Source organism: Morganella morganii H1r (genome assembly GCF_000633515.1).
Lineage (GTDB): Bacteria > Pseudomonadota > Gammaproteobacteria > Enterobacterales > Enterobacteriaceae > Morganella > Morganella morganii_B.
The window spans coordinates 1-57,671 of record NZ_AYMP01000026.1 but is presented as its reverse complement, the minus strand read 5'-3'; the positions used below and the strand labels follow the sequence as shown (position 1 = coordinate 57,671).

Sequence of the window (57,671 nt, the reverse complement as noted above, 5' to 3'; positions counted from 1 at the left end):
TTTTCATCATCCAGTCCACCTGTGCGCCGACCAACGATAACCTGATGGAACTGGTTGTTATGGTTGATGCGCTGCGCCGTGCTTCTGCGGGTCGTATCACTGCTGTTATCCCGTATTTCGGCTATGCCCGTCAGGATCGCCGCGTCCGCTCCACACGTGTGCCAATCACCGCGAAAGTGGTCGCTGACTTCCTGTCAAGCGTGGGTGTTGACCGTGTGCTGACAGTGGATCTTCACGCTGAGCAGATTCAGGGCTTCTTCGATGTTCCGGTTGATAACGTCTTCGGCAGCCCAATCCTGCTGGAAGATATGCTGCAGAAAGATCTGGACAACCCGATTGTGGTTTCTCCGGATATCGGCGGTGTGGTCCGCGCCCGTGCGATCGCCAAACTGCTGAACGACACTGATATGGCTATCATCGACAAACGCCGCCCGCGCGCGAACGTTTCTCAGGTGATGCATATCATCGGTGATGTTGCCGGTCGTGACTGTGTACTGGTTGACGATATGATCGATACCGGGGGCACGCTGTGCAAAGCGGCGGAAGCACTGAAAGAACGTGGTGCGAAACGTGTGTTTGCATACGCCACTCACCCTATCTTCTCCGGCAACGCAGTCAACAATATCCGTGATTCTGTGATTGATGAAGTGATTGTCTGTGACACCATTCCGTTATCAGCGGAAATCAAAGCACTGAATAAAGTCCGCTCTCTGACTTTATCCGGAATGCTGGCAGAAGCCATCCGCCGTATCAGTAATGAAGAGTCTATCTCCGCAATGTTCGAACACTGATTTTATAATCAGTATACACATTGCGTGCTTAAACCCGTTGTGAAGACAACGGGTTTTTTGTTGGCAGGCATTTAACCGTTAACGATAATATTTCGTTTACGGCATCCGGCGGCGGTAGCGGCTGTGGAAATGGCGCAGCCAGTAATATCTGTCCGCAATGGATTCACGACGCCCGCTCAGACCGGCTCCGCCCAGCCACACCAGGGCACCGATAAAGATCCCCATCAGGGAGGCTTCGGAATAGATATCCGGTAAAGGGAGTGCGAAAATAAGGACACTGACAGTAAAGGCCATACTGCCGACCATCAACAGCATACCGACAACCATCAGCAGGTTACCGAGCAATAAGGATAATTTACGTTTCATAGGGACCTCCGCCACTCTTTTGTCTGCAAACAACTCAAAGCACGAAAGCAGGAATTCCTTCTTGACACAGAGTATAGCCCGAATTGATAGGTATATGTTGCGTATGAGATCACATAGACCAAAAATAAAACGTTTTATTTGGCTTATTGTGCCAAAAAGCGAAACTTAATAATTCATCACTAAATTATTGCACAAATAGTCACATTCGTCCGGGAAGGACGTTTCTTTTGTACTCCGCGCGGGTGACGGGTAGAATAGCCCTCTTTGCAGTCAAACCTGCCTGAACAACAAGTGATACAAGTGTGAGTCAGATAAAATTAATTGTGGGGCTGGCCAACCCCGGTGCGGAATACGCCCAAACCCGCCACAATGCCGGTGCCTGGTATGTGGATGAACTGGCCCGCCGTTATAATCAGTCATTAAAATCCGAAAGTAAGTTTTACGGTTATACCGCACGCCTGAATATTCAGGGGAATGATGTCCGCCTGCTGGTACCGACCACCTTTATGAACCTGAGCGGCAAAGCGGTCGGTGCCCTCGCCGGTTTTTACCAGATTGCCCCGGAAGAAATTCTGGTGGCGCATGATGAGCTGGATCTCCCGCCCGGCGTGGCAAAAATGAAGCTCGGCGGCGGCAACGGCGGTCACAACGGCCTGAAAGATATCCAGAGCAAATTGGGTAACAACCCGGACTTTCATCGTCTGCGTATCGGCATCGGCCATCCGGGTGATAAAAGTAAAGTGGTCGGTTTTGTGCTGGGCAAGCCCCCTGCCTCCGAACAGCAACTGATTGATGAGACTATCGATGAAGCCGTGCGCTGCACCGATGTGCTGATGAAAGACGGCATGGCAAAAGCCATTTCGCGTCTTCATACATTTAAAGCCGGTCAGTGAGCCGCAGGTATCGTCTGTTTATCCGTAACCGTGTATAATCGGCGGCAATTATTTAACGTGCTTGCAGGCCGTTTTGGTCTGCTGTCATTTTTAAGGTGAAGAATTTATGGGTTTCAAATGTGGTATCGTCGGTCTGCCGAACGTCGGGAAATCAACGCTGTTTAACGCGCTGACCAAAGCAGGTATTGAAGCGGCGAACTTTCCGTTCTGTACAATTGAGCCGAACACCGGCGTGGTACCGATGCCGGATGCCCGCCTGGATGCACTGGCGGAAATCGTAAAACCACAGCGTATTCTGCCGACCACCATGGAATTCGTCGATATCGCCGGCCTGGTGAAAGGCGCCTCCAAAGGTGAAGGTCTGGGTAACCAGTTCCTGACCAACATCCGCGAAACAGAAGCTATCGGCCACGTTGTCCGCTGCTTTGACGATGATAACATTGTTCACGTTTCCGGCCGTGTTAACCCGGCAGAAGATATTGATACCATCAATACCGAACTGGCGCTGGCTGACCTCGACACCTGTGAACGCGCTATTCACCGTGTGCAGAAACGCGCCAAAGGCGGTGATAAAGACGCGAAACTGGAGCTGGAAGTGCTGGAGAAATGCCTGCCGCTGCTGGAAAACGCACAGATGCTGCGCACGCTGAACCTGAACAAAGAAGAAATGGGTGCGATCCGCTACCTGAGCTTCCTGACCCTGAAACCAACCATGTACATTGCCAACGTCAATGAAGATGGCTTTGAGAATAACCCGTATCTGGATCAGGTGCGTGAAATCGCAGAGAAAGAAGGTTCTGTGGTGGTACCGGTATGTGCGGCCATTGAATCCGATATCGCTGAGCTGGAAGATGGTGACCGCGAAGAGTTTATGGCTGACCTCGGTATCGAAGAACCGGGCCTGAACCGTGTGATCCGCGCCGGTTACGCCCTGCTCAACCTGCAGACCTATTTCACCGCCGGTGTGAAAGAAGTCCGTGCATGGACCATCCCTGTCGGCGCAACCGCCCCGCAGGCAGCCGGTAAAATCCATACCGACTTTGAAAAAGGCTTTATCCGCGCCCAGACCATCGCATTTGAGGATTTCATCCAGTACAAAGGCGAACAAGGTGCAAAAGAAGCCGGTAAAATGCGTGCAGAAGGTAAAGATTACATTGTGAAAGACGGCGACGTGCTGAATTTCCTGTTTAATGTGTGATTAAAATTTGTAGTCTTATGATGTTTTGCTGAATACTAGAAGCATCGTAAAAAACCATAAAATCCACGCTATTGCGTGGATTTTTATTGGGATATCCACAACACTTAATGTCGGTAAAACATGATTTTTTATATGAATCCCACAACTCATGTTACTAATTTATTAAACCTATATTCAACTCATTGTTTTTTTTACCAAAAACCTAGAAACTGACATACTTTGTTCTTTTTTCCTAATGTAGAATTATATGGCTAATGAACGTACTACTCAACCTAATTGGTCTTCGTAAGGGCTAAAACAATGGAACCAAAAAAGCCGAACATTTGTTACGCCCACCTTAAGCTTATTATTATGTATTGTTTTCCTTAGACTCATAGCGCATCCCCTCAACAATCCATTTCCGAAACCAATCTGGTTTAATATTATAGTGTTCGACAAATCTCAAATAGTCTTTGATGTTTGACATAAAAAAAGATTTATTGTCATAAATTGATTGAATATTTCTCTTACTATATTCCGAAACTTCTTTTATCCCAGAGTCTGCCAATATTATTAATATATACAATCGCTCATCTATTCCAGTAGTATTTTCACAAGTCAAATTGATATAATTGATATGTTCGATAAAACAACTTTCAAAATCTGCAAATTTTATTTTTTCTTTAACATAGGCATATACAATTGAAGCAGGGGTAACATGATCTATATCTCCGCTATAAAATCTTTCGGTGGATAAACCTTGATAGCGTTTGTTTTTGATAAATGATTTAATGACATCCAATGGAGGTGGCAGTTTTTGAAGGATGCTTTCCCATTCACCTTTCCACAAGTCTAGCTTATAGTGGCAAGCAATAGATCTTGCAGTTAAAATGCAAATAAAATAGCCAAGATTGAAATCATTGATATGAAGCATAAAAAATGGAGGTAAAGGCCAGATTAAACTCTCCCTAAAAACCTGTCGACCATGTGCAATAGAGTTTCTAGCAGCAATAAGCTCCTGCAAAAAGTATTGAACACGTTCATCAAGAAGCCCCTGCTTTTCGAACATATAATTTATTTTTGAACCAATAGATATCAAATCGCCGCTAAGTAAAATCTCTTTAAGTACTTTATTTTTCTCGTTAACCTTTCCATTTAACGACGGCCCTCTATATTTGAAAGTCGTACTCATTAATTCATTTATAAATATATCTATTTTTTCTATTGCTTCCGCTTTCTGCTCATCTTGGTACTCGCTAACTAACAACTCTAAAATATGAAAAAATGACAATAGAGATTCATCTTCAAAAAGTCCTTCTCCTTCACTTTCTATTAGTTGATATTGCGCTTTTCTCCATCTATCTAATAATGAAAAGAATAAGGTGTTCTTTAAATCCGTTTCACTATTTATACTATTGCAAATAGCCTCAAGTTGATTTGAATAATTAACCCCTTCAATAATACATTTAACTTCCTTTATTTTGTTTTCTTTTACATTCGAAACGTAAGAGATTGAGCCTATTACTTCATAAACGGAGAAATTCCGCCCAGTTATAAAACTAAGAACACCTAATACAACAAGGAGCTTAGGTCTGCTATATCTTGCGCTTTCATGTGCAGAGTCAAAAATCTCTACTTTTTCTTGGATGCTTATCCGTATTTCTTTTTTGAGTAATTCAGAACTTGACTCAACGGTTTCAACTGAGATATTGGCAAACGAGAACTGAATCAAAATCTCTTCATCAAGTGAAAAATTGAATATGGAATGTGTTGCTCTCATAATTTTTTACTCATCAGATATTAAAAGCTCTCAAAGTTAAATAAATTCCTAACAGTTATTCTAAAAACAATTTTTGACAGAACTTATCCATTTAAAATACATTACGTAACCCTTGTGACTTTTCGTTTGTTTCGACCAAGTTAGACACAGACTATCATTATTAAGGCTCCAATGATACTTGGATAATCACCTGATCCTAACCACAAAATGCAGACACTGCCCTAATTACATCTGCATATCTGCAATAGCCCATATTAATATATGGGCTATTTTTTTAAGAATCCTTCTCTATACCTTCATTCTGGTTTATTTTCGATATTCCATTTCGGATCCAGCTGAAATGGCTGAATCTGTACCTGATTGCCGTTTTTCAGACAATCATCCGTTATCTGCTTAATTCCCTCTTCCGGCCAGAGGGCTGTGCGGAAACCAATTTCACTGTACGGAACCACATCATCTTTCAGATTTATAGCGGGTTTTGATAATATCAATGAGCGGATATAGTCAGCGTTATCAGTCGGCCGGTACGGCATTTCCCAGTTGATTAAATAATGGTTTTTCCAGATAACATTGACATTGTTTTCACGATTTTTATCACGCCATTTATAACCAATCAAACAAAAATCATTAACCTCATTATTCATATTATAGATGGCAATAAAATATTTAGCGGCATCCTCAAAATGTGCCTTATAGCGTTTATCATCAAGTGGCTTAAATACGGATTCAGGCTTACTGTCATATATCCCCCAGTCGCCGGACAGTTCCCGGTTGCCGGATGATGCAGTGCCGGAAAAAGAAATAAAAATCAGGGATATCACTGTAATAATACCAGCTTTCATCATAGTCTCTCTTTATTGTCTGAGAAATTCGGCAGTCAGTTTTGTAAAGGTTTGACCTTGTAAGTCTTTATATTTCTCTATACCGCCTCCCCCTAGGCTGCTACCCGTTGTCCTCCAGCCAATCACCGTATGGTCAGAAATAACACTATCTTTTTTTGCTATTTCAATAGCATCCTGTATCAGCATTCTGTACTTTTTCATATCAGGATTACCATCGTTAGCTTTTTCGATAAGTACATTTATCCTGCTGAGGATCTTAGGATCTATAGTGTTATTTTTAAACCCTTCAATCACTCTGCCTTTAAATATAACACCCAACAACTTATCACTGCCATCCTGAGGAACATCGAGATAGCGTGCCTTTGGTGATGCAATCCGGTTATACAGTGCATCATGCATTAATGTCATCGCTTCTTTTGCTTCTTTGGAATTAAATAATTTTCTTTGCGGGGTTGATGTCTCAGAAAGAAGCACCTGAACCAGTGCTTTTTGTCTGAGTGTCAAATCAGACGGAATGGCGATTTTTGGTAAAACCAAAAAAGTTAACCGGGGGAAACAATCTGACATTTTACCGGTCATTTCCTTAACCGCACATTGACCAATACCTTTCGTCACTGATGTGATCTCACTGCTTCCTTCGCTGACTGCAGTGATCTTTAATGTTTGTTCACTTTTTTTATTATCTGCATTCTGTGCTAAGCTAATCCGGTTATTACTCGCTTTAAACATTAAATGTTCTTTATTGTGTAAACCAGATATTTTTAATGTCACCGAATAGCCCGGGGTTAATTCAAATTCCTGCCGAGTCAGATATGACCGGTTATTCAGTCTGATTTCAAAATTTGACATCGCCTTTACCTTCCATGTTGTTTAACCGCTATAGTCATTATATAACTAAAGCTCAGGTTAGTGTAAATAACAGGACATTTCTCATGACATACTCAGACGAAACACAAGTAAACGATAAATACTCTTTTATCTGCTGCTTTCCAATTGTCTGATTTACTTAATAGCGATGATGATGGGGATTATACTGATGGGATTTATCAGTACTTTATCTATTATCTGAATGAGTATATTCAGGATATTGGTGAGGACGATTTTTATGAATCCGCAGGTGATAGTTATCCTGGTTATGAATTACAAACGTTAATCGGGCGCGTAGTTACGCACTGTTCAATCTGCAAACCTATTTCACCGCCGGTGTTGCGTCCTGCCAGCGCAACCGCCCCGCAGGCAGCCGGTAAAATGCGCGCAGAAGGTAAAGATTACATTGTGAAAGACGGCTGCGTGCTAAATTTCCTGCTTTATATGTAGCTGTATTCTCAATAAAGTAAAAGATAACGCTCTGGAGAGAGCGTCATCTTTTGCTATATACATATTAATTTTCATTACCCCTACCTAATTATTTCCTTTAATTTTGAGTTACCTCACAGACAATATCAGTCATACTAATTAATCTGATATGCTAATTTTCATCACTTGGTGAACTGAGAAATATATGCTAAATCTGATTATGGTGTCTAATGATGCCAACTGGGATATCCCTATAGGCCAGATTGGATACAGTACATTCCCTTTATCCCGTTACCTGGAACATACAAATAATGAAATTGCTTATAAATTCAGTAAGCTAGATAATACTACTTTAGAAAATCTAAAATCATTACCTTGTGTCTTTATGACAGAATTAGAAAACAATCAATCTCACATCCGGATAGGTGAAATTACCAAAATATCAGTAGACAATATAAATATATCTTATAGTTTCAAATTTACAAAGGATTTTGGACTAACAAACCTAGGTGAAGATAATTTATTTCGAAAACTATTTTTATCCGGTCGTTGGGAAATACACCGGACTCACTGGGCGATAAAAGATTTAACTATTAATGAACTTTTCAAATCTCTTGATTTATCGCCTGATAACTTAGCAAGTAGAAAAAAGCAATCTTTAATAAAATCCAATAATGATAGCCCCACAATAAGCTCTGTTGAAGGATTCCTTCGTCAACTAAAAAAAACAACAATGGATAATGGAACGGAAATATTCTATCGTGGTCATGGTGATATTAAATACAAATTAGAACCATCTATTCTTCGAAAGAATGAAAATGGTGATTACCTTTATCTTCCGAATGAAACACAAGCTATAAATGAATTATTAACCGCACATCCGAATGAGTTCCATACTGACTACTTTATGTTGGATAAGTTGGTTAGAATGCAACATTTTGGTTTACCTACAAGACTTTTAGATGTTACTGCCAATCCTTTAGTTGCATTATATTTTTGTTGTTCAGATCCTGAAAAAAAAAGAAGTTGATGGTGATATAAAAATATTTAAGGTAAAATCTAAAGATATTAAATTTTATAATTCAGATACCGTGAGTTGTATAACTAACCTTTCAATGCTTGGATTGGAGATGAAAAACTCACTGACTATTAATAATGAAAATGAACAAATAACAAATGAAAATAAGAAAAAATTACTACATTTTATCCAGGCAGAAAAACCTTATTTTTCAGATCAGGTAGATTTTTCCGTTTTGAAAAAAATAATCCTTGTCAAAGGGCGTAATACAAATCCAAGAATATCATCGCAATCTGGTGCTTTTTTGTTATTTGGACATGATGCAGTTCTTCCTGATACTGGTCACAGTAATTTAAATGTAGAAAATATAGTTGTAAAAAACAAAAGTAAAATTTTAGATGAACTTGAACAATTAAATATAAAATCCAGTACAATCTTCCCCGGAATAGAACAAACCGCCCGTGAGATAGCTAAAAAATATAAAATTGAGTAGATAAATATCACTTCATAAAAAAGTGGAATGATATTTTTATTTAACAAACAAGATTGAATATCAATATCACAGTATGATAACGCACAAAATAGCATAAAATACAGAGAAGTCATCTGATTCTATGCTATTTTACTCATCGGACACTACTCAATATTATATTAAAAATTAATAAACATACTCATAATCAATGTCCGCATGATGCTTATAGAGACTGTCCTTTTCACCATTATTGCTGAATCATTGTACTGCCTGATTCTTTGCCATCATCAGTATAGGTATATTCTTCCGTTGTGGAGTCTGACTGAGTCCGTATTAAGCGGTCTTTGTCATCATAAAAATAGCGTGTATTTGAGTTGTCATTTGGTTGTGTGCTGACTCGGTCCGATTTTGACAGCCGTCCTTTATTATCACTTAAAAAGCGGGTCTCCGCTTTGAATTTCATACGCTCATCACCGAACGTGGCATAAGACGTATCTTCCGATTTTGTTATTTTTCCGTCATTACCGGTCAGAAACTTTCCGTGCATTCTCTGCATCATCAGTATGTTATCAACATCATGCTGGTCAATATCAGACAGTTTAAATGTCATATTATAACGCCAGCCTTCATCCTTTTTATTTATCCTGATGTTAACCACATTGACAATAACATTCTCTTTTATACGAGATTTAACGACCTTATTATTTTCCAGTATCAGCAACCTGCCACAATCATCAAATTTTACATACGAGCTATTATCGATATAGTCATCGCTGCTTTTTATACGTATTTTCATTTCTTTCACTGAGTCGTTAAAAGACCGCTCCTGAGTAAAAATAAAATTATTAAATGCGTTAACGGCAGCCGTTTCTGCTGAACAGTTATTTTCACCGGCATACACATTATAAGAAAAGGCATACATCAGACTTAACAGCAATAATTTTCTCAACGTACGGACTCCCGGCAGCGGAAATAAATAATTAGTGTGTACGGATTATAGATTGATGGCAGCTGACTGCAATATTTATTCCTGCTCATCTCCCGCTATATCCTTCCCGGTATATTCTCCTGTATTCTCAATATTTCCTTCCGGATACTCAGGAGAGTCATATGACTTTTTCTGAAGAAATCCAATCTATTAAACGGTTCTGATTACCGTCGGTTTATTTACAAGCTCACTTTTTTAACTTCTGTTTCATCCGGATCCAGAATCCGGCCTTCCTGAGAAACCGGCACCATTGCAGCCAGTGGTTTGCCGGTTTCTTTTTCCACTAGCAATGAATGCGGTTCATCGTGCCCGAAAAGATGCATTTCCCCCCACTGTCTCAGCGCCACAATCACGGGGAAAAGGTGTTTTCCTTCCTCAGTCAGTACATATTCCTGATAAGCCGTTCCGTCCGAAGCATCTTTCATTTCCAGAATACCTGCGCTGAGTAATTTGCGCAGTCGGTCAGAGAGAATATTCCGCGCAATGCCTGAGTTTCGCTGAAAATCACCAAAACGGCGGATCCCGTCAAAAGCATCACGGACAATCAGTAATGACCAGCGGTCACCAATCAAATCTGCACTGCGGGCGACAGGGCATGGTGTTTTATTACCGGGTTTATCTGCGGGCATGATATCTCCTTTAGCTGTGCGAATATTCTGGTTGCATTTTAAAACTACATTTTCTATGATTCAACTGGTTTCAAAATGCAACCAGTTTAAGAGGGAATATGAAGAACATCGGTACGGTCCCCGTTCCGGCTGTAAATGCCGGTATTACACGGACGCCATTACCCGGCAGCCTTGTCTGGTTGTTTGCTGCGGCAAGCGGGCTGAGTGTGGCGAATGTCTATTATGCACAGCCTCTGCTGGATGCACTTGCCCGTGATTTTGCCATCAGCCATGCAGCTGTCGGCGGTGTCATTACCGCCACACAAATCGGCAGTGCTCTGGCACTGTTACTGCTGGTTCCGCTCGGGGACAAAACCGATCGCCGTAATCTGATGACCTTTCAGCTGGCAGCGTTAATCCTGGCGCTTTTCATTGTCGGGCTGGCGGCAACCCCTGCCGTACTCCTCGGCGGTATGCTGGCTGTCGGCATGCTGGGCACCGCAATGACGCAGGGGCTTATCGCTTATGCTGCCGGTGTTGCGGGACCGGGTGAGCAGGGGCGTGTGGTCGGTGCCGCACAGGGCGGCGTCTTTACCGGGTTGTTACTGGCGAGAGTGTTTTCCGGTGCAGTCAGTGATTTGGCCGGTTGGCGCGGTGTGTATATCAGCTCTGCAATCATGATGCTGCTTATTTTACTGCCTCTGCGAAAACACCTGCCCCGCATGGCAGTTACGCAGACCACCGGGAGTTACCGGCAACTGATGGTCTCAATGGTCTCATTACTGAAAGAGCAAAAAGTACTGCAAATCAGAGGGATCCTCTCATTCCTGATGTTTGCGGCATTCAATATATTCTGGAGTGCCCTTGTCATTCCGCTGAGCGCTGCGCCCTATTCTTTTTCTCACACCGCTATCGGGGCTTTTGGTCCCGCCGGTGCAATCGGTGCCATTGCCGCCTCAAACGCCGGAAAGCAGGCAGATCGGGGATACGGGCAGCGCACCAGTTTTATCGCGCTGATACTGCTGATTGCCGCCTGGCTGCCCATTTCATTTATGGACTGGTCATTGTGGGCGCTGATCGCCGGAATTGTGTTGCTGGATGCAGGCGGTCAGTCTTTGCATGTCACCAGTCAGAGTATGATTTTCCGGACAGGATCTGAAGCTCACAGTCGTCTGACCGGCCTTTATATGATGTTTTATGCCGCCGGAAGTGGCCTCGGCGCAATCAGTGCCACTATGATGTATGCATATGCGGGCTGGAACGGTGTCTGCCTGCTGGGCGCATCCGTCAGTTTGCTGGCATTACTCTTCTGGCGGGCTACACTTACTATCGCCGAGTAAGACAACCTGCTGATTATCAGCTGAAAACAATTTACAACCGGCCGCGATCAGTTCACTATCAGGAACCAAGTATTATCTGCTATTTATTTTGGAAAAACCGGTGGTCGCTCTGTGATATCAACCCGTTCCCGAGTCATTATCCATCTGAGCAGTTTTTTGATAGTGATTTACAGCCTGACGCTGTTATTGCCGATGCTGGTTGCGCTGATTGCGCAGGAGCAGAGTTTTTTCGCGTTTGCCGGCAGTTTTCTGATTTTCTTTCCGGCCGGGTTAGTGTGCTGGTACCGCAGTAAAACCACCGGGCTGCAATTACAGACACGGGACGGCTTTCTGGTGATTGCGGTATTCTGGCTGTTATTTTCTGTTATCAGCGCCATGCCGTTCTGGCTGGATGATCATTTGAATATGGCCTTTGAGGATGCTTTATTTGAAGGGGTTTCCGGTATCACCACCACCGGCGCATCGGTATTTCACAATGTCACCGATTTGCCCCGCTCGGTTTTATATTACCGCGCCCAGCTTAATTTTATCGGCGGTCTGGGGGTTATTGTCCTGGCGGTGGCGATATTTCCGCTGCTGGGTATCGGGGGGATGCGTTTATATCAGTCCGAAATGCCCGGCCCGTTTAAAGATGAGAAATTAACGCCCCGCTTAGCCAGCTCGGCCCGTAATTTATGGTTCACCTATTTATTACTGGGATTTTGCTGCACCGTTGCCTTTAAACTGGCCGGAATGACCTGGTTTGATGCCTTATGCCACGGGCTGTCTACCGTCTCTCTCGGCGGGTTTTCCACTTACAGTGAGAGTATCGGCTATTTTAACAGCGCCGCGATTGAGTTAGTGGCGGGGGCTTTTTCTTTATTATCTGCCGTCAACTTTACCCTCTATTTTGTGGCCCTGGCAAAACGCAGCCTGAAACCCTTATTCAGTAACACAGAATTACGTTTCTATTTCGCCGTGGCCGCCTTTATTATTGCGCTGGTCTTTTTTGAAGTGTGGCGGGCAAATATGTATTCGTCCGCCGAAGAATCCTTTGTCCATGCTTTTTTTCTCACCAGTTCCATGCTGACAGATAACGGGCTTGCCACCGGTGATTATGCGCAGTGGCCGTCTCATATTATTGTTCTCTTATTATTTGCCAGTTTTTTCGGTGGTTGTGTCGGCTCCACCTGCGGCGGTATAAAAGCGATCCGGTTTTTAATTCTCTCCAAACAGAGCTGGCGGGAAGTCTATTCCCTGATCCACCCGAAAGCTCAAACCCTGATTAAAGTCGGTGATACCGTTGTGCAGCACCGGCTGATTAATTCCGTCCTGAGCTTTTTCTTCCTTTATGTTATTTGTACCTGCTTTTTCATCTGGTGCCTTAATCTGATGGGGTACGATTTAATGACCTCATTTGCCAGTGTCACCGCCTGTATTAATAATATGGGACTGGGATTCGGATTAACCGCGCCGGGCTTCGGGGAGATCTCCCCGGCGGCAAAATACCTGCTCTGTTTTGCCATGTTATTAGGCCGTCTGGAGATATATACTCTGTTGGTGTTGTTATCGGTCAGTTTCTGGCGTAACTGGCCGTAGTTAACATCACATTCCGCACGATTGTGAAACCACAGGAATTCAGTTTTATTCTGTGATACGTTTCAATAACCTCGGGCGAAAATTGCTGTAAAATCAAATAATAAGTAATTAACGCCTGTTGTTTGTGTTTTTTTATTTCAAAATCAACAACATCTGTGGATTTTATTTTGTGATGTAACTCACATAAAAATGAAAATCAATTCATTGTTACACCAGAAACAATCGGTTCAGCGCGATTTTATCGTAAGTCATAAGTATTTTTACAAATGTCAATAAAAATACTTTCCGGATGGCAATGATAAAATGCATAAATTGTTCTTGTTTATAGGTTATTTTGTTAATTTTATGTTTCATTGATATAGTTTCATGTAATTTTATTACACAAAATGTCAAAAGAAACGTTTTTGCATCAAATTAATAACATAATCATATCAATAATGGGCGCAGATCACATTTTTCAGTTCTCCCTCCCCTTTTTATCATCCCTGCTCCTATAGTCAGGCTTCTATTTGGTCTCCCTGCAACACTCTCTGTATCCATATAAAAAGGGTTATTACCGATGAAGAAATCATTTTTTAAAGTCGCTGCATTATCTGTTGCGCTTTTCTCTGCCAGCGTCATGGCAAAAGAATACGAAATCGTCAACGTTGTCAAAGTCTCCGGGATTCCGTGGTTTAACCAGATGGATAAAGGGGTTCAGCAGGCGGCAAAAGATCTGGGCGTGAATGCATATCAGGTCGGGCCTTCCACGCCGGATCCGGCTCAGCAGGTAAAAATCATTGAAGACCTGATTGCCAAGAAAGTCGATGCGATTACCGTTGTGCCGAACGATGTGACCGTTCTTGAGCCGGTCTTTAAGAAAGCCCGCGAACAAGGCATCGTTGTGCTGACTCACGAAGCACCGGACGGCCATAACGCTGACTGGGATATCGAAACTATCGATAACGATGCTTATGCCAAAGCGACCATGGATGAACTGGCGAAAAACATGGGCGGCAAAGGCGGCTATGTGATTTATGTCGGTTCCCTGACGGTGCCTCTGCATAATAACTGGGCGAACCTGGCAGTTGAGTATCAGAAGAAAACCTATCCGGAAATGTTTGAAGTGACCAGCCGTATGCCGGTTGCGGAAAGCATTGATGCCTCTTTCGCGGCAACCAATGACCTGATGAAAGCCCATCCTGAAATGAAAGGAATTGTTTCTTACGGTTCACTGGGCCTGATTGGTGCCGGTGAGGCCATCAAGAAAAAACGTGCGAAAAACAAAATCAGCACCGCAGGTATCCTGATGCCGGCTCAGGCGGCACCGTATCTGAAAGGCGGCGAAATCAAGAAAGGTTTCCTGTGGAACCCGGCTGATGCGGGTTACGCGCTGGTGTCGGTCTCCAAAGATATGCTGGACGGCAAAAAAGTGACTGACGGTGTGGAAGTCAAAGATCTGGGTAAAGCTGAAATTGATACTCAGAAACAGGTGATTAAATTCAATAAAATCCTGGAAGTTGACAGCAATAACGCCACCTCGCTCGGTTTCTGATCCTTCTTTATTTTTTGTTAAAAAGGGCAGCATCCGTGCTGCCCTGTCATGGGCTGGTATATGTCAAAAGACGCACTGATTACCTTAAAACAGGTTTCCAAACACTTCGGCTCCGTCATTGCACTCGATAATATAAATCTGACGTTTAACCGGGGTGAGGTTCATTGTCTCGCCGGTAAGAATGGCTGCGGCAAAAGTACCTTATTCAAGGTGATCTCCGGTGTTCATCCGCCGGAAAAGGGCGCAGAAATTATTATTAACGGGCAGAGCTACAACAGGTTAACCCCGCAGCAATCTATTGAGCAGGGTATCCAGGTGATTTACCAGGATCTCTCGCTTTTTCCCAACCTGACCGTTGCTGAAAACATTGTGATTCAGGAACATGTTAAGTGGTACAAAGGGCTGGCTGACCGCCGCCGCCAGATGAAACAGGCGCAGGAAATTATCAGCCGTATTGGCTTGTCCCTGCCCCTGCATAAACGTGTTGAACAACTTTCCATTGCTGAATGTCAGCTGGTCGCTATCTGCCGCGCGATGGCAAATGACGCCCGGCTGGTGATTATGGATGAACCGACAGCCTCACTGACGCGCAGTGAAGTCAATCAGCTGATCCGCGTGGTCGCTGATCTGAAAGCCAACGGCGTTACCGTGGTGTTTGTCAGCCATAAGCTGGATGAAGTGATGGAAATTTCCGACCGGATCTCCGTGATCCGTGACGGAAAACTGATCGGAACGTATGATGCGGATAAGATGAACAGTGATGAGCTGGCATATCTTATGACGGGTCAGCGTTTCGAGTTCACACCACTTTCTGCGTACAACACCGGGGGACTCTTACGTCTCAGCGCAGAGAAACTGACAAAGCAACATCAATTTTATGATATTGACCTGAAGCTGCATGCCGGTGAAGTGGTCAGCATTACCGGGCTGCTCGGTTCCGGACGCACAGAGTTGTGTCTGTCACTGTTCGGCATGACGAAACCTGACAGCGGCACCCTGCTGATCAACGGTTCACCGGTAACACTCCACTCCAACCGGGATGCGATTAATCACGGCATCGGCTATGTGTCGGAAGACCGCATGAGCACGGGACTGGTGATGGCGCAGTCCATTCACGACAACACCACCTCCGTGATGCTGCCGCGTCTGACCCGCAAAGGCGGAATGCTCGATCACACCCGGGCACATGAACTGGTCAGCGGACTGATTGAGGCACTGCAGATAAAAGTGTCCGATCCGGCGCTGCCGGTCACCAGCCTGTCCGGCGGGAACGCCCAGCGTATTGCGATCGCCAAGTGGATAGCGGCGAAACCGGATATTCTGATCCTCGATTCCCCGACGGTCGGCGTGGATGTCGCCAATAAAGAGAGTATTTATCAGATCATCAGAATGCTGGCCGCCGAAGGCATGGCGATTCTGATGATCAGTGATGAAATTCCTGAAGTATTCTATAACAGTCACCGGGTCATTGTGATGAAAGAAGGTCGTTTTACCCATGAGTTCAATCCGTTAACCACAACGGAGCAGGCAATTACGGAGGCGGTTAATGCTTAAGTCATGTCGTCATCTGTTTGCACATCATGAGTTCTGGCTGGCGGTATTAATTGTGCTGCTCAGTGTGTTTCTCAGCATCACCAATGAAGATTTTATGACATTGGGCAATGTGTTTGATATGACCACCAGCACCGCTATCCTGGCGATTATGGCCTGTGGTCTGTTTGTGGTGCTGGTCTCCGGCGGGATTGATATCTCCTTCCCGGCCACGGCGGCCACCGCACAGTATGTGATGGCAACGTATGTGCTGTCACAGGGCGGTAACTTCTTTATCGCCTTTGCTATCGCGGCGGTGGTGGGTCTGCTGCTGGGGCTGATCAACGCCCTGCTGATCTACCGCCTGAAAGTGCCGTCTATTATTATTACCATTTCCACTCTGAACGTCTTTTTCGGCCTGCTGATCTATTTCACCAACGGCGAATGGCTGTACGGCTTTCCGGAGTGGTTTATGGATGGTGTCGAGGTGATGTCATTTACCGGCAGCGACGGCTATGACTACGGCCTTTCCCTGCCGATCCTGACCCTGATTGCCGTGATTATTTTCACCGGTTTTCTGATGAGCAAAACCCGTGTCGGCCGTCAGATTTATGCGGTCGGCGGTAATGCGGATGCCGCGAAGCGTGTGGGTATCAGTATTCTCGGCGTGATGCTGTTTGTTTACGGCTATATGGGTGCCCTGGCAGGCATTGCCTCTGTGGTACAGACACAAATCACCCAGTCCGTTGCACCAAATGCCCTGATGGGCTTTGAACTGACGGTGCTGGCCGCCGTGGTATTAGGCGGTGTCAGCATGACCGGCGGCAAAGGCACGCTGACCGGGGTTATCCTCGGGGTTGCCCTGCTGGCGATTGTCAAAAACGGCCTGACCCTGGCCGGTGTTCCGTCCTACTGGCACACCGTGCTGACCGGGCTTATCATTGTTATCAGTATCAGTTTCACCGCGTATAACGAAAAACGCCGTGCCGCTGCGGGAGGTCATCTGTCATGATGTCAATGCTGAATCTGCGGAGTGACCGCAACATTATTTACCTGCTGGTGATTATGGCCGCTATCCTGCTGTTGCAGGGGATGTTTAATGCAGGCGCGTTTTTCTCTGTCTCCAACTTCCAGTCTATGACCTCCCAGATGCCGCTGCTCGGTATGCTGGCACTGGCGATGTCTGTCTGTATGCTGACCGGCGGGATCAACCTGTCCATTATCGCGACCACCAATGCCTGTGGGCTGGTGATGGCGAGTGTGATGGCCATGAGCCCGGGTGATGGCGCAATGTTACTGCCTGCCCTGCTGGCCGGGCTGGTCACCGCCGTGATTATCGGGCTGATCAACGGTTTTCTGATTGCCTTTGTCGGGGTGTCTCCGATCCTCGCCACCCTCGGGATGATGACATTAATCAACGGCCTGAATGTGCTGATTTCCGGCGGTACCGTGATCTCCGGTTTCCCGCCGTCACTGCTGTGGCTGGGTAACGGCACACTGCTCGGTATTCCGATGCCGCTGATCCTGTTCCTGCTGTTTGCATTCCTGCTGTGGGGATTACTGGAATATACACCGCTTGGCCGTACCGTTTATCTGATGGGTTCTAATGAGAAAGCAACACGCTTTTCCGGCCTGAACACGCAGAAAACCATCATGGCGGTGTATGTGATTTCGTCTGTCCTGTGCTGGGTGGCCGCGATTATTATGATGGCTAAGTTTAACTCCGCCAAAGCGGGATACGGAGAATCTTATCTGCTGATCGCCATTCTGGCTTCCGTGCTCGGCGGCGTGAACCCGGACGGTGGTTTCGGGCGCATTATCGGTATTGTTCTGGCCCTGTTTGTCTTACAGATGCTGGAAAGCGGCCTGAACCTGCTGGGTGTCAGCAGTTACCTCATCATGGCGCTGTGGGGCGGTATTCTTATCTTATTTATTGCATTGCAGAAAGCCCGGTCATAAGGGAGCGGATTATGAGTGTCTATTTTATTGGTGTGGATGTCGGGAGCGGCAGCGCCCGGGCCGGGGTTTTTGATGCAGCCGGACGCAAGAAAGGCGAAGCAAAGCGGGATATCCGTCAGTTCAAGCCACAGGCGGATTATGTTGAACAATCCTCTGATGATATCTGGCGCAGTGTGTGTCTCGCGGTAAAAGATGCGGTGGCACAGGCGCGTATCGATCCGATTCAGGTCAAAGGCCTCGGTTTTGATGCCACCTGCTCCCTGGTGGTGCTGGATAAACAGGGTCAGCCGCTGACCGTCAGCCCGACCGGGCGCAGCGAACAGAACATTATTATGTGGATGGATCACCGGGCTATCAGCCAGGCGCAGCGGATCAATGACACCAAACACCCGGTGCTGGCGTATGTCGGCAACCGTATCTCGCCGGAGATGGAAACGCCGAAACTGTTATGGCTGAAGCAGAACATGCCGACCACCTGGGCGAAAGCGGGCTATTTCTTTGATTTGCCCGATTTTCTGACCTGGAAAGCAACTTACACCAACAGCCGGTCACTCTGCTCCACTGTGTGTAAATGGACCTATCTCGGCCATGAAGATCGCTGGGACACCCATTTCTTCCGCCAGATTGGTCTGGACGATCTGCTGGAAAACGATGCGCAGATTATCGGTCGTGAGATCCGCCCGATGGGTGAGCCGGTCGGTAACGGCCTGACGCCGAATGCAGCGGCAGATTTGGGGCTGATCCCGGGCACGCCGGTGGCCACCTCGATTATTGATGCCCATGCCGGGGGGATCGGTGTGCTGGGTGCCGCCGATGCCACCGGCGCACAACCGGATTTCAACACCCGGCTGGCGCTGATCGGCGGTACCTCGTCCTGTCATATGGCGGTATCCCAAAATGCCCGCTTTATCGACGGGATCTGGGGGGCCTATTACAGTGCCATGATTCCGGGTTACTGGCTCAATGAGGGCGGACAATCCGCAACCGGTGCGCTGATCGACCATATGATCACGTCACACCCGCAGTACAATGATGCGAAAAAGCTGGCTGAACAGAATCAGCAAACGGTGTATCAGCTCCTCAATGACCGTCTTCTGTCGCTGGCGGGTTCAAAAGAGGATATCGCCCTGCTGACACGGCATATCCATGTGCTGCCTTATTTCCACGGTAACCGCTCACCACGGGCAAACCCGAACCTGCGCGGTGTGGTGACCGGTCTGCGTATGACCCAGACCCTCGATGATCTTGCGCTGATTTATCTGGCGACCATTCAGGCGATTGCGCTGGGCACCCGTCACATCATTGAAGAGATGAATAAAGCCGGATATGCCATTGATACCATCATGGGTTGCGGCGGCGGCACCAAGAACCCGATCTTTATTCAGGAACACGCCAACGCCACCGGCTGCGCCATGCTGCTGCCGGAAGAGAGCGAAGCGGTTCTGCTGGGATCGGCCATGCTCGGCTCTGTGGCTGCGGGCTTTTATGCCTCTATCCCGGAAGCGATGCAGGCGATGAGCCGGATCAGCAAAACCGTGACACCGCAGACGGAGAGCATCAAGCAGTTTTATGATGCCAAATACCGTGTATTCCATCAGTTGTATCATGATGACCAGCGTTACCGGCAACTGATGTCGGAAGTATAATATTCTGGTTTTATCCGCAGAGGCGCGTTTTTTAACGCGCCTTTTTCTTTGCCTCTGATTTGACTCTCATCACAAAATCACTGCGCAATCCTGTTGCTTATAACCTGCCTGACTGCACAATTCTGTTGCGTTTCGTGATAACCCTCACAGTTTACAGGGGTAACGCATGTGTCACCTTCAGGGTTTCCATCGGAACTTCCGTCTTAACGCTTTGAATACTGGGTATTTGTGTCAGGTGGTCGGCATGGAAACGCCGGTATGAGGTCAGGTCTTTGGTCACAATGCGGATCATGGCATCACATTCACCGGCCATCAGGTGACACTCCACTATCTCCGGCATTTCATTAATCGCCGCAACAAAATCATTGATCGTCTGTGCGTCCTGTCCCTTAAACCAGATACGGGCATAGAGCATCAGCCCCGCGCCTATCTTGCTGCCGTCCAGAATCGCCGCATAGCGCCTGATAACGCCGGTTTCCTCCAGACGACGTACCCGCCTCAGGCAGGGTGACGGCGAGAGCCCCACTTCGCGGGCCAGCTCCACATTCTGCATTCTGCCGTTACGTTGCAGCTGGTCCAGAATCCGCCGATCCATCTTATCCAGTTCAATTGACATTTAAATTACCACCTGACAGTTTCCGAGCAATAATATTGCTAAGAATAGTTTTTTCGGGTCAATTTAACAACCTAATTTCCCGCGAAGCCCCGTATAATTTGCATAACAAATCAGGGCGTCACAATATTGAATTAAATTCCTAATATTCAACAAATTGTGAATTATTCATCTATTTTTGAACTTGGGGTGTCGTATGGTCATAAATACATTGATGGTGTTTGGCGCAACCGTGTTACCCATTGTATTTGCTCCCGGACCCGATATTTTATTTGTTTCATCACAAGGTCTCGCCAGCGGTTCCCGCGCGGCCCTGAAAGCCAACATGGGTGTGCTGCTGGGTTACGGTATGCATTCCATTCTGGCGGCGTTCGGGCTGGCAGCTGTGGTGGTGGCATCCCCTGTTCTGTTTAACGGCATGCGCTGGTTCGGCGTGGCCTATATTGCTTACCTGGCTGTCCGTATGGTGATGTCCGCCATGCACAAGAGCGAAATGCCGCCGATGCAGCCGGCAGCAAAATCAGTTATTACCAAAGGCTTTTTTACCAGTTTTCTGAATCCGAAAGGATTGCTGGTCTACTTTGCTATCCTGCCGAACTTTATTTCCGGCAGTGAAAGTGTCGCAATGCAGTCCCTGCTGTTATCCGGCGTGTATATCGCCAGCTGTGCCGTCGTTTACAGCGGTGTGGCACTGATTTTCGGCCAGATGAGCAAAGGGGAATACAACGACAAGCGCCGCCGTCTCGGTGAAGGTGTTGCCGGGGGATTACTGGCTACTGCGGCAATGAGCCTGGCGTTCAGTTAATCTGCGGAAAGTCAGCGTAATCAGCAAAACGGGCACTGAGAAGTGCCCTTTTTTAATATCCGCGCCATGACAAATTTCTGTCACCCCTGCGTTTTCTTGAGTACATGACACAACTGCCCCAGTACTTTCATGGCGTTATCCAGCCGGTCATTCCATTCAAATGAGCAGTTCAGGCGGAAGGCGTGGTTAAACTGGTCACTGGTGGAAAACATGGAGCCGGGCGCGATGCTGATCTGCTCATTGAGTGCCATACGGTACAGTTTGACGGCATCAAACGGCGGTTCAAATTCCAGCCAGAGGAAATAGCCGCCCTGCGGGCAGTTTACCTTCACATCTGACGGGAAATATTCGCTGATGGCATACAGCATACGGTGCTGGCGCTGTTCCAGCTGCTGGCGCAGTTTTTTCAGATGCGCATCATAGCCGCCCTGGCCGAGATATTCCGCAATCGCCTGCTGTGTCGGCATACTGGCAGATACGGTACTCATCATCTGTAACTGCTGAACTTTGCGGGCATGTTTTCCTGCCGCCACCCAGCCGACCCGGAAGCCCGGCGCCAGACATTTGGAAAATGAGGAACAATGGAAAAAATTGTTGTCTTTATCCAGGCTTTTCGCCGGTTGCGGTGCATTGCTGCCAAACCAGAGCTCACTGTAGACATCATCCTCAATCAGGGCGATTTCATGCCGTGTCAGGATCTCCACCAGCCGCCGCTTGTTTTCCGGCGGCATGGTACCACCGAGCGGGTTCTGGAAATGCGTCATCAGCCAGCAGGCTTTGATATCATAGCGCCCGGCGACTTCTTCCAGAGCATCAAGGTCGATCCCGGTCTGCGGATCGGTTTTGATCGCCACCGCTTTCAGACGCAGACGCTCAATCGCCTGTAATGCGCCGTAAAATGCCGGGGATTCAATCACCACCCAGTCCCCCGGTTCCGTGACTGCCTGCAGACTCAGCGACAGAGATTCCATTGCCCCGGCGGTAATGACGATATCATCCGGCGAAACATGGATACCCTGCGCGGCATAGCGGCGGGAGATATTACGCCGCAGTTTTTCATTCCCCGGCGGCATATTGACCACGGCACTCTGTGGCGCGATGCGGCGTGCCACTGCACCCAGCGCTTTGGAGAGTTTCGGCTGTACCAGCAGCGAAGGATCGGGGAATGCCGACCCGAACGGAATAATGGCCGGGTCTTTGCAGGCCTGAAGCACATCAAACAGCGAGGCGTTGATCTCCACATTTTCACTCAGGTGCATACCCAGGCCGCCTTTGGCCTGAGCAAACGCCGGGGCGCGTTTGGCGACAAAATACCCGGACTGCGGACGGGCCACCACCCAGCCCTGGCTCTCCAGTAACTGATACGACTGTACGACAGTCATCAGGCTCAGTCCCGACTGTTTTGCACTTTCCCGCAATGACGGCAGCCGGTCACCAACCTGCCAGATATCATCTTCTATCTGCTGTTTTATCTGCTCTGCTAACTGTTCGTAGCGTGTCATGGAGCGCTCTCCGTAAAACTGTTATAGTCATTTCGTTATTAATTGTCACTATTATACTTTAGCAACTCATGGTGTACTGTGCCACACATTTCATCTGCGTAATTATTATTTGCATAGTTATAATAACGAGAGGTCACTATGTTTGGGTTAAGTGCCCTTGAGCTTGCGCGAATTCAGTTCGCCTTCACTGTGTCGTTTCATATCATTTTTCCTGCGATCACCATCGGCCTGGCGTCATTTCTGGCGGTGCTTGAGGGGATGTGGCTGAAAACCCGCAATGAGGATTACAAAAAGCTCTTTCATTTCTGGTCAGCCATCTTTGCCGTGAATTTCGGTATGGGGGTGGTTTCCGGTCTGGTGATGGCCTATCAGTTCGGCACCAACTGGAGTTTCTTTTCTGAGTTTGCGGGGTCAATCACCGGTCCGCTGCTTACTTATGAAGTACTGACCGCGTTCTTCCTGGAAGCCGGTTTCCTCGGCGTGATGCTGTTCGGCTGGCACCGTGTCGGTGAAAAGCTGCACTATTTCGCCACCTGCATGGTTGCGCTCGGTACACTGATGTCCACTTTCTGGATCCTGGCTTCCAACAGCTGGATGCAGACCCCGCAGGGGCATGAAGTAATAAACGGTGTTGTGGTGCCGGTGGACTGGTTCGCGGTGATTTTCAATCCGTCCTTTCCGTACCGCCTGCTGCATATGACAACCGCGGCATTTCTGGCATCCGCCTTCTTTATCGCTGCTTCTGCCGCCTGGCACCTGCTGCGCGGCAACAAATCCGGTGCCATGAAAAAGATGTTTTCCATGTCATTGTGGCTGATTGTGGTTCTCGCTCCGTTCCAGGCGCTGATTGGTGATGCGCACGGGCTGAACACGCTGAAACATCAGCCGGTTAAGGTTGCGGCAATGGAAGGTCACTGGGAAAACAAACCCGGCGAGGCCACACCGCTGATCCTGTTTGGTATTCCGGATAATGCACAGGAAAAAACCCGTTATACCGTGGAAATTCCCGGGCTGGCCAGTCTGATCCTGACACACAGCCTTGATAAACAGGTGCCCGCGCTGACCGAATTCCCGCCGGAAGACAGACCGGACAATGTGTTCGCCGTGTTCTGGTCATTCCGTGTGATGGCCGGCCTCGGCATGCTGATGCTGCTGGCTGCCGCACTGAGCCTGTGGCTGCGTTACCGGGGGCGTTTATATGATTCGCGTCCTTTCCAGCGCTTTATGTTATGGATGGCACCGTCCGGGCTTATCGCGATCCTCGCGGGCTGGTTTGTGACTGAAATCGGCCGTCAGCCGTGGGTGGTTTACGGATTACAGCGCACGACAGATGCCGTTTCGGCACACGGTGATATGCATATGAGTATCAGCCTGCTGATCTTCTTTATTGTTTATGGTTCTGTGTTTGGCATCGGCTACATCTATATGATGAAACTGATCCGCAAAGGTATCGCACCGGAGGTGTCTCATGGACATTGATTTACCCCTGATTTGGTTCGTCATTATTATATTCAGTACGCTGATGTATATCGTGATGGACGGGTTTGACCTCGGTATCGGCATCCTCTATCCCTTTGTGAAAAGCAATGCTGACCGCGATTTGATGATGAACAGTGTCGCCCCGGTCTGGGACGGCAACGAAACCTGGCTGGTACTGGGCGGTGCCGCGCTGTTCGGCGCTTTCCCGCTCGCCTATGCGGTGATTCTGGATGCGCTCGCCATTCCGCTGACACTGATGCTGGTGGCGTTAATCTTCCGTGGCGTGGCTTTTGAGTTCCGCTTTAAAGCGGATGAACATCACCGTTATTTCTGGGATCGCGCGTTTCTGATCAGTTCTGTCATCGCCACCTTTGTGCAGGGTGTGGCCGTTGGCAGCGTGATTGAAGGGTTTCCGGTCGCAAACCGCGCCTTTACCGGCGGTGCCTTTGACTGGCTGGCACCGTTCCCGCTGTTCTGCGGTTTCGGTCTGGTGATCGCGTATGCCCTTCTGGGTTGCGGCTGGCTGGTGATGAAAACAGAAAGTCACCTGCAACAACAGATGTATAAGGTGCTGAAACCACTGACCCTGGTGATGCTGGCAGTACTGGCCGTGATCAGCCTGTGGACCCCGCTGGCGCATGACGCCATTGCGGCACGCTGGTTCAGTTTCCCGAACATTCTGTTCTTCCTGCCGGTGCCGCTGCTGGTGCTTGCCTGTACCGTTGCGCTGTTCCGCAGTGTCAGCCGTCATCTGCACTATACGCCGTTTTTTGCGGCACTCGGCCTGGTTTTTCTGGGCTTCACCGGGCTCGGTATCAGTATCTGGCCGATGATCATTCCGCCGGTGATTGATTATCAAATGGCCGCCGCCCCCGGCGAAAGCCTGAGCTTTATGCTGGTCGGCGCTTTATTCATCATACCGGTGATCCTGGTATATACCTGGTGGAGTTATTATGTCTTCAGAGGAAAAATCACCCATGACCAGGGCTATCACTGAGCCTGCCACAGCAACCCCTTGGTGGAAAAAAGCCGCCTGGATGGTCGCTATCTGGGCAGGCAGTGTGCTGGCACTGTTTGCCGTCTCATCACTTTTCCGCTTATTAATGACGGCGGCGGGAATGAAAGTAAGATAGTCGTCATATCTCATCAGTAAGTACCTCATCAGTACATCATGCACTGTGCAAACAGCTGCATTGCCCGGCACACCGCCCCCCATGCGGTGTGCTTTTTTTAATAATTTTATTGATAATGATTACCATTCTTCTGAATTCCTGATACACTCCGCGAAATAGATATAACTAAACTGATAACAATAGAACGGAGAATTGCGCATGAGCCGGGAAAAAAATATCTACCGCCCTGCACCGCCGCGTCTGATTCAGGTGAAATCCTTTACCGACGTTACCCCCAATCTGCGCCGCATCACCTTTACGGCAGAATCGCTGGACACCTATCCTGCAGATTGCGAAGGTGGTCACCTGAAGCTGTTTATTGCCAAAGATGCGCCGAATCCGCCTGCTCTGCCGGTACTGTCCGATAAAGGGCCGGTCTGGCCGGAAGATAAGCCGCGTCCGGTCGCCCGTACCTATACCGTGCGGGCAATCCGCCCTGAACGGAAAGAAATCGATATTGAATTCGCGATGCATGATGATGCCGGTCCGGCAGTGGATTTCGCCAGAAATGCCAAACCGGGGGATTATATCGGTATTACCAATCCCGGCGGACCGGATCCGCTGCTGCCGGCGGCGAAACACTACTATATGGCTGCCGACTTAACAGCGCTTCCCGCTGTTGCCGCGCTGCTGGAAAAAATGCCCGCAGAGGCGCAGGGCAATGTGGTGATCCGCATCGACCACGCGGATGATCAGCAGGTGCTGAACAAACCGGCGGGTATCACCCTGCACTGGGTGACCGGCGGTACAGAGAAAACCGGTGAGGTCACCGCGCTGTTTAAAAGCTGGCCGGTCGCCGATGTGACAGAATGTACATTCTGGATTGCCGGAGAGGACGCAATGGTCAGGGATCTGCGCCGTTATGTGCGCCGTGAGCTGAACGGGGAACACAGCCAGATGTATGCGATCCCGTACTGGCGTTTCGGTTACGATGAGGAAGGTTATCACCGCCTGCGCCATGATGTGATGGATGCTGACGACTGATAATAAACGGGCTGCGGCGGTGTTTGCCGCCGCAGCCGCTGTATACTCAGTTATAGGCCTGTAATGCCCGCAGACAAAGTGATGAACGCACACAGTCATCCTGTGTGAAGGACACCACTGACACCATATCGTCATCCCGGAAACGGCGCAGCACATCGGCCAGCCCTGACGGGACATTGCCCGGTAAATCACACTGACTGACATCACCGTTGACGATCACGGTCACATTCTCCCCCATCCTGGTCAGAAACATTTTCATTTGTGTTACAGTCACGTTCTGTGCCTCATCGAGGATCACCACCGCATTCTCAAAGGTTCGTCCGCGCATATAAGCAAATGGCGCGATTTCCACCTTACCTATCTCCGGACGCAGACAATACTGTAAAAATGAAGCCCCCATCCGTTTCACCAGAACGTCATACACCGGCCGGAAATATGGCGCAAATTTTTCACTGATATCGCCGGGCAGAAAGCCCAGATCCTCTTCCGCCTGTAATACCGGACGGGTGACAATAATCCGCTCGATTTCCTTATTGATCAACGCATCTGCCGCCAGTGCGGTACTGATAAAGGTTTTTCCGCATCCGGCCTCGCCGTTGGCAATAATCAGCTGTTTATGCGCTATCGCCCTGATGTATTTATCCTGTGCATCATTTCGCGGTAAAACAGCACTGTTGTCGCGTTTTTCCCGCGCCATGCCGATAGCTTCCACCCCGCCTGCCGGGATAAAAACCGCCACATTATCATCGTTAAAACGTGCCCTGCGCGACTCTTTCCGGCTCATGCGTTTTGCCTCTTTGCGTGCTCTGACTACCGCTTTTTGTCTGCCCATAATCTTAATCCTGTTGATTTCTGATAACGGAATAACTGAAACAGTGAGTTGGCAACCGGCGGCTCCCTTCAAGCCATGAGTGAACACTCGGATAAAAAAAAGCCGGTGATAAATCCGCCCTGTTGTTCAGGGTATTTATCACCGGCCGGTACTGTCGTTCGTCTGTATGTCGCATTCGTTATCCTCAGATGACAAACTAAAGCGAACACTAAACTGACTTTGTGACAGTATAATGACAATACTTTCTTTTCAGCAATTAAAATTTGCGGGAATTTAATATTTTTGCCACATTTCTGTTATCCGCCGCACATCAGCGCGCTTTGCAGTTCTTCGCCATACTGTAGCCTGCCGCCTGTGCGGAGGCTGCATCTGCGAACATTTCAACATTTTTACTGCTGATCCGGTTATAGCCCGGGCAATCCGGAAAGTGGTAAATTTTACTGTTGCGGTTACCACGGATACGCTGATCCGTTGCTTTTTTTTCTGCTTTCGGCGCTGCGTTTACCGGTGTCACCGGTGCGGACGGCAGACGGGTAAAAATACCGTCAGCACTGTTGATATGCCCCGACTCCCAGCGGCGTTCACCGGTCACAAACGGATTTGACTGCCCCGTCACCGCCCGGATACGGCGATCCCGTTCCCGCTCGGCGGCAGACGGCGGAAATTCGCTGTCCCACACCATCAGTAATTTTTGCTGCTGCTCTGACATCGCCAGATCATAGCGGTCATGCATATAAAACCAGACCCGCGCCACTTCCCCTTTAACTTCATCACGCGGCTCGAAAACCCGCTGTTTGAAATCCACCCGGCTGGTGCACTGCCCGTAGCTTTGTGAGCCCGCACCACGTGCGACCCCGTAGCGGAAATTACTGCGATCGCCATTGACTTCACCAACAGACGGCGCGAGATTGTGGAGGTCGGCTTCCATCACACGGAATACCGGATCCTCACCGACACAGTTTTTGCGCCCGCCGTTCTGCCAGCACTGACGCTGGTGTCCGAACACCCAGGCGGGGACGATATGCTCCCACTCAATCCGCTCTGCGCGGGTCACCTGAGAGCGTACACGATAACCGCAGCTGTTCAGATCCACACGACCACCGGATTTTCCGGTCCACTCCCACTGACAACCGCAATACAGTGTCCCTTCCCCCTGCGGGTTCCGGTTCTGGTCGTAATAGATTTTTTCACGGGCAACAATTTTTGCTTCGTCGAACCGTTCCGGTGCAGCTGCAAATGCAGCGGACGAAATAATACAAAATAAAAATAATGAAAAACGAAATGATTGAAAAATGCGCATATAAATCATAAACCAACAGAATGCCAGAGGGGGGCAATTATGCCACGCCATGCGGGAATTATCGCCTCAGATTTTTTATTCATCAGCCAATCCGCCGGATAAGACAATTTCCGGGCGTTTTTTTACAGAATGATTTAAATCTGAAACTTTATACTCTGCTGACATTAATCATAAATCCGGAGAATAATCATGCATCCGCTGGTCGATGAAATGATAGATGAGCTAGTCGGCACGGCCTGTGCCTATGATGACGACGAAGTTGATGTCCGTGTGCAGGAGAGCAGTAAACGGGTGCAGATTCAGATTAGCGTGACCGATAAACCGGTCATGGATATTATCCTGAACCTGACCCGTATCAGTTAAACGCGCGGACGTTTGCGGTACAGCCACAAACCGGGCACAGACAGCCCGATAGACAACGCGCCGACCACAAAAGCCGCACGCAGGAAATTGCTCACCAGCATCTCCAGCAGTTGCGGGGTAAAACCGGACTGTGACAGTTTAATCACCGCCAGCATTGCCATATAGGCATTAATGCCGGGAAACATCGGGATAATGGCGGCAACGGTAAAAACTTTCGGGTGTGCCAGCCACCAGCGGGACCACTGAATACCGATGATCCCCACCAGCACCGATGCCCAGAATGTGGAGGCAACGATGTCAAAACCGGCGGCAATCAGCATAAACCGGCTGCCGTGACCTATCGCACCCAGCAGCGCACAGTATTTCAGTGCCCGTTTCGGTACGTTAAATACCATGGCAAACCCGGCTGCCGGAACAGCCGCCAGCAGCATGTCCTGTGCCAGTGCGGCCAGAAAAGAGAGTACCGTCATCATATCCAGTCCCTCAGGCTGCCGAGTGTGATCGCGGTAAAGATACCGATACAGGTTGCCAGAGTGAGCAGGCTTGCCATCGCCCAGCGGGCCAGGCCGGTGTTAACATGCCCTTTGAACATGTCCGCAACTGCGTTGATCAGCGGAAATCCCGGCACCAGCAGCAGCACACTGGCTGCCATGGCAATACCGGACGTTGCCGAAAACAGCGGAATTTTCAGCATCATTCCCGCCACCATTGTGGCAACAAATGCCGTAAAACAGAAATTAATCAGCGGGTTCATATGCCGGGCGGTCAGCACCTGGCGGACATACATCGCACAGCCGCTGGCGGCAAAGGTGATCACCGCGCCGTCCCAGCCGCCGTTATTCAGCCTGCAGAAACAGGCGCAGGACAACGCCACCATCAGCACCATTACCCAGCGCGGATAACGCAGCGCTTTCATATGAGCGAATTTCTTCTGCACCCCTTTGCAGTCAAGATGCCCGTGCTCCGCGAGGATCACCACATGCTGCACTTCCGTGACGATATGCATATTAATACCGCGATCGACCACCTTACGGGTGGATGTCAGGCAGTGCCCGTCAATAATCGTCGTGAGCACAATGGCATTTGCCGAAATGGCACAATCCACCTGGTCCGCCCCGAGCGCCTTTCCTGTCCGCCCCGCCAGTTCCTCCACCAGCATGCTTTCCGCACCGTGCTGTAACAGCAGCAGCCCGCACTCGATACACAGACGGGTGATAGTCCGCTGCATATCCTGTGTAATCTCTTTCCCCTGTCCCATAGTTTTACCGTTAACCGTTGATGGTCCGACTTTCCCGCTATTCTAATTCTTTGTATTAACAACTCACTGGGTTTGATCAATAGTTTGATAATAAATAGTCTTACTATGCGTAATTGCAGTATGTCAGGGAAACACCCTATTGAGCAATACGGCGCGGCGTGGTTAAATCAGGACTTATCACTATCACCGGAGCCTTTATCTGTTATGTCGCCCACCCCGTCACCATTAACCCCGAAAGGACAGCGCCGCCGTGATGCCATTCTTACCGCCGCTGCGGATGTTTTTATCTGTCATGGTTACGAAGGTACAACTCTGGATAGGATTATTGAACAATCCGGCGGGTCACGATCCACGCTGTATACCTCTTTCGGCGGAAAAGAAGCGCTGTTTCTGGCCGTTATCGACCATCTGATCAGCGGAATTTTTGAGGATAATGAAGAGGAAAAACCGGAAGCAGCACCCGATGCAGAAACACTGTTATATACCAGCGGCAGACGTTACCTGTACAGCATCGTTCACCCGCAGTCACTCGGCTTATATCAGCTGATTCTGGCGGAATCACAGCGCTTCCCGCAAATCAGTGAACAATTTTACCGCGCAGGCCCGCTGCGCGCCGCACAACAACTGGCAACCGGACTGAAAGCCCTGCCCGGCATCACCGCATCTGAGGAAACATTACTGGCCGTGGCCGCCCGTTTTCTGGAAATGCTGAAAGCCGACCTTTATCTGCCGGTTTTCAGTCAGCGCCATGACAAGCCCACGGCGGAATTTATTGAAAAACAGCTGCCGTTATCCGTGGAGATAACCGCCTGTTACCTCCGCCATTCATTAACATCCCAATGAGCAGCGGTCACCATTAACCGCTGCCTTCAGGCGGTCACCTCTGCCGCCTTTGCCCGTGCCGCTGCCATGTCATCAGCAACAAATACCGGCACACCGTAGACCGCAGCGGCCATCGGCGCGAATTTCTCCAGCTGTTCTTTATCCCCGGTTTTCTGATTAACGGTCAGGATCATCACACTGCAGTATGCCGCCATTTTTTCTTTTCCGGTTTTCAGCCAGCGGCGGACATACTTACGCGCATCCATATCTTCCTGTGTATCCGGTTTTTCCGGTCCTTCTTTCGGCGGGTAAATTAGTGCGAATGGTGTCTGCTTATCCAGCAGTGCATCCAGCTCATTCACCCACTGCTCTGTTTGTGCCCTATTTTCCGGGAATGATTGCATAATCACCACCGGGGAGGCACTGGTATCCATATGAACAAAATTAACGGCTGACATAATGACTCCTTATTTTTTTGTATTATCCGGTACATTATGATGACACCAAAAACCTGTCAACAAATAAGAATGCGTTTCAATTGCATCAGCACGAATTGTTCATTGCCTGCTCTCTGTGCCGGATTGCGCTATTCTTATGCAAAAAGTAAGTAGTTCTTCTGATATTCATCTTATTCTTATATATATTCCATGATATTTCAGGGCATATTGATTAATTATTTATATCCGTTCCTGCCTACAACATAAGGTTTATAATGAAAAAGCTGACACTAATTACACTGGGATGCCTGTTCTCTGTTACCGCCTTTGCTGCCAACGCCAGCAAAGTCTGTGATGAATATTTCACTGAAATCGACGAAATGGTCAAAGTGGCAGAGCAGGAAGCCAAAGGTGATGCTGATGCAACTGCACAGATCACGGCCATGAAACAGCAGCTGGAAACCGCAAAAACACAGATTAAATCTGTACCGGAAGAGACTCAGGACATGGCGTGTCAGCAGGGCCTTGATGCACTGAAGGAATTCAAAGCATCGATGGCAAAACAGTAATTCTGTTTTCATAAAAAAGGTCCGCGAACGCGGATCTCAGGCCGTTGACAAACCCGCAGGGGTTGGCGACGTCCGACAGAGGTTGTAAAAATAAACCAGGAAAATCAATTTATTGGTTTTCGGCTGATAACACAAAGCAGGAAAAACCACGTTTTATCCTGCTTTGTCTGCAATCTCAGGTCCGCGAACGCGGACCTTTTCGTTTTTATCGTTATATTCAGCGGACAACCAGCACGGAAACCTGTGCATGTGCCACAATCCCGGAGGCGGTTGACCCCAGCAGGTGCGTTGAGATACCCGGCAGGCGCGAACCGACAACAATCAAATCAGCATGGATCTCTTTTGCTTTTGCCAGCACTTTGTCTCTCGGTGTGCCGTAATCCACAAAATAACTGACCTGCTCTGCCGGTAAACCCACTTTCTCCGCAATCGCTTTTAACTCGTCTTTTGAACGGGCAACCGCTTTTTCCGCAAATGAATTCAGTAACTCATAGTGGTAGTTATAGCTTATTGAGAATTTTGAAATATCCGGTACAGAGTGAAACAACATCAGTTTCGCCTGTGACATCTTCGCCAGATAAATCGCGTGTTTCAGGGCATTACTCGTCAATACATCTTCTGTCACATCAATAGGAACTAATATCGTTTTATACATACCATCCCTCATTGTCAGTCCACTGTGTATTTGATTTAAGTATAGGCAATAAACCGGGAAGCACCGTGCCGGGTATCATGTTTTTTCAGAAGAAATAAGCAGGGAAATATCCGGTGACACCGTATGTCACCGGAAAAATATCAGAGACGTGCAAAACTCAGCGGACAACGATCACCGAGACCGGAGCATAACGGACAACACCACCGGCGGTCGAGCCCAGCAGGTGGGTGGAGATATTCGGACGGCGGGAACCGATAACGATAATATCGGCTTTTACCTCTTCCGCCGCCTGGATAATTTCATCACGCGGGGAACCGAAGGTAATCGTATAAGCAAGGCGCTCCGGCGGCAGATCAATAGAATCCATCAGCATATGAATGTCTTCTTCCGCCTTAATGGTCGCTTTATCTTTTATTTCCATATAACCCAGCGCATACGCATTAATAATCGCGGATGAGATCGGCAGGACATGGACAATATGCAGCTTAGCCCCTGTTTCCTTCGCCAGATAAAGCGCATGGCGGACTGCCTTGCTGGTCAGTTCTTCTTCTGAAATATCGATAGGAACCAAAATTGTATTATACATACTGCCTCCTTGAATAAATCATGCGGGATGATGTCACTATATTAAATAGTGCAGAAAATATCTGTGAGATTGATACCGTTAACTCTTATTACCTGTTGTTTTTGTTATCAGACGGTTACGGATTAACCGCACATAATCAATAATTTCATGAGCGGTTAATCCGGCAGGACCAATACCGGCGGCCACACATTCATCTGCCGCCGCGCCATGCAGCCAGACACCGCCGCAAACCGCTTCCTGTACCGGCAGCCGCTGCGCCAGCAGACTGCCGATAATACCGGATAGCACATCCCCGCTGCCGGCAGTGGCCAGCCCGCGGTTGCCGCTGTGATTACACCATAACTCACCGTCCGGTGAGGCAATCAGGCTGTGGTGCCCTTTCAGCACCGCCCAGCAGTGATACTGAGCTGCCAGCGCCAGCACTGCCGCCGGGCGATCTGCCTGAATCTCCGCCACACTGGTATGCAGCAGACGGGCGGCTTCCTGCGGATGCGGGGTTATCACACATTTGTCATCCAGCGCGATGCCCGGTGTGGCGGCCAGAATATTCAGTGCATCCGCATCCAGCACCTGTGGTTTACCGGTCTGCATAAACGCCGCTTCCGCCAATGCCCGGCTCTCTGTACTCTGCCCCAGTCCGGGGCCGGTAACCTGTGCGGTCAGCGCAGGGTCATCCGCGAGGGCGCAGGCAGTACGCAGCATCAGCTCCGGTGCATTCTCAACAAACGGTACCGGCAACTGCGGCTGATTAAACCCCAGAATCACTTTGCCGCACCCGGTTTTCAGTGCGGCGCATCCGGCCAGAATAACCGCGCCGGTCATGCCGGCCGCGCCGCCGGTGATCCCGAGCGTACCGAATGTACCTTTATGGCTGTCTTCCGGGCCCGGCATTTTTAATACCGGGTAATCACGGGTTATGGCATTGATATCAATAATATTCATCTTATTATTTTGCCTTCTTCAGCGGAAAATGAATACACCCTGTTTATCAGCATAGCGGGAAACTAAAAAAGAAAGTAGAGCAGTAACGGGCAGATCTGGTATTCTTTGCGGCTGATATATCCGGGACTGATAAATATAACGGTTGAGGTTAACCATGAATCACGCATTTAAAACTGAAAACGATACTGAAAAACTGGCTGCGGAAGTGACCTGTTTAAAAGCACTGGTGACATATTTACTGAAAGCGGTCGGCCAGGCAGACGCAGGTCGTATTATCGTCAATATGGAACGCCAGATCAGCGAAATTGATGATGAGCATCTGTCCGGTACATTTAAAGATACCATTGCCCAGATTAAAACTGAGTACCGGAAATAATTTCCGGCCCGGCAATTAATGCTGTCCGGGGATAATGCAACGAATCGCTAAAGAGAGAGTGCGCTGTTTGTGTCAGGATGATGTTCCTGTACTAAATACCCTTTCTTTTTTATTTTCGTTTCTGTCCGCACGCTGTTATACAACGTGCGGACTTTTTTTATGCTGTACAGTTATTTCTGCTCTGTTTTCATTTCTTTCAGCAGGCGGACAGCAAATAATCCGAGTATTGCCACACCAGCCACCAGTACCCCCCATAACAGCCAGGTTTTCCTGGCAAACGGCGGCGGAGCCTCCGGCGCAGGCAGCAACTTCGCTTCCCCGCCCAGTGTGACCACTTTTTCTGACACATCTGCCAGCGGGATTGCATCCTGATTATTCAGATTATTGCCCGGCAGAAGCTGGGACAGCGGTAAAAATGCCGCACTGACATCATGCGCCCCCCACACCAGCAGATATGGCGCGGCCCCCTGGGCGTTGAAGGTCAGATATTGTGCATATTTAACCCCGGTGACCTTCGGTGGTGTCTCACGCCAGCTGCTGTTAATCGCCGTCAGCCTGACCTGGCGGACCGGCAGATCATTGAGCCGGATATTACTGTTGCGGTTTTCCGCATCATCCGACACCAGTGAATAAAGCACTTTATTATCCAGCGGCAGCCAGTTCCCTTCTGTACCACTCCGGTATTCTATCCGCACCGGCAGCACCGTATTTTCCTGATCAATATGAAAATCCAGACGGCTGAGACGCTGTATATTCGGCAGACTGTAAATCATACTGCCGTCGGTGTCCGCTGCGGGCACAAAATCAAAACGGTTCACCTCACGGCGCTCCACCGTCCGGGAACTTATCCCTTCTGCTGTGGTGATCTGCGGTGGTGCCTGATTGTTATCTCCGGTCACGGAAAGCAGCCAGTATTTCGCCCTGCTTTCATCACCACTGATATAGCCCGGAATTTTTATCTGTTGTGCCAGCAGCGTATCCTCACCGGATTTCAGATCCATCAGCGGCACATCAAGGATCACCGGTGACCAGTTCTGTTTGTCATCACTGCTGAACAGTGAGGCTTTGGCCTGTATATTACCGGTCTGCTGCGGCCAGTTCAGTGTGACTTCCCGCAACGGCAGCGGGAGCTGCTGTTTGTTATCCGGCACCAGCAGATACGTCGCGGTGGACGGACGCGCCAGGCTGTCCGCATTATCATTGTAAATCGTCAGTTCTGTGCCGTTATCCGCTTTCAGGCGGATTTTGCGGTTGCCGTCCTGCTCTTCCGCCCGGCTTTGTGACAACGGATAAATAACGAAGCGGACGCGCGCACTTTCATCTTTTACCTGCGTCGCCGCCGTCAGTGACATCGGCACCGGCGTACCGGTGCTGTCAAAGATACGGATATCCCGCAGATCCGGCCACGCACTGTTGAGCCAGACATTATCCGGCACCGTCAGACGGTAAAACGGTGCATTCTCAGCACGGAGCTGTAACTCCGCCCCCTGATTAAAATCGTTCAGTGTCTTCGCCGGGGTATCCGCCCGGGAAGGGGTTGTCACCGATACCAGCACCGCCGCCAGGAACACCGCGCCGGTATGCCATTTGCAGCGCAGTGCCGCCTTTTTACCTGTGATCATCCGTTATTTTCCTTATTATTCTGTATGTCAGTGCCCGTTTTCGGCGGTAACGGCGAGAAATATCCCACAACCAGTATCAGCAGTGCCACCCCGATAAAGGCACCGGCTCTGGCAAGCCCGCTGCTCTGATTCATATCAACCACAAAGAGTTTAATAATCACCACGGCAAAGATGACCGCCCCGGCCAGCCACAGATAGCGTTTATGCCTGCGGGTTGCGGTGGTCATCAGGATCACGGCAGTCAGTGCCCAGACAATCGCCAGCGTGGTCTGGATAAGGCGGGATTGCAGCAGTGCCGCAGTAGTCCAGGCAGTGCCGTCCGCAAAGGCCAGCGCGCGGATCAGAATACCGTTCGCCCACCAGATACCCAGCGCGGCAACAGCAATACCCAGACCGTGCACCACATCTGCCCGGAAACGGACTTTCGGTGTGGTCCGTATCAGCGCATCACGCAGACACCACAATGCAGCGAGCCCGAACAGTCCCGCTTCATCCAGCGGGTTCAGCAGCGGCACATACTGCCAGAGCGACAGCTGACCATCCTGCATATTTCCGGTAAACAGCGCCAGCCCGAGCAACACAGCCAGCGGATAGGCACTCTGCCAGTACAGTGCGGCATGATTATCCATCGGCGGCCAGCGCAGGCGCTGCATGGCATACAGCACAAAAAATACGCCGCACGCCGCCAGCATGGCAATAAAGTAGGCCCACTCTTCCATACCCCACGGCAGCTGCCTTTCCGCCCACAGGACTTCGGCGGCGACCAGACCGATGACAGTCCAGAGTGACGCGCCGTGCATCAGATTACTGATAATACGCGGTGCCTGTTCCGGCAGCAGCCGGATAAAGGTGATCATACTGCCGATAATCAGCAGCCAGATAACGCCGCCGTACAGCGAACCGGCCGCATGTGTTCCGGTAAGCATATAGTCACACAGTATCAGCAGACTCACTATCCACAGCGCACTGATGCAGTAATACAACTGAGTCCACTGCACTTTGCGCGCCAGGAAGAACCAGCTCCAGACCGAGATCACAAGCCCGGTCAGCACATATTCCTCACCGGACAGCAATTCACCCGCCGGTGATAACCACGGCAGCATCCACAGCCACGAGAGCCAGGTGATCATGGCCGGGATAATCAGCAGTCCGGAAATCAGTTTGCTGCGGTTCATCAGGCGGAAATGGTGATGAAGTGCCCCGGCAACCAGCAGCCCGCCCCACTGGAAGATATACATCCAGGTGCTTTGTTCTGACCACCAGATGAAGTCCATGCTGTAGAGCAGAGAGGCAAACCCGAGCAGCACCAGCCCGGTGGCGCTCCAGCCGACAATCCGCTGTTTTTGCAGACAGGCAAACCACAGTATTGCCAGCCCTTCAATCGTCCAGGCCACCGACGTCCACTGCGGCGACAGTGCCAGCGGCACCGCCAGTGAGATAAAGCCGATACTGAGCAGCAGAAAACCGAGCGACAGGCGTTGCCCGTCAGCGCGGAAGCGGCGCAGACTGACTACCGTGAGCAGCAGATAGAGCAGCCCGAAGGCCAGTGATGAGATTGCCGTGCCGAGATAGAACGGTTCCGTAATGGCATATTGCAGGGAAAACGCCAGCACCGGCGGTGCAAACAGCAGTACCGGGTCCACCATCCGCTGTTTTCGCCTGTCGTCGGTCATAACATGATGGCGTGCATATTGCTGCGTCATCAGCCCGTAGACCACCAGATTCAGAATAATGAAGATCTGACAGTTCAGGTAATACTCCGGCCGGTAATTATCGATGCCCCAGATCACGCCGACCACAAAGGTAAAGGTAAAACCGACAATATTCAGCACCCGCCAGCCCTGCCGGTAATTCATGACCAGAATGGAGACGGAGAGCATCAGATAATAGGAGAACAGTGCGATATAGTTACCGCTGCCGGTGGAGAGCAGCACCGGCGCCGCATAACCGCCTATCACCGCCAGAACCGCCAGGCTGACAGCGTTTTGTATCACCGCAAAGAAAACCGATGCCAGGCAGATAACCACCATCAGCGCCAGTGCAAAGGCCAGCGGCAGGAACTCATAAAGCTTATAGGCGGCAAATATCGTGATATAAAACGCACCGAGGCTGCCGCCCTGAACTATCAGGCTGTACAGCCGGTTTTTATGACGGACACACCAGCCGACAACAAAGAGTGTTGCGGACAATACCGCCGCGCCGATCAGGCGGACTTCCGGAGTCAGGATATTATTTTCGATACTGAATTTCAGCAGATACGAAAGGCCGATAAACAACAGCAGAATACCGATTTTGGCCGGGAGGTTGCCGTTAAGCAGCCATTCGAGAATATTGGCCGCCGGGCTTTTGCGCTCTGTTGCTGCTGTATCCGCCGGGAGCGGCATTGCCGCCGCCGCGATAACCGGTTCCGGTTCCGGCTCTGGCACCGGTTCATACTGCACTTCCCGCTCCGGCTGCAGCGGGATCGCTTCAGACAGCGCAGCAACCTGAACAGTGGTTTCCGTCGCCGGCTGACCGCCGGTCAGGGCATCCAGCTCGCGGCGCAGTGATTCCGTTTCCTCTGTCAGAACGCTGACCTGCAACTTCAGCAGCGTTGTGCGCCGCAGCGCCGCAACAGCAATAAACGGCGTCACAATAATGAGCGCCACTAACACAAAACCCCAGAAGAGTAATGAATCCATGTTCATCCTGTTTTTCAGTCTTTAACGTAGAGTGCAGATAATTTTTAATTTCCGTTATCTCACATACTGCCTGTTATGCTGCTAAAAAGCAGGTGAATAAATCCGGATATTTAACAAATACCATAAAATACTGTTTTATCCCGTTAATCCATTGTTAAAACACCGGAAACATCTGTGAACACACGGGTTTCACACCTGTTTTGACTGAAAATCATTTTTCCGGATTTTAAATATTGACTGTTATCACAAAAAGGGGCAATTTTGGGATACAGATCACAACAATATAAGGACACTCATTATGCGATTTTTAGCCTGCTTCTTAAAAGAGTTAGACAACGTCACCGCGTCCTTCTGTGTGGTCACGTTTTACCGCAACCGTCTGTGACGGACAGACTGAGCATTTTTTTGCTGTGCCATTTCAAATCAAATTTAGTTTAAATGTTAAATTTAATTTGTAAGAAAGATTGACACTCATCAACAAAGTGCTAAAGTTATGTCATCGAATTGTGAGAACACAATAAACAAGAACGCAATTATGTTACCTGCAATAAAAAATATCAGACGTTTTATCTCAGAGCTCAATAAAATCGCCCGTATTATATTCTGAAGATAAACGCACATCGTTTTCAGGCTCCCTCTGCGGAGCCTTATTTTTTTCTGCCTGTACCCCCATCCTCCTCTGAAAGGTTTATACTGACCGCATTATTTTTTATGCAATAAGGAGCAACTGTCGTTATGCAACATGACATCCAGCGTCTCAGAAGAATTCGCCAGACCCCGCAGATGCGTGATCTGTTCCGGGAAACCACATTAAGCCTCAATGACCTCGCGTTACCGATTTTTGTCGAAGAAGGCGCCGGTGACTATAAAGCCATCGACAGTATGCCGGGCGTTATGCGCATTCCGGAAAAGCGGCTGGCCTATGAAATCGAGCGGATCGCCAAAGCCGGGATTAAATCCGTGATGACATTCGGTGTTTCACATCACCTGGATGCAACCGGCAGTGATGCCTGGGCGGAAGATGGCCTGGTTGCGCGGATGTCCCGTATCTGCAAAGAGACCGTGCCTGAGATGGTGGTGATGTCTGATACCTGTTTCTGTGAATACACCAGCCACGGGCACTGCGGTGTGGTGCATGACGGTGTGGTGGATAACGACGAAACCCTGCATAACCTCGGATTACAGGCGGTGGTTGCCGCGCAGGCCGGTGCTGATTTTATCGCCCCTTCTGCCGCCCAGGACGGTCAGGTGCGGGCTATCCGTCTGGCGCTGGATGCCGCCGGGTTCCATCAGACCGGGATTGTGTCCTACTCCACCAAATTCGCCTCTGCCCTTTACGGCCCGTTCCGTGATGCTGCCGGTTCCTGCCTGAAAGGCGACCGCAAAACCTATCAGATGGATCCGATGAACCGTCGTGAAGCCATCCGTGAATCCCTGATCGATGAGCAGGAAGGTGCAGATATGCTGATGGTGAAACCGGCCGGGGCTTATCTGGATATTCTGCGTGATGTGCGTGAACGTTCAAATCTGCCGCTGGCGGCCTATCAGGTGAGCGGCGAATACGCGATGATCAAACTGGCCGCACAGGCCGGTGCGATTGATGAAACCCGCGTTGCACTGGAAACCCTCGGCTCCATCAAACGTGCCGGGGCGGATTTAATCTTCAGTTATTTCGCCCTGAGTCTGGCAGAGAATAAGATCCTGAGCTGATTGTACAAAAGCTCATGCTGACAAGCCTGTGGTAACGGGCAGGTCAACGAAAAGCATGCGCGTCATGGATGACGCGCCTGAGCGCACACGGATGTGTTCACAGCGACTTTTCGTTTTGCCGTTGCCGTCAGGCGCAAACACCGGACTTACAAGCTTCACGTTTTATTCTTTTCTTCCAGAAATGCCTTCAGCACTTTTGCCTGGTTATGTTCTTTATCTTTTGCCGCAAACAACAGTGTCAGATTACCCTGTACCGCTCTGGCCACCAGCGGTTGCCAGCTTTGCGGCCTGCTCTCCAGCTCTGCACGGTAACGCCGTTCAAACTCCGCAAACTGATCACTGTTGGCATGGAACCACTTGCGTAATTCTGTATCCGGCGCAACATCCTTATTCCATTCATCGTAATTCAGATCGGTTTTTTTAATTCCGCGCGGCCACAGCCGGTCAACCAGTACCCGGTAACCATCACTCTCCGCGATCTCATCATAAACCCGTTTGCAGAAAATCATATTGCTGCTCCTTTAACCTGTTTTTCATGAGCCAGTAACCAGGCTTTGCGGTCCATCCCGCCGGCATAGCCGGTCAGTTCACCATTTTTACTGGTAACACGGTGACACGGCACCAGCACGGAAACCGGATTCATGCCGTTTGCCCGCCCGACAGCCCGGACAGCACGCGGGCTGGATAACAACTCAGCCAGCATACTGTAAGTAACCGTACAGCCAAACGGCACGGACAGCAAAGCATCCCAGACTTTTTGCTGAAAAGATGTTCCCGGCAGCACCAGCGGAACCGTAAATTCTGTCAGTTTACCGGCAAAATAGTCCTGCAATTGTGACTCCAGCAGTGCCAGATGAGGATGATTTCCGTCTGTTACCGGCATGTTCAGCCGTGCAGAGACCCGCTGTAAGGTATCTTCGCGGCGGTTGTCTTCCGTAAATTCCAGAAAACAAACACCCTGCTCTGTTGCCGCTGCCGACATTTCACCCAGTATTGTGCTGAATTGTGTACGAAATATCATCAATATTCCTTTGTTCTCCGTACATCACCGGCAGATGTACCGTTTTCTTTACGAAACTGTCTATTTTATGAGTTAAAATTGATTTTATTATGCTCAACTTCTTTTGAGTGAAAACTTGATTGAACTCACACTAATGAGTAAAGTACATCCCATCGATACAGCACATTGACTGTACCATTTTAGATTAACAGATAAACACGTTCACCTGAGTATTGAACATTATTTTCAGAAATAATGGAGGAATTGTTATGGCTAAATTAATTAAATCCACAAAAACAACTTTCGATCGTATTACCACTGCAGTTATGACAATTTCTGTACCGCGTTTCTTTTAATTAATACGCGACAAATTGCCGGTGCCGCTGTGTTTATGCGGCACAAAAAAAATCGACAGCCTGAATGCTGTCGATTTTTTTATTAATGTTATTCCGAAAAATAACCGGTCACTGCGCGCTATTTGCGATATCCGGCACTTTTGCCAGATCGGCGGCAATCTTAGCAGTTTCATCAAGATACGCATCGGGCCCTTCATAATCTTTCGGCAGTGCCTCGAGATTAGCCAGCGGTTTCTTACCTTCACGGGCATAACGTTCATTAATCCGTTTCAGCCTGATCCCTTCCAGTTCTTTATCTTCCTTATCACGCTTCGCGTAATTCAGGGAAATAATATACTGTGTCGGTTTATTGGCTTTAAACCGTGCCAGATCTTCGTAAATATACGCGAATTCCGGATCATTTTTTGAACGTTCCTGATATTTCTGTGCCAGTTCAGGTACCGCTTTACGGATAATATCCGTCTGTGAATACTTCGCCGGGGCAATGCTGTCCCACGGCAGCGCGTTATCCTCGAAACTTTCACCGATATCGTCGTTATCAAAGCCGGTCGGCATAATAATATCCGGCGTTACCCCTTTGCGCTGGGTACTGCCGCCGTTAATACGGTAAAATTTCTGGATAGTATATTGCACAGAGCCCAGATCCGGCCATTCAGGGCGCAGCATCTGGTCGTAAATACGGCTGACCGGGCGGTGCTGCTGCACGGTACCTTTACCGAAGGTCGGCTCACCGACAATCAGCGCACGGCCGTAATCCTGCATTGCGGCAGCGAAAATCTCAGACGCGGATGCGCTCAGGCGGTCAACCATCACCACCAGCGGACCTTTGTAGTAGATGACATCATCGCTGTCCGCATCTTCACGGACACGGCCGTTGTTATCCCGCACCTGCACCACCGGACCACTGGAGATAAACAGGCCGGACAAATCCACCGCTTCTGTCAGGGCTCCGCCGCCGTTTCCGCGCAGGTCGATAATCACCGCATCCACTTTCTCTTTTGCCAGTTTCTGCAACTGCGTTTTGGTGTCATTGGTCAGACCCACATAGAAGCCCGGAATATTGAGCACCGCGACTTTCTGGTCACCGACCTGTTTGATGGTCATTTTCACCGCTCTGTCTTCCAAGCGGATCTGCTCACGGGTCAGGGTTACAATGCGTGGTTTGGCCCCTTTGGTATCACCCAGCACTTCCAGGCGGACTTTGCTGCCTTTGGCACCCTTGATTTGTGATACCACATCATCCAGACGCCAGCCGACCACATCCACCATCGGCTTGCCTGCCTGGCCGACGGCCAGAATTTTATCCCCGACCGCCAGTTCCTTGCTTTTCAGCGCAGGGCCGCCGGCGACCAGTGAATTAATCACGGTATAATCATCATCCATCCGCAGCACGGCACCAATGCCTTCCAGAGACAGGCTCATTTCAGAGTTAAACTGCTCAGTATTGCGCGGGGAGAGATAACTGGTGTGCGGATCAATCTCACGGGCAAACGCGGTCATAATCAGCTGGAAAACATCCTCACTTTTCGTCTGTGTCAGACGTTTAAGCGCATAGGTATAGCGCTTGGTGAGGGTTTCTTTGATTTCATTATCATCTTTGCCGGACAGTTTCAGGGTCAGCCAGTCGTATTTGACTTTGGCATCCCACAATTTATCCAGCTCGGCTTCTGTCTGCGGCCACGGTGCTTTGCTCCGATCCACGTCAATGACATCGTCGCCGTCAAAATTCATCGGCTGTTTCAGGCGGTTCAGTGCATACTGAAAACGCTCAAAACGGCGTTTTTGTGACAGATTAAACAGGTCGTATAACGGCTGTAACTCCCCTTTGCGGAGATAATTGCCGACATCTGCTTTATTTTTGCTGAATTTTGCCACATCAGACGCCAAAAAGACGTTGTGGCTGTAATCCAGCAGATTCAGATAGCGTTCCAGAATTTTCGCTGAAAATTCCGGATCCAGCTGAAACTGGCGGTAATGGGAATGCAGAAACCGGGATGTCACACGCTCACTGACCGTGGAGTGCTCCGGTGCCTGCTGAGTATCCGGCAGCTGGCTGATTTTGACATCCGGCAGCGCTGTGGTGCCGGTTTTTGCCATCGCATTGCCGGTTAAACTGAATCCGATGAGCAACGCCAGGGGTAAAAATTTGTTCATGCCTCGGTTGACTCCGTATCAGAATTTTAAGTGTTCCGCACGCACGATCATTGCCAACCCTGAAGGCAGCTGAACACGTACACCATCTTTTGTGATCTCGAGAACCTGCGCATCCATAACGCCGGAACCGACTGTCACCTTCAGTTGCTGCCCCACCTTCAGTGCCTGAATGTCAGTAATTGGTGTCAGTGCAGACTGAGATTCGGGACGGGGTGCCCGTGGTTTACGTGGTGCATCGGCGGATTTCGGCGACGGAGCTTTACCGGTACGCGGCGCTTTAGGCTTATCCGTACGGCTGCGGCGGGAGTCAGCGGCGGCTTTGTCTGCCGGACGCGGTTTTTTCTCACCATCCTGCTCACGTTTCTGCGCACGCTGCGCCTGGACTCTGGCTTTCGCTTCCGTTAACTGAGTGCGGGCATGTTCAACATGTTCCGCTTCCAGATCGCCGCAATCGTTACCATCCAGATCAACACGTTTGGCTCCTTCTTTGACGCCGTACAGATAGCGCCAGCTGGAGGTGTACATCCGCAGTGCGGTACGTAACTGTGTTTTACTGATACCATCTTCTTCAGTGATACGACTGACGATATCGCGGAAGATGCCGATTTTCAGCGGACGGGCCTCGCCTTCTGCCACAAAGCATTGCGGGAAGCGCTGAGCCAAAAATGAAATAATTTCTTTACTGCTATTCAACTTGGGTTGATTTTCCATGAATTTTCCTGATTACAACGGTGCTTTGCCAACCAGCAGGCATGAACAGGCGTCATTATAATAGTGTTACAGACAAATGCTATGCTCCCGGAGGCCTAACTTGCGATCATTTCACGATATTTCGGCATAAAGCACGTTGCCAGATGTACGCAGAGCGCGTCATTCAAGGCTTTAAGACCAATTTCATCATTATTATCAAAACGATTAAAAACCGGGCTGTCGATATCCAGCACGCCGATAATCTGACCATTTACGATAAGCGGCAACACAATTTCTGAGTTACTGGCCGAATCACAGGCAATATGCCCGGCAAAATCATGCACATCATCCACACGGATAACCTGCCCCTGAGCAACCGCAGTTCCGCAGACACCACGGCCAACCGGAATACGGACACAGGCCACTTTTCCCTGGAATGGCCCCAGTACGAGGGTATCCCCCTGAAGAAGGTAAAATCCGGCCCAGTTTATCTGTTCCAGCTCGTCAAAAAGGACGGCACTGACATTAGACAGTGTCGCGATGACATCTTTCTCATCACTGATAAGCGATGTTAAACGGCGGGTTAAATCCTGATAAAACGCGAGTTTATTCATGTGTCACACTACAGTTACGGGTTAATCATCCGGTTAAAGTAATGTTTAATTTATATCAAATAACGGGGCTGCCCTATAGGATTATTACAAATCCTTGCGCATTTTTCGTGAAAATGAGGGAAAAAACGGCGGGGATAAAAAAGAGACCGGATAAAGTCCTCTATCCGGTCCAGGGAAAAAGGCTCATAGCGAGCCGTGCGCTAAAATTGCCATTGAAAATATCGTACAACCTACATGATTAAGATTAGTCGGCTTGGTTACATATGCAAAATATTTATTTATCAAATCGTTAACATATATCTGATTTAAATGGCTTATATTTCAGTTGGTTAATTAATAACCGAATATTAATCGTTAAATTTCATAATTAATATGTGTTATTTATCACCACACAGCGCACCGGCGGCCTCAATAACCGGGGTGAGATCCATGCCTTTTTCCGCGTCTCCGGTTTGTTTTAATGTGATAACTGAGAGATCAGTCACCTTTATTTTCTGTTCTTTTGCCTGTTGCGCCGCCACATCATTCAGCGGATACGACATCAGTGTGGACGGATTAATCACCCACAGTGCATTTCCGTCCCGGCAGTTGATCATCACTTCCTCCCGGGTAAACGGCCACTTTTCACCAAATTCAAATTTGCTGATGGTTTTCAGCGGCGCAGCCTGTGCCGCACCCGCCAGTAAAAGAGGAATCAATGCCAGAGCTTTCTTCATAGTGTGTCCCGGTTGTCAGCCCGCCCGGCGTTATGCAGGCTGATAAGTTGCAAAAATCGCCACCATTAAAATGGCCAGTGTGCCGAGAATTATCTCAACCCAGCTGTTAATCATCAACAGGCGGAAGCGGCCCGATTGTGCGATTTTCGGTACCACTGCATAGCGGTTTATCACCGCCAGCAGCAGCATCGTCAGCACCAGCCCGGTTTTCAGCCATAACAGTGCCTGATAATCACTGCCGCTCCACTGCGGCCAGTCCGGCAACAGCAGCATAGTGCTGATAAGACCGGTAGCCAGTACCAGAAAGACGGCAAGATGCCCCAGGTTTGAAAAACGGATCAGGGTTGCCATCACGTCTTTCGGCAGCCCCTCTGCGAGGGTATCACGCCGTAACAATATAAGCAGGCAGACCAGGAACGGCCACAACCCGCCGAACCAGTAAGCAGCACTGAGCAGATGAACAACCTGATTAAGCTGATAGAGCCACCCTGTCCAGCCGCTGTACAACATGCCGTGACCGGTAAAAGCATGCAGCGCCAGCATCGCTGCGGCACAGATCAGAAACAGACTGCTTTGCATCCGGCCGGACGACAGCAGCAATCCGCCGCAGAGAATCACGGCAAGCACCAGCTGCCAGCGCCAGATTTCACCGAAGGAGGTGGAGAGTACCGCGAGGATAATCTCCGGGTCCTGCATATCCGCCCAGCCGTCCCCCATCAGTGCCGCCTGTAACAGCAGCCAGAGGAACGTTGTCAGGACGGTAAACACGGCTGCACTGCGGGCGGTATAACGCAGACGGGCCCGCAGCAGCAGTGCCGCCCGGTTACCGGACAGCAGAACAGTAAACAGGCCGCAGCCCGCAAGGAGCATTACGGCCGTAAAATGAATGAAGCGGCAGATAATCAGCAGTGCTTCCGGTGTCAGTTCCATACCCGGCTTATTTCACCGTAAACTGATAGTCACCGTTGGTTTTGTGCCCGTCAACAGAAACCACTTTCCATTCAACGTGATAGATACCGGCCGGCAGGGTTTCTGTCAGCGGCAGGATCAGACGGGTATCATTCCCTTCCGCCAGTTCCGGTTTTCCGGCAGCAACCGGTTTATTCTGTGCATCTTTCACACTGATTTTACTGAATTTCAGTTCAATCCCTTCTGAAAAATCCAGAGAGATATTTTCCGGTGAACCGGTCACTGCGGTATCTGCCGCCGGAACCTGGGTTTTGACATGAGCGTGAGCGAATGCCTGCTGGCCGGATAAACCGACAAATAAAACAACAACAGCAGATAATTTGCGCCAGTGCGCGGTCAGGTTGGTTAACATAATGGTATGCCTCATTTTTGCAGGTGATGTAATTATGCGGGACATACTAACGCAACCGGGGGCATTGCGGAAACCTTCACAGGCCGGAGAGTGTTTTTTGTGATCGATAACACAAATAAAAACCACACAAATATCAGTCTATTATGATAATTGTGTGGCTATATTATAAATAACAGTGCTGTTAAAAATGATTAGCTTGCTGATGGTTCACTTGCCATACGGCCCAGATCTTTATCCAGCAGGAACATCGATTTACCACTGTCACCCACCATCGCAAATTTATCGAGGACAGATTTAAACAGTTTTTCTTCTTCGTGCTGTTCAGCCACATACCACTGCAGGAAGTTAAAAGTGGAGTAATCCTGTGAGGTCAGCGCGGCATGCACCAGTTTATTAATTTCATCAGTAATTAATTTTTCATGTTCCAGCGTCAGAGTGAAAACCTCACTCACTGAACCGAATTCAGTCGGTGGTGCATCAATGGCCCCCAGCAGCGGCATTGCCCCGGTATCGCTGAGATAATTAAACAGGCGCTGCATATGCTCCATTTCTTCCGCAGCATGTGCTTTTAAAAATGCGGCAGCACCTTCGTAGCCTTTATCAGCACACCATGCGCTCATCTGTAAATATAAATTTGAGGAATAAAATTCGAGATTCAGCTGGGCATTCAGTTGGTCAACCATATCCGGCTTTAACATATACAGGCTCCTGTGCAGTCGTTTATTTCATCATCTGCGGTCATTATGCACACTCCTGCCGGGAAGAAAAGTGCTATTTAATAAATTCACAACATATTGAAAACAAAATGATTTTGTAAAGGTAATCAGAATTAATCGTATTCTCTTTATGAGGAGGCTGAATGCCTGTCAATCCGGGCTTGCAGTCAGGCGGCAGCTCAGTTAAGTTAAGGCCGTCAGCCGTTACAGGAGCATATCGTGGGTTATAATCTTGCCGAACTCAGCCAGGAAGAGATGGATAAAATCAATGCGGATTTAGCCGCATCCGGTGTCGCGTTTAAAGAGCGCTATAATATGCCGGTAATTGCCGAGCAGGTGCAGCAGACTCTGCCGGAATCCCTGCGCGCCTATTTTGCCGAACGTCTGGTGTTTTACCGTCAGCGCAGTGCCGGATTATCCCGCCTGCCGTATGAGCCGAACGCCAAACGCTGAATACAGAAAAGGCGTGCTGCTGCACGCCTTTTTACCGTTTAACCGAGTGTCATTACTGCGGCAGACTGTAGGTCATGGTCTTCGCCGCACAATTGATATCCACGGTGTAACTGACCTGTTTTTTCGAGCCGCGCACAACCAGCGGTACACTGTAATTACCATCTTTCTCAGTCACTTCCGCCACATTCACCCAGGCAACAGGTTTGCTGCCCAGCAGCGCTTTGTCATCCTGCCAGCGCGGGTAACGGCTCTGCACAAAGTCATATTTTACCTGTGCCGCTATCTGATCTTTGTTCAGCGATTCACACGCCGGGAAAGTCACCATACGCTCATTTTTGACTTCCGCCGTGGCCGGAGCCTGTGCGCTGACGGTGAATGCCAGCAGAATACCTGCACCTGCCAGTCCGGTACGGGTGAACAGATTCATTGCCTTCATAAAACCTCCTGTTTTAATCCCGAAAGAGACTAAATGTCATTTTTATACAATAGCGCTTAATTAAATTTCACTTAATGCTTATTGCTGCAAAGTAACATATTTATTATCAGGAAATTGTGACACTTGTTAAATATTTGTTTCTATTCTTCGCTGTCGTCATCTTCCTCATCAAACAGCGCGCGGATCTGCTCACCGCCGTGATGCCGTTCGCGTAACTCCGCCGCGACCTGTGCGATAGCCTCACCACTGCTCATCCCTTCCTGCATCAGGGTGTGGATCCGCTCAACAGCGGCCTGCTGTTCTTCATGACTTAACGCGGGCATTCCGGTAAACATAATCACCTTCTATAACATTTCAGTAAAAAACACATTATACTCATAAAGATGGCGGGACGCATCCGCCTGTTTTCCGATAAGATAACCGGCCGTTTCCGGACACAGATTACTGACAGATTTAACTATGACATCACATTCCGTACCTGTACTGACACCGCTTGACTATCATCCCGGTCTCGCCCTGACCCTGTTTGCCCCGCTGTCGCATCAGCCGTGGGCCATGCTGCTGCACTCCGGCAGTGCTCAGCACCAGCATAACCGTTTTGATATTCTGACCGCCGATCCCCTGATGACACTGACCACCAGAGGCGATGAGACCATAACTGAAGATAGCCGGGGGCAGCGCGTCCGTCAAAATGATGACCCGTTTCAGTTACTGGATGCGGCGCTGGCACAGTGCGGGCTGGATCCGCAACCGCACGATGACTATCCGTTTGCGGGCGGCGCGATGGGATTATGGGGATATGATCTCGGACGACGCACTGAATCCCTGCCGTCACTGGCACGTAATGAGCTGTCTGTGCCGGATATGGCCACCGGCATTTACGACTGGGCGGTGATCGTTGACCACCGGCGCCGCTGCGCCACATTACTCACCTATACTGATCCGGCCGCGCGTCTGCACTGGCTGGAGAGTCAGAAAGCACCGGACAGCCGCCCTTTCGCCCTGACCGGCCGCTGGCAGTCCGATATTACCGAAGCGGAATACCACGAAAAAATTGCCCGTATTCATGACTATCTGCAGGCCGGTGACTGTTATCAGGTCAATCTGTCCCAGGGATTTTCCGCCCCGTATGAAGGGGATGAATGGCAGGCGTTTCTGCGGCTGAATGACGAAAACAAAGCGCCATTTTCCGCGTTTATCCGTCTGCCGGAGGCCGCTATTTTGTCTGTTTCGCCGGAACGTTTCCTGTGGCTGAAAAACGGCAGCGCAGAAACCCGGCCTATCAAAGGTACCCGTCCGCGTCATTTGGATGACCTTCAGGCCGACGATGCTGAAAAACAGGCGCTGGCGGCGTCAGAGAAAGATCGCTCGGAAAACCTGATGATTGTGGATCTGATGCGCAATGATATCGGCCGGGTGGCACTACCCGGCTCGGTCAGTGTGCCGTCACTGTTTGCGGTCGAGCCGTTCCCGGCGGTCTGGCATCTGGTCAGCACCATTACCGCACAGTTACCGGCCGCATGCCGGGCGGCACAGTTGCTGCGCGCCTGTTTCCCCGGCGGCTCCATTACCGGCGCCCCGAAAATCCGCGCAATGGAAATCATTGAAGAGCTCGAGCCTGTCCGCCGCCACGCCTATTGCGGTTCTGCCGGCTATATCAGTGCCTGCGGCACCATGGACACCAATATCGCAATCCGGACACTGATTGCGGAAAATAATTACCTCTATTGCCGGGCGGGTGGCGGGATCGTCGCAGACAGCCGCGCCGCAGACGAATATCAGGAAACATTTGATAAACTGGGCCGCATTCTGACGGTTCTGCCGGAGAAAAAAAATGACTCAGCTTGAGCGCTTTATTCCCCGGTTTCAGTTAACCCGCCCTTCCGAAGCAGACATTACCGGTGAGCGTGATCGCCGGGCGGCGGTTCTGCTGCCTATCACCAATAAAGCCCGGCCCGGGATCCTGCTGACACAACGGGCAGCGTCACTGCGCTCCTATCCGGGACAGATTGCCCTGCCGGGCGGTGCGGCTGACCCGGGCGAGATTTCCCCTGTTGTCACCGCACTGCGCGAAGCCCGTGAGGAAGTCGGTATTCCGCCGCAGGCCGTGCAGGTGCTGGGACAAATGGCTCCGGTGGACAGTGTGACCGGTTTACGGGTCACCCCGGTCGTCGGGATCATCCCGCCGTCTCTGCCGCTGGCGGGTAACCCGCAGGAAGTGGCGGATATCTTTGAGCTGCCGCTGGATGCTGCCCTTGATCTGAGCCGCTACCGCTACATTGATATGACCCGCAATACTGTTGAACGCCGTCTCTATTTTTACTTATATGAAGGACGGATGATTTGGGGATTAACAGCGGGTATTTTATATCGCCTCGCAACGCAAGTGAAAAATGATTGATTTGTAACCAATTTCACACTTCTGCCCTATTTCCCCCTGTTTTTTTTCATCAGATATGCCTGAATTTTATCTGAAATCGCTGTTACGCAGTGAAAAATGCGATAAACTACTTTATCCGTGTGAGCAAATAACAGTAAAGTAACGCGCTTTACGATAAATCACTATTACATTGTTTTTTTTAAGGAGTCTGACGTGATTAGCGTTTTTGACATGTTTAAAGTGGGTATTGGTCCTTCCAGTTCCCACACCGTAGGGCCGATGAAAGCCGGGAAGCAGTTTGCTGATGAGTTGGTTGAGAAAGGTCTGATTTCCCGTGTGACCCGCGTTTCTGTTGATGTCTACGGATCACTCTCCTTAACCGGGAAAGGTCACCATACCGATATCGCCATCATTATGGGCCTGGCCGGTAACTTACCGGCAACCGTGGATATCGATGCCATTGACGGTTTTATCCGCAACGTGGAAGAGACTGAGCGTCTGTCACTGGCCAATGGTCAGCAGACCGCGGATTTCCCGCGTGAAGGCGGTATGAATTTCCACACCGGTAACCTGCCGCTGCACGAAAACGGCATGAGCATCACCGCCTTTGCCGGTGATGAAGAGTTATACACCAAAACCTATTACTCCATCGGCGGCGGGTTTATCGTCGATGCCGAGCATTTCGGTCAGGATAACGCCAACGAAACCCCGGTGTCCTATCCGTATGCCTCAGCCGAAGAACTGCTGAATCACTGCCATCAGACCGGGCTTTCCATCTCCTCGCTGATGCTGAAAAATGAACTCGATATGCACAGCCGTGAAGAGATCGACGCCTATTTCGCCGATGTCTACAAAACCATGACTGACTGTATCGCTCACGGCCTGGAAACCGAAGGCATTCTGCCGGGGCCGCTGCGTGTCCCGCGCCGTGCCGCGGCGCTGAACCGCCTGATCAACTCTGCCGGTAAACTCTCCAAAGATCCGATGAACGTGGTTGACCTGGTCAACATGTTTGCCCTGGCAGTCAACGAAGAAAACGCTGCGGGCGGCCGTGTGGTCACCGCACCGACAAACGGTGCCTGCGGTATCGTCCCTGCGGTACTGGCGTATTATGATCACTGCATCGAGAAAGTCACCCCGGATACCTATCTCCGCTACTTCCTCGCCTGCGGCGCGATCGGCATTCTGTACAAGATGAACGCCTCTATCTCCGGTGCGGAAGTCGGCTGTCAGGGCGAAGTCGGTGTGGCCTGCTCAATGGCAGCTGCCGGTCTGACTGAAATCCTCGGCGGCAGCCCGGACCAGGTCTGTGTGGCCGCTGAAATCGGCATGGAACACAACCTGGGCTTAACCTGTGACCCGGTTGCCGGTCAGGTTCAGGTGCCGTGCATCGAGCGTAACGCCATTGCTTCTGTAAAAGCGATCAACGCCGCCCGTATGGCCATGCGCCGTACCAGCGCACCGCGCGTTTCTCTCGATAAAGTCATCGAAACCATGTATGAAACCGGGAAAGACATGAACGCCAAATACCGTGAAACATCACGCGGCGGTCTTGCAATCAAGGTTCAGTGCGACTGATTTTGTGAGTTAACTCGCAAAACATAATTCGATAACATTAATATCCCTGCAACATTGCAGGGATATTTTTTACCTGAAGCGCATCAGCACTGGTCATTTTTTAATCTGATTGTGCCATTTTCAGATAAAGATGCTAACAACATGTAAAGCACCACGATATATCACACTACCAAATAAACAAAAAACACCCTATCACTCTGACAAATAATATATTCAACGCAATAATTAACTATAATTACGTCTTCAATGTTTCTGTTTTGTTGTTTTCTGACAGAAAGCAAGTTTTTTTACCTTCATAGAATGTTACCCTCTCATTTAATTAGTGCCCCGAAATTAATTATCGCTGTTTAAACATAAATAATTAGCGGTAACACGGGCCTGAGACTATCTTTACACCGGAGTCTTACGGTTTTTTTCTGACCCATAAAAGATTCTGTGTAATACACAAGAACCATCCTGACTGATGTTAAGGGGGAACAGAGGTGAGTATAGCCATTATGATTGGCACCCACGGCAAAGCCGCTGAGCAGTTACTGCGCACAACGGAAATGCTGATCGGTGAACAGGAGAACGTCTCCTTCATCGATTTCGTACCGGGGGAAAATGCCGATACACTATATGCGAAGTACAATGAGAAGCTGCCCGGTTTATCAACCGCTGACGGGGTATTATTCCTCGTTGATACCTGGGGCGGCAGCCCGTTCAACGCAGCAAACCGCATCGTAACTGAGCAGGATCAGAGCGCAGGCGGCAACAGCAATTATGAGATAGTCACAGGCGTTAACGTACCGATGCTGGTCGAAACCTTTATGTGCCGTGATGATAATCCGTCATTGCAGGAACTGGTTGCGGTAGCGCTGGAAACCGGCCGTGAAGGGATCCGCGCCCTGAAAGCACAGGACGAACCGGCACCAAAAGCGGCTCCTGCACCTAAACCGGCCGCACAGCCGGCGGCACCGGCAGGCCCGGGCGGACACATGACTATCGCCCTCGCCCGTATCGATGACCGTCTGATCCACGGCCAGGTCGCCACCCGCTGGACCAAAGAAACCAACGTCAAACGCATTATTGTCGTCAGTGACGAAGTTGCCAACGATACCGTCCGCTCAACACTGCTCAAGCAGGTTGCTCCTCCGGGTGTAACCGCGCACGTGGTGGATGTGGCGAAAATGGTGCGTGTCTGGAATAACCCGAAATACGCCAATGACCGCTGCATGCTCCTGTTCACCAACCCGGCGGACGTTCTGCGTCTGGTGGAAGACGGCGTGGAGATCAAATCAGTCAACATCGGCGGGATGGCCTTCCACGAAGGTAAAAAACAGGTTAACAACGCGGTTTCTATCGATGAAAAAGATATCGTGGCATTCAAAGCGCTGAATGACCGCAACATCGAACTGGAAGTCCGCAAAGTCTCCACCGATTCAAAAATAAAAATGATGGATTTAATCAGCAAAGCTGAAAGTTAATTTGACCCATTACTCAATACAAAATTTGTTGTCTGCAAAATGACTGGTTAAAGGAGAAACACAATGGAACTTTCCGTTGTACAAATCGTCCTGGTCTTCATCGTTGCCTGTATCGCGGGTATGGGGTCAATCCTCGATGAATTCCAGTTCCACCGCCCTCTGGTCGCCTGTACGCTGATGGGGATCGTACTGGGTGACATGAAAACCGGGATCATGATCGGCGGTACGCTGGAAATGATCGCACTCGGCTGGATGAACATCGGTGCGGCAGTGGCACCGGATGCAGCGCTGGCATCCATCATTTCCACCATCCTGGTTATCGCCGGGGGTCAGAATATCGGTGCCGGTATCGCGCTGGCTATTCCGCTGGCAGCCGCCGGTCAGGTGCTGACTATCATCGTCCGTACCATCACCGTGGCCTTCCAGCACTGGGGTGACCGTGCGGCTGACAAGGGGAACCTCACCGCTCTGGGGATGATCCACGTCGGAGCTCTGCTGTTACAGGCAATGCGTATCGCGATTCCGGCAGTTATCGTGGCCGTGTCTGTCGGGACAGATATTGTCCGTGAAATGCTTGACTCGATTCCGGTCTGGGTCACCAGCGGCCTGAATATCGCCGGCGGCATGATTGTTGTGGTCGGTTACGCCATGGTTATCAACATGATGCGTGCCGGTTACCTGATGCCATTCTTCTATCTGGGTTTCGTTACCGCCGCATTTACTGAGTTCAACCTGGTTGCGCTGGGTGTGATCGGGGCGGTGATGGCTGTGCTGTATATCCAGCTCAGTCCGAAATACAACAAATCGGAAGTCGTTGTCGCTGCCGGCAGCAAAAACGACCTGGATAACGAGTTAGACTAAGAAGGTGAGCAACATGGTTGATACTACAAGCAACGTAACCGGCAGAAAACAGTTAAGAAAGAGCGACATCCGGGGTGTCTTCATCCGCTCAAACCTGTTTCAGGGTTCATGGAACTTTGAACGTATGCAGGCAATGGGCTACGCCTTCTCCATGGTACCGGTGATCCGCCGTCTTTATCCGGAAAATAATGAAGAACGCAGACAGGCTATCAAACGCCATATGGAGTTCTTTAACACCCACCCGTATATGGCTGCACCTATCCTCGGTGTGACCTGTGCGATGGAAGAACAGCGCGCTAACGGTGCGGCTATCGACGATGGTGCCATCAACGGTATCAAAGTCGGTCTGATGGGGCCGCTGGCCGGTGTCGGTGACCCGATTTTCTGGGGTACCGTGCGTCCGGTCTTTGCCGCCCTCGGTGCGGGGATTGCCATGACCGGCAGCCTGCTCGGGCCGTTACTGTTCTTCTTCCTGTTTAACCTGGTCCGCTTGGCAACCCGTTACTACGGCGTGGCTTACGGCTACAAAAAAGGCCTGGATATTGTTCAGGATATGGGCGGCGGCTTCCTGCAGAAACTGACCGAGGGGGCGTCAATCCTCGGCCTGTTTGTCATGGGGGCACTGGTGAACAAATGGACGAAAGTGAATATCCCGCTGGTGGTGTCGGAAATTAAAAACCCGACCACCGGCGAGATGGAAATCACCACGGTCCAGACCATCCTCAACCAGCTGATGCCGGGCCTGATGCCGCTGCTGCTGACATTCGGCTGTATGTGGCTGCTGCGTCATAAAGTAAATGCCCTGCTGATTATCATCGGCTTCTTTATACTGGGTATTGCGGGCTATGTCTTTGGTTTCCTCGGATTGTAACCGGTAAAAAAAACACGTTCTGACGAACACGTATTTTCAGAAAGAGTATGGTAGTTTAAACGGGAGGCTCGCCTCCCGTTTTCTGTTTCACTTCAGGGGAAAAGAACCACAATGAGTGTAAATGATATTGTTCTGCTGGCTGTGATTGTGCTGATGCTGCTGTTTGCCGTCTACGACGAATTTATTGTTAACACACTGAAAGGCAAAACACAGCTGCGGATAAAACTGCGCCGTAATCACCGTGCGGATGCCGTGATCTTTATCCTTCTTATCGGTATTGTTATTTATAATAATATAACCGGGCACGGCAGTCCGTTAACAACCTATTTACTTTCCGGCTGTATTATCATTGCCATTTATCTGGCTTTTATTCGTTCACCGAAGTTATATTTTAAACAGGCCGGATTTTTTTACGCCAATGCATATATTAAATATGATCGAATTAAAACCATGAATTTATCCGAAGACGGCATTCTTCTTGTGGGTTTGGAAAATCGCAAAATTTACATAAAAGTAACTCATCTTGATGATTTACAAAAGATTTATAATTTCATGATTAACAATAAATAATAATCCCTCCTTTTTATCCCCCTACAGAAATAAAGACTAATAATGATATTAGTCTTTATTATCTTATTAAAATCCCATGTAATGAAAATCATTCTCATTAGCATCTTTTAAAATTAAAATATATATTCTTGCCTTTTTTATTTTCTGTGATATCTTTCCGGTCACGTCATTGGGGAGTAGCCTGTTCTGTTATTAACCTCTCAGAGAAATAACAGAAAATCCGTGTCAACATACTTGCGTGATATTATATCAGCATGGTGCGGATGCCGTTTCGGTTGGCAAGACCATAGACACGCAGTTCACCGGAGGTCGGGGTTGGATTGTGTGTATATGGATAAGCTACCCGACCGAGACTGAGTTTATGAGTTTTTACGCCACCCTCGTCCTTGCCCTGGCCCTGTCTATGGATGCCTTCGCCGTTGCTGTCTGCAAAGGCGCTACCCTGCACAAACCACCTTTACGTGAAGCACTGCGCACCGGTTTTATCTTTGGTGTGATTGAGGCTCTGACTCCGCTTATCGGCTGGGTTATCGGTATTTACGCCAGCCGCTATGTAATGGAATGGGATCACTGGATTGCCTTCGCACTGCTGTTTATTCTCGGTGCCCGCATGATTTACAACAGTGTCACCGCCGGTGATGACTGCTGCCAGCGCCATGAAAAACCGCAGCGCCACAGTGCATTACATCTCGCCACCACCGCCGTTGCCACCAGTCTGGATGCCATGGCAATTGGTGTCGGCCTTGCCTTCCTGGAAGTTAATATTGTCCATACCGCCATGACCATCGGGCTGATGACCATGATTATGGCCACCACCGGAATGATCCTCGGGCGTTATATCGGCCCGCTGCTGGGCAAACGGGCAGAAATTATCGGCGGGATTGTGCTGATCCTGATCGGATTTACCATCCTGTATGAACACATCGGTTAATCCGTTCTGATGACCCGCTGCGGCGCTGAGAG

At 49.5% G+C, this 57,671-nt stretch carries 60 protein-coding genes, 1 pseudogene and 1 riboswitch (1 of these 62 running past the window's edge); of the genes and pseudogenes, 32 read left to right on the top strand and 29 right to left on the bottom strand.

The features are described 5' to 3' along the window. On the top strand, positions 1–791 hold the 3' portion of the coding sequence (prs, locus tag U868_RS0115965) for a ribose-phosphate diphosphokinase (protein ID WP_004239474.1). It extends 157 nt beyond the left edge of the window; only the last 791 of its 948 coding nucleotides appear in the window; the start codon falls outside the window, past its left edge; its stop codon occupies positions 789–791. Positions 792–887: 96 nt separating this feature from the next. Here prs and U868_RS0115960 read toward each other — a convergent pair whose 3' ends face one another. Then, positions 888–1,157 carry a stress-induced protein YchH gene (locus tag U868_RS0115960; RefSeq protein WP_025154160.1) on the bottom strand — a complete coding sequence of 90 codons (270 nt, stop codon included), beginning with the start codon at positions 1,155–1,157 and terminating at the stop codon, positions 888–890. 302 nt (positions 1,158–1,459) lie between these two features. Between U868_RS0115960 and pth the strand changes: the two genes are divergently transcribed. Both pth and ychF (U868_RS0115950) read left to right on the top strand, forming a co-directional pair. Then, complete coding sequence (pth, locus tag U868_RS0115955; protein ID WP_025154159.1) at positions 1,460–2,050, top strand: aminoacyl-tRNA hydrolase; 591 nt, start codon at positions 1,460–1,462, stop codon at positions 2,048–2,050. Between the two features lie 106 nt (positions 2,051–2,156). After that, the gene (gene ychF / locus U868_RS0115950) at positions 2,157–3,248 is read left to right on the top strand and encodes a redox-regulated ATPase YchF (protein ID WP_004237332.1); all 1,092 of its coding nucleotides are present in this window, start codon (positions 2,157–2,159) and stop codon (positions 3,246–3,248) included. Between the two features lie 349 nt (positions 3,249–3,597). Here ychF (U868_RS0115950) and U868_RS0115945 read toward each other — a convergent pair whose 3' ends face one another. The 3 genes from U868_RS0115945 to U868_RS0115935 form a co-directional block, all read right to left on the bottom strand. Then, on the bottom strand, positions 3,598–5,007 hold the full coding sequence (locus tag U868_RS0115945) for a hypothetical protein (RefSeq protein WP_025154158.1): 1,410 nt from the start codon (positions 5,005–5,007) through the stop codon (positions 3,598–3,600). A 296-nt stretch (positions 5,008–5,303) separates the two neighbouring features. Further along, positions 5,304–5,852, bottom strand: coding sequence for a hypothetical protein (locus U868_RS0115940; protein ID WP_162817244.1), 549 nt, complete (start codon positions 5,850–5,852; stop codon positions 5,304–5,306). 9 nt (positions 5,853–5,861) lie between these two features. After that, positions 5,862–6,698: a hypothetical protein gene (locus U868_RS0115935; protein ID WP_025154156.1), complete on the bottom strand. Its 837-nt coding sequence runs from the start codon at positions 6,696–6,698 to the stop codon at positions 5,862–5,864. Positions 6,699–7,015: 317 nt separating this feature from the next. On the opposite strand from U868_RS0115935, the pseudogene ychF (U868_RS0115930) reads away from it, so the two are divergent. The 3 genes and pseudogenes from ychF (U868_RS0115930) to U868_RS25085 form a co-directional block, all read left to right on the top strand. Next, a pseudogene (ychF, locus tag U868_RS0115930) lies at positions 7,016–7,166 on the top strand (redox-regulated ATPase YchF); the annotation flags it as partial. A gap of 184 nt (positions 7,167–7,350) precedes the next feature. Beyond that, positions 7,351–8,175: an FRG domain-containing protein gene (locus U868_RS25090; RefSeq protein ID WP_051583074.1), complete on the top strand. Its 825-nt coding sequence runs from the start codon at positions 7,351–7,353 to the stop codon at positions 8,173–8,175. 100 nt (positions 8,176–8,275) lie between these two features. Beyond that, the gene (locus U868_RS25085) at positions 8,276–8,656 is read left to right on the top strand and encodes a hypothetical protein (protein ID WP_162817243.1); all 381 of its coding nucleotides are present in this window, start codon (positions 8,276–8,278) and stop codon (positions 8,654–8,656) included. A gap of 226 nt (positions 8,657–8,882) precedes the next feature. On the opposite strand, the gene U868_RS23695 is transcribed toward U868_RS25085, so the two are convergent. Next, complete coding sequence (locus tag U868_RS23695) at positions 8,883–9,584, bottom strand: hypothetical protein (RefSeq protein WP_240182731.1); 702 nt, start codon at positions 9,582–9,584, stop codon at positions 8,883–8,885. 218 nt (positions 9,585–9,802) lie between these two features. Then, the gene (locus U868_RS0115915; protein WP_025154154.1) at positions 9,803–10,252 is read right to left on the bottom strand and encodes a winged helix-turn-helix transcriptional regulator; all 450 of its coding nucleotides are present in this window, start codon (positions 10,250–10,252) and stop codon (positions 9,803–9,805) included. Between the two features lie 98 nt (positions 10,253–10,350). Between U868_RS0115915 and U868_RS0115910 the strand changes: the two genes are divergently transcribed. The 7 genes from U868_RS0115910 (at position 10,351) to U868_RS0115875 (ending at position 19,818) form a co-directional block, all read left to right on the top strand. Continuing rightward, positions 10,351–11,571: an MFS transporter gene (locus U868_RS0115910; protein WP_025154153.1), complete on the top strand. Its 1,221-nt coding sequence runs from the start codon at positions 10,351–10,353 to the stop codon at positions 11,569–11,571. A 111-nt stretch (positions 11,572–11,682) separates the two neighbouring features. After that, positions 11,683–13,149, top strand: coding sequence for a TrkH family potassium uptake protein (locus U868_RS0115905; RefSeq protein WP_025154152.1), 1,467 nt, complete (start codon positions 11,683–11,685; stop codon positions 13,147–13,149). 559 nt (positions 13,150–13,708) lie between these two features. Beyond that, a complete protein-coding gene (locus tag U868_RS0115895; RefSeq protein ID WP_024472943.1) occupies positions 13,709–14,683 on the top strand; it encodes a substrate-binding domain-containing protein in 975 nt (324 codons plus the stop codon). A gap of 60 nt (positions 14,684–14,743) precedes the next feature. Next, complete coding sequence (locus tag U868_RS0115890) at positions 14,744–16,237, top strand: sugar ABC transporter ATP-binding protein (protein ID WP_025154151.1); 1,494 nt, start codon at positions 14,744–14,746, stop codon at positions 16,235–16,237. Further along, positions 16,230–17,225: an ABC transporter permease gene (locus U868_RS0115885; protein ID WP_025154150.1), complete on the top strand. Its 996-nt coding sequence runs from the start codon at positions 16,230–16,232 to the stop codon at positions 17,223–17,225. Before U868_RS0115890 ends, U868_RS0115885 begins: the two co-directional genes overlap by 8 nt. Continuing rightward, entirely contained in the window at positions 17,225–18,172 is a 948-nt protein-coding gene (locus tag U868_RS0115880; protein WP_197708807.1) for an ABC transporter permease, read from the top strand. The genes U868_RS0115885 and U868_RS0115880 overlap by 1 nt, the downstream gene beginning before the upstream one ends. A gap of 11 nt (positions 18,173–18,183) precedes the next feature. Then, complete coding sequence (locus U868_RS0115875; protein WP_025154149.1) at positions 18,184–19,818, top strand: FGGY-family carbohydrate kinase; 1,635 nt, start codon at positions 18,184–18,186, stop codon at positions 19,816–19,818. A 151-nt stretch (positions 19,819–19,969) separates the two neighbouring features. Here the strand turns inward: U868_RS0115875 and U868_RS0115870 are convergent, their stop codons facing one another. Continuing rightward, positions 19,970–20,434 (bottom strand): Lrp/AsnC family transcriptional regulator, encoded by a 465-nt coding sequence (locus U868_RS0115870; RefSeq protein WP_004237343.1) that lies wholly within the window; start codon positions 20,432–20,434, stop codon positions 19,970–19,972. Between the two features lie 193 nt (positions 20,435–20,627). Here U868_RS0115870 and U868_RS0115865 point away from each other — a divergent pair, with 193 nt between their 5' ends. Beyond that, positions 20,628–21,236 carry a LysE family translocator gene (locus U868_RS0115865; protein ID WP_025154148.1) on the top strand — a complete coding sequence of 203 codons (609 nt, stop codon included), beginning with the start codon at positions 20,628–20,630 and terminating at the stop codon, positions 21,234–21,236. Between the two features lie 80 nt (positions 21,237–21,316). Here the strand turns inward: U868_RS0115865 and U868_RS0115860 are convergent, their stop codons facing one another. Continuing rightward, complete coding sequence (locus U868_RS0115860; protein WP_025154147.1) at positions 21,317–22,738, bottom strand: PLP-dependent aminotransferase family protein; 1,422 nt, start codon at positions 22,736–22,738, stop codon at positions 21,317–21,319. A gap of 138 nt (positions 22,739–22,876) precedes the next feature. On the opposite strand from U868_RS0115860, the gene U868_RS0115855 reads away from it, so the two are divergent. From U868_RS0115855 to U868_RS0115840, 4 genes are all read left to right on the top strand, one after another. Further along, a complete protein-coding gene (locus U868_RS0115855; protein WP_025154146.1) occupies positions 22,877–24,217 on the top strand; it encodes a cytochrome ubiquinol oxidase subunit I in 1,341 nt (446 codons plus the stop codon). Next, positions 24,207–25,214, top strand: coding sequence for a cytochrome d ubiquinol oxidase subunit II (cydB, locus tag U868_RS0115850; protein ID WP_025154145.1), 1,008 nt, complete (start codon positions 24,207–24,209; stop codon positions 25,212–25,214). Before U868_RS0115855 ends, cydB begins: the two co-directional genes overlap by 11 nt. Further along, positions 25,195–25,350, top strand: coding sequence for a DUF2474 domain-containing protein (locus U868_RS24615; RefSeq protein ID WP_071997719.1), 156 nt, complete (start codon positions 25,195–25,197; stop codon positions 25,348–25,350). The genes cydB and U868_RS24615 overlap by 20 nt, the downstream gene beginning before the upstream one ends. A gap of 198 nt (positions 25,351–25,548) precedes the next feature. Continuing rightward, entirely contained in the window at positions 25,549–26,373 is an 825-nt protein-coding gene (locus U868_RS0115840; RefSeq protein WP_025154144.1) for a siderophore-interacting protein, read from the top strand. Between the two features lie 46 nt (positions 26,374–26,419). On the opposite strand, the gene phoH is transcribed toward U868_RS0115840, so the two are convergent. Both phoH and U868_RS0115830 read right to left on the bottom strand, forming a co-directional pair. After that, a complete protein-coding gene (phoH, locus tag U868_RS0115835) occupies positions 26,420–27,205 on the bottom strand; it encodes a phosphate starvation-inducible protein PhoH (RefSeq protein WP_004237350.1) in 786 nt (261 codons plus the stop codon). Positions 27,206–27,515: 310 nt separating this feature from the next. Next, entirely contained in the window at positions 27,516–28,514 is a 999-nt protein-coding gene (locus tag U868_RS0115830) for an endonuclease (protein WP_036411989.1), read from the bottom strand. Positions 28,515–28,694: 180 nt separating this feature from the next. Here U868_RS0115830 and U868_RS25730 point away from each other — a divergent pair, with 180 nt between their 5' ends. Continuing rightward, positions 28,695–28,868: a hypothetical protein gene (locus U868_RS25730; RefSeq protein ID WP_205275522.1), complete on the top strand. Its 174-nt coding sequence runs from the start codon at positions 28,695–28,697 to the stop codon at positions 28,866–28,868. On the opposite strand, the gene U868_RS0115815 is transcribed toward U868_RS25730, so the two are convergent. Together U868_RS0115815 and U868_RS0115810 are read right to left on the bottom strand one after the other, a co-directional pair. Next, positions 28,865–29,338, bottom strand: a complete 474-nt coding sequence (locus tag U868_RS0115815) for a threonine/serine exporter (protein ID WP_025154142.1) — start codon at positions 29,336–29,338, stop codon at positions 28,865–28,867. The two genes, U868_RS25730 and U868_RS0115815, sit on opposite strands and share 4 nt — an antisense overlap. Beyond that, positions 29,338–30,126, bottom strand: coding sequence for a threonine/serine ThrE exporter family protein (locus U868_RS0115810; RefSeq protein ID WP_025154141.1), 789 nt, complete (start codon positions 30,124–30,126; stop codon positions 29,338–29,340). The genes U868_RS0115815 and U868_RS0115810 overlap by 1 nt, the downstream gene beginning before the upstream one ends. Positions 30,127–30,330: 204 nt before the next feature. On the opposite strand from U868_RS0115810, the gene U868_RS0115805 reads away from it, so the two are divergent. After that, positions 30,331–30,969 (top strand): TetR/AcrR family transcriptional regulator, encoded by a 639-nt coding sequence (locus U868_RS0115805; protein WP_025154140.1) that lies wholly within the window; start codon positions 30,331–30,333, stop codon positions 30,967–30,969. Between the two features lie 26 nt (positions 30,970–30,995). On the opposite strand, the gene U868_RS0115800 is transcribed toward U868_RS0115805, so the two are convergent. Beyond that, positions 30,996–31,406: a hypothetical protein gene (locus tag U868_RS0115800; RefSeq protein WP_025154139.1), complete on the bottom strand. Its 411-nt coding sequence runs from the start codon at positions 31,404–31,406 to the stop codon at positions 30,996–30,998. A gap of 254 nt (positions 31,407–31,660) precedes the next feature. Between U868_RS0115800 and U868_RS0115795 the strand changes: the two genes are divergently transcribed. Continuing rightward, positions 31,661–31,954, top strand: coding sequence for a DUF5339 domain-containing protein (locus tag U868_RS0115795; RefSeq protein WP_025154138.1), 294 nt, complete (start codon positions 31,661–31,663; stop codon positions 31,952–31,954). Between the two features lie 217 nt (positions 31,955–32,171). On the opposite strand, the gene U868_RS0115790 is transcribed toward U868_RS0115795, so the two are convergent. The 3 genes from U868_RS0115790 to U868_RS0115780 form a co-directional block, all read right to left on the bottom strand. Beyond that, entirely contained in the window at positions 32,172–32,609 is a 438-nt protein-coding gene (locus tag U868_RS0115790) for a universal stress protein (RefSeq protein ID WP_025154137.1), read from the bottom strand. Between the two features lie 157 nt (positions 32,610–32,766). Next, the gene (locus tag U868_RS0115785; RefSeq protein WP_025154136.1) at positions 32,767–33,195 is read right to left on the bottom strand and encodes a universal stress protein; all 429 of its coding nucleotides are present in this window, start codon (positions 33,193–33,195) and stop codon (positions 32,767–32,769) included. A 78-nt stretch (positions 33,196–33,273) separates the two neighbouring features. Continuing rightward, on the bottom strand, positions 33,274–34,137 hold the full coding sequence (locus U868_RS0115780) for an NAD(P)H-hydrate dehydratase (protein WP_025154135.1): 864 nt from the start codon (positions 34,135–34,137) through the stop codon (positions 33,274–33,276). Positions 34,138–34,291: 154 nt separating this feature from the next. On the opposite strand from U868_RS0115780, the gene U868_RS0115775 reads away from it, so the two are divergent. Further along, the gene (locus tag U868_RS0115775; RefSeq protein ID WP_025154134.1) at positions 34,292–34,513 is read left to right on the top strand and encodes a DUF2594 family protein; all 222 of its coding nucleotides are present in this window, start codon (positions 34,292–34,294) and stop codon (positions 34,511–34,513) included. A 170-nt stretch (positions 34,514–34,683) separates the two neighbouring features. Here the strand turns inward: U868_RS0115775 and U868_RS0115770 are convergent, their stop codons facing one another. Then, a complete protein-coding gene (locus tag U868_RS0115770) occupies positions 34,684–36,135 on the bottom strand; it encodes a DUF3999 domain-containing protein (RefSeq protein WP_025154133.1) in 1,452 nt (483 codons plus the stop codon). After that, positions 36,132–38,816 carry a DUF2339 domain-containing protein gene (locus U868_RS0115765; protein WP_025154132.1) on the bottom strand — a complete coding sequence of 895 codons (2,685 nt, stop codon included), beginning with the start codon at positions 38,814–38,816 and terminating at the stop codon, positions 36,132–36,134. Before U868_RS0115765 ends, U868_RS0115770 begins: the two co-directional genes overlap by 4 nt. 735 nt (positions 38,817–39,551) lie before the next feature. Here U868_RS0115765 and hemB point away from each other — a divergent pair. Then, a complete protein-coding gene (gene hemB, locus U868_RS0115755) occupies positions 39,552–40,526 on the top strand; it encodes a porphobilinogen synthase (RefSeq protein WP_025154131.1) in 975 nt (324 codons plus the stop codon). Between the two features lie 155 nt (positions 40,527–40,681). Here hemB and U868_RS0115750 read toward each other — a convergent pair whose 3' ends face one another. From U868_RS0115750 to ftnA, 9 genes are all read right to left on the bottom strand, one after another. After that, positions 40,682–41,035 (bottom strand): DUF488 domain-containing protein, encoded by a 354-nt coding sequence (locus U868_RS0115750; RefSeq protein WP_025154130.1) that lies wholly within the window; start codon positions 41,033–41,035, stop codon positions 40,682–40,684. Continuing rightward, complete coding sequence (locus U868_RS0115745; protein WP_025154129.1) at positions 41,032–41,547, bottom strand: methylated-DNA--[protein]-cysteine S-methyltransferase; 516 nt, start codon at positions 41,545–41,547, stop codon at positions 41,032–41,034. The genes U868_RS0115750 and U868_RS0115745 overlap by 4 nt, the downstream gene beginning before the upstream one ends. Before the next feature lie 443 nt (positions 41,548–41,990). After that, positions 41,991–44,036, bottom strand: coding sequence for a carboxy terminal-processing peptidase (gene prc / locus U868_RS0115740; RefSeq protein WP_025154128.1), 2,046 nt, complete (start codon positions 44,034–44,036; stop codon positions 41,991–41,993). A gap of 18 nt (positions 44,037–44,054) precedes the next feature. Beyond that, on the bottom strand, positions 44,055–44,747 hold the full coding sequence (gene proQ / locus U868_RS0115735; protein WP_025154127.1) for an RNA chaperone ProQ: 693 nt from the start codon (positions 44,745–44,747) through the stop codon (positions 44,055–44,057). Between the two features lie 95 nt (positions 44,748–44,842). Further along, positions 44,843–45,340: a GAF domain-containing protein gene (locus U868_RS0115730; RefSeq protein WP_025154126.1), complete on the bottom strand. Its 498-nt coding sequence runs from the start codon at positions 45,338–45,340 to the stop codon at positions 44,843–44,845. Positions 45,341–45,717: 377 nt separating this feature from the next. Next, positions 45,718–46,056: a YebY family protein gene (locus U868_RS0115720; RefSeq protein WP_025154124.1), complete on the bottom strand. Its 339-nt coding sequence runs from the start codon at positions 46,054–46,056 to the stop codon at positions 45,718–45,720. A gap of 30 nt (positions 46,057–46,086) precedes the next feature. Then, positions 46,087–46,986, bottom strand: a complete 900-nt coding sequence (copD, locus tag U868_RS0115715) for a copper homeostasis membrane protein CopD (RefSeq protein WP_029991232.1) — start codon at positions 46,984–46,986, stop codon at positions 46,087–46,089. A gap of 7 nt (positions 46,987–46,993) precedes the next feature. Next, positions 46,994–47,377 carry a copper homeostasis periplasmic binding protein CopC gene (copC, locus tag U868_RS0115710; protein WP_029991231.1) on the bottom strand — a complete coding sequence of 128 codons (384 nt, stop codon included), beginning with the start codon at positions 47,375–47,377 and terminating at the stop codon, positions 46,994–46,996. A gap of 191 nt (positions 47,378–47,568) precedes the next feature. Further along, the gene (ftnA, locus tag U868_RS0115705) at positions 47,569–48,075 is read right to left on the bottom strand and encodes a non-heme ferritin (protein ID WP_025154121.1); all 507 of its coding nucleotides are present in this window, start codon (positions 48,073–48,075) and stop codon (positions 47,569–47,571) included. A 237-nt stretch (positions 48,076–48,312) separates the two neighbouring features. On the opposite strand from ftnA, the gene U868_RS0115700 reads away from it, so the two are divergent. Beyond that, entirely contained in the window at positions 48,313–48,546 is a 234-nt protein-coding gene (locus tag U868_RS0115700) for a DNA polymerase III subunit theta (protein WP_025154120.1), read from the top strand. A gap of 52 nt (positions 48,547–48,598) precedes the next feature. Here U868_RS0115700 and yebF read toward each other — a convergent pair whose 3' ends face one another. Together yebF and U868_RS0115690 are read right to left on the bottom strand one after the other, a co-directional pair. Then, the gene (gene yebF / locus U868_RS0115695; RefSeq protein WP_004237378.1) at positions 48,599–48,982 is read right to left on the bottom strand and encodes a protein YebF; all 384 of its coding nucleotides are present in this window, start codon (positions 48,980–48,982) and stop codon (positions 48,599–48,601) included. A gap of 140 nt (positions 48,983–49,122) precedes the next feature. After that, the gene (locus U868_RS0115690; RefSeq protein ID WP_024472916.1) at positions 49,123–49,317 is read right to left on the bottom strand and encodes a YoaH family protein; all 195 of its coding nucleotides are present in this window, start codon (positions 49,315–49,317) and stop codon (positions 49,123–49,125) included. Positions 49,318–49,441: 124 nt separating this feature from the next. On the opposite strand from U868_RS0115690, the gene pabB reads away from it, so the two are divergent. The 8 genes from pabB (at position 49,442) to mntP (ending at position 57,639) form a co-directional block, all read left to right on the top strand. Beyond that, complete coding sequence (gene pabB, locus U868_RS0115685; protein ID WP_025154119.1) at positions 49,442–50,830, top strand: aminodeoxychorismate synthase component 1; 1,389 nt, start codon at positions 49,442–49,444, stop codon at positions 50,828–50,830. After that, complete coding sequence (locus U868_RS0115680) at positions 50,817–51,383, top strand: CoA pyrophosphatase (protein WP_025154118.1); 567 nt, start codon at positions 50,817–50,819, stop codon at positions 51,381–51,383. The genes pabB and U868_RS0115680 overlap by 14 nt, the downstream gene beginning before the upstream one ends. 192 nt (positions 51,384–51,575) lie before the next feature. Further along, positions 51,576–52,940 (top strand): L-serine ammonia-lyase, encoded by a 1,365-nt coding sequence (locus tag U868_RS0115675; RefSeq protein WP_051583070.1) that lies wholly within the window; start codon positions 51,576–51,578, stop codon positions 52,938–52,940. Between the two features lie 482 nt (positions 52,941–53,422). Continuing rightward, positions 53,423–54,406, top strand: coding sequence for a PTS mannose transporter subunit IIAB (gene manX / locus U868_RS0115670; protein ID WP_025154116.1), 984 nt, complete (start codon positions 53,423–53,425; stop codon positions 54,404–54,406). Positions 54,407–54,469: 63 nt separating this feature from the next. Further along, positions 54,470–55,267, top strand: coding sequence for a PTS mannose/fructose/sorbose transporter subunit IIC (locus U868_RS0115665; protein ID WP_025154115.1), 798 nt, complete (start codon positions 54,470–54,472; stop codon positions 55,265–55,267). Positions 55,268–55,280: 13 nt separating this feature from the next. Next, on the top strand, positions 55,281–56,138 hold the full coding sequence (gene manZ, locus U868_RS0115660; RefSeq protein ID WP_025154114.1) for a PTS mannose transporter subunit IID: 858 nt from the start codon (positions 55,281–55,283) through the stop codon (positions 56,136–56,138). Positions 56,139–56,249: 111 nt separating this feature from the next. Next, positions 56,250–56,708, top strand: a complete 459-nt coding sequence (locus U868_RS0115655) for a DUF986 family protein (RefSeq protein WP_025154113.1) — start codon at positions 56,250–56,252, stop codon at positions 56,706–56,708. A 157-nt stretch (positions 56,709–56,865) separates the two neighbouring features. Continuing rightward, positions 56,866–57,063, top strand: a riboswitch (yybP-ykoY riboswitch). A gap of 6 nt (positions 57,064–57,069) precedes the next feature. Then, the gene (mntP, locus tag U868_RS0115650) at positions 57,070–57,639 is read left to right on the top strand and encodes a manganese efflux pump MntP (protein ID WP_025154112.1); all 570 of its coding nucleotides are present in this window, start codon (positions 57,070–57,072) and stop codon (positions 57,637–57,639) included. The last annotated feature ends 32 nt before the right edge of the window (positions 57,640–57,671 follow it).

Coding starts and splice junctions, on each gene's coding strand:
- U868_RS0115960 (WP_025154160.1), bottom strand. CDS start 1,157: ATGAAACGTAAATTATCCTTATTGCTCGGTAACCTGCTGATGGTTGTC.
- ychF (WP_004237332.1), top strand. CDS start 2,157: ATGGGTTTCAAATGTGGTATCGTCGGTCTGCCGAACGTCGGGAAATCA.
- U868_RS0115945 (WP_025154158.1), bottom strand. CDS start 5,007: ATGAGAGCAACACATTCCATATTCAATTTTTCACTTGATGAAGAGATT.
- U868_RS0115940 (WP_162817244.1), bottom strand. CDS start 5,852: ATGATGAAAGCTGGTATTATTACAGTGATATCCCTGATTTTTATTTCT.
- U868_RS0115935 (WP_025154156.1), bottom strand. CDS start 6,698: ATGTCAAATTTTGAAATCAGACTGAATAACCGGTCATATCTGACTCGG.
- U868_RS25090 (WP_051583074.1), top strand. CDS start 7,351: ATGCTAAATCTGATTATGGTGTCTAATGATGCCAACTGGGATATCCCT.
- U868_RS25085 (WP_162817243.1), top strand. CDS start 8,276: ATGAAAAACTCACTGACTATTAATAATGAAAATGAACAAATAACAAAT.
- U868_RS0115915 (WP_025154154.1), bottom strand. CDS start 10,252: ATGCCCGCAGATAAACCCGGTAATAAAACACCATGCCCTGTCGCCCGC.
- U868_RS0115910 (WP_025154153.1), top strand. CDS start 10,351: ATGAAGAACATCGGTACGGTCCCCGTTCCGGCTGTAAATGCCGGTATT.
- U868_RS0115895 (WP_024472943.1), top strand. CDS start 13,709: ATGAAGAAATCATTTTTTAAAGTCGCTGCATTATCTGTTGCGCTTTTC.
- U868_RS0115890 (WP_025154151.1), top strand. CDS start 14,744: ATGTCAAAAGACGCACTGATTACCTTAAAACAGGTTTCCAAACACTTC.
- U868_RS0115885 (WP_025154150.1), top strand. CDS start 16,230: ATGCTTAAGTCATGTCGTCATCTGTTTGCACATCATGAGTTCTGGCTG.
- U868_RS0115880 (WP_197708807.1), top strand. CDS start 17,225: ATGTCAATGCTGAATCTGCGGAGTGACCGCAACATTATTTACCTGCTG.
- U868_RS0115875 (WP_025154149.1), top strand. CDS start 18,184: ATGAGTGTCTATTTTATTGGTGTGGATGTCGGGAGCGGCAGCGCCCGG.
- U868_RS0115870 (WP_004237343.1), bottom strand. CDS start 20,434: ATGTCAATTGAACTGGATAAGATGGATCGGCGGATTCTGGACCAGCTG.
- U868_RS0115865 (WP_025154148.1), top strand. CDS start 20,628: ATGGTCATAAATACATTGATGGTGTTTGGCGCAACCGTGTTACCCATT.
- U868_RS0115860 (WP_025154147.1), bottom strand. CDS start 22,738: ATGACACGCTACGAACAGTTAGCAGAGCAGATAAAACAGCAGATAGAA.
- U868_RS0115855 (WP_025154146.1), top strand. CDS start 22,877: ATGTTTGGGTTAAGTGCCCTTGAGCTTGCGCGAATTCAGTTCGCCTTC.
- cydB (WP_025154145.1), top strand. CDS start 24,207: ATGGACATTGATTTACCCCTGATTTGGTTCGTCATTATTATATTCAGT.
- U868_RS24615 (WP_071997719.1), top strand. CDS start 25,195: ATGACCAGGGCTATCACTGAGCCTGCCACAGCAACCCCTTGGTGGAAA.
- U868_RS0115840 (WP_025154144.1), top strand. CDS start 25,549: ATGAGCCGGGAAAAAAATATCTACCGCCCTGCACCGCCGCGTCTGATT.
- phoH (WP_004237350.1), bottom strand. CDS start 27,205: ATGGGCAGACAAAAAGCGGTAGTCAGAGCACGCAAAGAGGCAAAACGC.
- U868_RS0115830 (WP_036411989.1), bottom strand. CDS start 28,514: ATGATTTATATGCGCATTTTTCAATCATTTCGTTTTTCATTATTTTTA.
- U868_RS25730 (WP_205275522.1), top strand. CDS start 28,695: ATGCATCCGCTGGTCGATGAAATGATAGATGAGCTAGTCGGCACGGCC.
- U868_RS0115815 (WP_025154142.1), bottom strand. CDS start 29,338: ATGACGGTACTCTCTTTTCTGGCCGCACTGGCACAGGACATGCTGCTG.
- U868_RS0115810 (WP_025154141.1), bottom strand. CDS start 30,126: ATGGGACAGGGGAAAGAGATTACACAGGATATGCAGCGGACTATCACC.
- U868_RS0115805 (WP_025154140.1), top strand. CDS start 30,331: ATGTCGCCCACCCCGTCACCATTAACCCCGAAAGGACAGCGCCGCCGT.
- U868_RS0115800 (WP_025154139.1), bottom strand. CDS start 31,406: ATGTCAGCCGTTAATTTTGTTCATATGGATACCAGTGCCTCCCCGGTG.
- U868_RS0115795 (WP_025154138.1), top strand. CDS start 31,661: ATGAAAAAGCTGACACTAATTACACTGGGATGCCTGTTCTCTGTTACC.
- U868_RS0115790 (WP_025154137.1), bottom strand. CDS start 32,609: ATGTATAAAACGATATTAGTTCCTATTGATGTGACAGAAGATGTATTG.
- U868_RS0115785 (WP_025154136.1), bottom strand. CDS start 33,195: ATGTATAATACAATTTTGGTTCCTATCGATATTTCAGAAGAAGAACTG.
- U868_RS0115780 (WP_025154135.1), bottom strand. CDS start 34,137: ATGAATATTATTGATATCAATGCCATAACCCGTGATTACCCGGTATTA.
- U868_RS0115775 (WP_025154134.1), top strand. CDS start 34,292: ATGAATCACGCATTTAAAACTGAAAACGATACTGAAAAACTGGCTGCG.
- U868_RS0115770 (WP_025154133.1), bottom strand. CDS start 36,135: ATGATCACAGGTAAAAAGGCGGCACTGCGCTGCAAATGGCATACCGGC.
- U868_RS0115765 (WP_025154132.1), bottom strand. CDS start 38,816: ATGGATTCATTACTCTTCTGGGGTTTTGTGTTAGTGGCGCTCATTATT.
- hemB (WP_025154131.1), top strand. CDS start 39,552: ATGCAACATGACATCCAGCGTCTCAGAAGAATTCGCCAGACCCCGCAG.
- U868_RS0115750 (WP_025154130.1), bottom strand. CDS start 41,035: ATGATTTTCTGCAAACGGGTTTATGATGAGATCGCGGAGAGTGATGGT.
- U868_RS0115745 (WP_025154129.1), bottom strand. CDS start 41,547: ATGATATTTCGTACACAATTCAGCACAATACTGGGTGAAATGTCGGCA.
- prc (WP_025154128.1), bottom strand. CDS start 44,036: ATGAACAAATTTTTACCCCTGGCGTTGCTCATCGGATTCAGTTTAACC.
- proQ (WP_025154127.1), bottom strand. CDS start 44,747: ATGGAAAATCAACCCAAGTTGAATAGCAGTAAAGAAATTATTTCATTT.
- U868_RS0115730 (WP_025154126.1), bottom strand. CDS start 45,340: ATGAATAAACTCGCGTTTTATCAGGATTTAACCCGCCGTTTAACATCG.
- U868_RS0115720 (WP_025154124.1), bottom strand. CDS start 46,056: ATGAAGAAAGCTCTGGCATTGATTCCTCTTTTACTGGCGGGTGCGGCA.
- copD (WP_029991232.1), bottom strand. CDS start 46,986: ATGGAACTGACACCGGAAGCACTGCTGATTATCTGCCGCTTCATTCAT.
- copC (WP_029991231.1), bottom strand. CDS start 47,377: ATGTTAACCAACCTGACCGCGCACTGGCGCAAATTATCTGCTGTTGTT.
- ftnA (WP_025154121.1), bottom strand. CDS start 48,075: ATGTTAAAGCCGGATATGGTTGACCAACTGAATGCCCAGCTGAATCTC.
- yebF (WP_004237378.1), bottom strand. CDS start 48,982: ATGAAGGCAATGAATCTGTTCACCCGTACCGGACTGGCAGGTGCAGGT.
- U868_RS0115690 (WP_024472916.1), bottom strand. CDS start 49,317: ATGTTTACCGGAATGCCCGCGTTAAGTCATGAAGAACAGCAGGCCGCT.
- pabB (WP_025154119.1), top strand. CDS start 49,442: ATGACATCACATTCCGTACCTGTACTGACACCGCTTGACTATCATCCC.
- U868_RS0115680 (WP_025154118.1), top strand. CDS start 50,817: ATGACTCAGCTTGAGCGCTTTATTCCCCGGTTTCAGTTAACCCGCCCT.
- U868_RS0115665 (WP_025154115.1), top strand. CDS start 54,470: ATGGAACTTTCCGTTGTACAAATCGTCCTGGTCTTCATCGTTGCCTGT.
- manZ (WP_025154114.1), top strand. CDS start 55,281: ATGGTTGATACTACAAGCAACGTAACCGGCAGAAAACAGTTAAGAAAG.
- U868_RS0115655 (WP_025154113.1), top strand. CDS start 56,250: ATGAGTGTAAATGATATTGTTCTGCTGGCTGTGATTGTGCTGATGCTG.
- mntP (WP_025154112.1), top strand. CDS start 57,070: ATGAGTTTTTACGCCACCCTCGTCCTTGCCCTGGCCCTGTCTATGGAT.